Below are 57,671 nucleotides of genomic sequence, written 5' to 3' on the forward strand. Positions count from 1 at the left end.
ATGGCATAACACGCCGATGTAATGGCATAACAAGTCGATGCAATGGCATAACAAGTCGATGTAATGGCATAACACGCCGATGTAATGGCATAACACGCCGATGCAATGGCATAACACGCCGATGCATGAACAATAAAACTGATTTTGCAGGTAATATCTCGCTTGATTACTTATTAAACCCGAAGAACCCCACCCCGCCAAAGCTACGCTTCGTCTCCCCTCCCCGCTTGCGGGCTATCCATTACCCGGATCTTTCTTAACATTTGCGAGAGTATTGACTCAGGTTTTTATAACCCTGATTCGTTCGTTGTTCATTCTCAATAAAAACGCAGTTTTAGCGAGAAGATTAAAAGCGAATTTGTCAAGTATACCTAAATTTTCAATGTCTAAGAAGGTTATAGAACATGGGTTTCAAGATTGTAAAGAAAGATGTGGGTAACGCATAGGCTTGCGGGGAGGGGATTAAGGGGAGCCAGCGCGGTCTTCTCTACGAGACGCTGCGCGATGGGGGTTTCCCCATGAGCGACTGGCGTGTGGGGTGCAATGACTGTGGAAATCATAAGTAATTATGCGAACATGATATAAAAGTAAGTTTTATTACAGCGATCGCCTCAAATTTATGATTGTATTGAGTATTTGGCAGTTTATGAACTGGTGCATCTAATTGAACCGCATCACAGCACTGCATTTTGGCATAGGGTGGAGCGTATTGTGCCAGATTATCTGGAGCGGAAGCAGTGGTTAGCTGAGAATGGCGCAATTTATAACCTTTAAAAATATGTGAAATAATAAGAGCGATCGCATTTAGACAAAGTTGAAAGAATCTGTCAAACTTCTACATAATTTTGATAATTTACCATCTCTGTAAATCTCATAAAACACCTCTGGCAATGTCCATCTATCCACAAAGCTGGAATTTTAAACCTTGCACCGCAGTTAGGACATTCCGAAAGTAAATGTAATTTATGGCGATGTCTACGACGGGCTTCTCTACGAGACGCACTCGCGTTCGCCTACGCATCCCTGCTTTAACTTCAACTGCTCTGTCTCCAAATCTTGCTCGTGAGCTTCTTCCCTGCTCTCTGCGGTGTTAATAATAAGCCTTTAACCGGACACTATATGACAGATTAATAATGTTGATTTCCCCAAAGTGATTTGAGTTAGCGCGCAAATACACCTATGCAGCTAGATTAAAATTAGATTATTATATAACTGAAATATTGCTGTAATTTTTAAAGGTTTTTATATATGTAAATAGTTGATTTCAGAGGAGATACGGTAACGATAACCAAAGCGATCGCGGTATTTTAATTTTAATAAATCTTATGTTATTCAGATTAAAAAACTCAGAAAAGATGATGGACACAGAATGTAGAAGCTCAAGCTACTACTCGATTCTAGGCTAAGAGGTTGTTTGAAAAGTCTTGGCTGTGATTTTAATTGTATTCTTACCCCCCTTAATCCACCCGATATATCGGGGAGGGTTAGGGAGGGGTAAAAAAATATTTGATACATCAATCATGACTTTTCAAACATCCTTTAAAATTAGTACGATAAAACTCTGACAAATGCCAAACCTAGTTCTCCTTTAGAATATGAGAGCGACTCTCTAGATGTATACGCATCTATAAGAGGTCTGAGGCTAAAAACTTCTTCTTTCGCACTTCAGGTTTTAGTGAAGACTTATGCAATGTATAGGTTTTTATGATGGAATTTTTAGATAATTTTTTCTCTACTAGCCAGTTTATTCCCCACGGACATTGCTACCTCTGGAAACCAGGATTGGTGTGGTTGCATCTGATTTCAGATGTGTTAACTGGACTTGCTTATTATTCAATTCCAGTGATGCTGGTTCATTTTGTTCGTAAACGGCGAGATATGCCTTTCGACTGGATATTCCTAATGTTTGGCACATTCATCGTTGCTTGTGGCACAACTCATTTAATGGATGTATGGACGCTTTGGTATCCTACCTATTGGCTATCAGGGTTAGTCAAAGCTATCACCGCTTTTGTCTCCGTATTAACGGCTTTAGAGCTTTTGTCATTAATGCCGCAGTTGCTGGCTCTACCGAGTCCTGCTCAACTAGAGGCTGCAAACTACCAACTAGCAAAAGAAATTGCTGAACGCATACGGACTGAGGAGGTGTTGAGGGAAAGCGAACAACGCTGGCAATTAGCTTTGCGCGGCAATAATGATGGAATTTGGGACTGGAATGTTAAAACTAATGAAGTTTTCTTCTCGGTTCGCTGGAAAGAAATGCTCGGTTACGAAAACCACGAAATTTCTAACTATTTAGATGAATGCTTGACACGAGTGCATCCGAACGATATCGAGCGGGTGAAACAAGCGGTTCAAGATCACTTTGCTCAGAAAACACCGTTTTACATTAGCGAGTATCGAGCTTTATGTAAAGACGGCACCTATAAATGGATTTTAGATCGAGGGCAAGCACAGTGGAATGAAAATGGTAATGTGGTACGAATGGCAGGATCGCATACTGACATTACCGATCGCAAGCAAGCAGAGGAGAGACTAAATAGCCTACTTAACCAATTAGAAAGCATGGTTGAGGAAAGAACAGCAGAGTTAACAAGAATCAACAAATCATTACAGACAGAAATTACTGAACGCCAGCGAATAGAAGAAGCATTGCGAGAGAGCGAACAGCAATTTCGGGCTGCATTCCATCAAGCTGCTGTTGGCATTGCCCATGTCGCAATCGATGGAAGCTGGTTGTTGGTTAATCAGAAGCTTTGCGATATTCTCGGTTACACACTCGAAGAACTACAGTTGTTAACTTTCCAAGATATTACTCACCCGAACGATCTTAATACTAACCTGAAATATGTTGAGCAGATTTTAGCAGATAATATTCAAACTTACTCGATGGAAAAGCGGTATTTCCGCAAAGATAATTCCTTAGTTTGGGTTAATCTCACTGTGTCTTTAATGCGCGAACCTAGTGGAGAGCCAAAATATTTTATTTCTGTGGTTGAAGACATTAACGAACGGAAAGCCGCGCAGCGCGAACGCAAGCAGTGGGAGGAGCAAATTCAAGCATCACTATTAGAAAAAGAGGTGTTATTAAAAGAAATTTACCATCGGGTCAAAAATAATTTACAGGTTATTTCCAGTCTGCTCAACCTGCAATCTGCCTATATCAAAGACAAAGAAGATTTAGTAATATTTCAACAAAGCCAGCAGCGAATTGCATCAATGGCTCTCGTTCACGAAAAATTATATCAATCTCAAGACTTAGCAAGGATTAATTTGGGTGAATATATTCAAGATTTGGTAGCAAGCTTATTTACTGCTTATGAAGTCAATGAAGATGCGATCGCTTTGACAATAAATGCCGAAGATTGTATTTTTCTCGGTTTAGATACAGCAATTCCTTGTAGCTTAATTATCCATGAGCTTGTATCTAATTCTTTAAAATATGCATTTACCAAAGGTAGTAATGGTGCAATCAATATTGAAATAAAGAAAATAATTAATAATAATTTAATGCTAATAGTTCGTGATAACGGTATTGGCTTACCACCAAACTTTGATTTTAAAAAAATTGCATCATTAGGGTGGGAGTTGGTAGATGCTTTAACCCATCAATTATCAGGAAATATAAATATTACAGGCTCTACTGGAGTAGAGTGTCAGGTGACATTTCCTTTAACATAAATAGACAATTAATAAAAGATGACAAACGCAAAAATTTTAGTTGTGGAAGATGAAGCCATTGTTGCCAAAGACTTACAATTTCGGCTTAAGAAATTTGGATACACAGTGCCTGCTATTGCTTCTTCAGGAGAAGAAGCAATTAATATAGCAATAGAAATATCTCCAGATTTAGTACTGATGGATATCAAGCTTAAAGGATCAATGGACGGGATAGAAGCTGCCGCAGAAATCTATAAGCGTTTGGATATTCCAGTAATTTATTTGACTGCTTATGCAGATGAGAATACATTGGAACGAGCCAAGATAACTGAGCCGTTTGCCTACCTACTGAAACCTTTTAAAGAAAGAGAACTACAAACAAATATTGAAATAACTTTGACTAAACATGGTTTGGAAAGGCAATTAAAAGTTAATCAAAAATGGCTGGATGCACTTTTAAAAAGTATCAGTGATGGTGTGATTGCTAGCGATTTACAAGATTTAATCACTTTTATGAATCCGGTTGCAGAAAATCTAACTGGATGGAAACAGGAAGAAGCCTCTGGCAGAAATTCCTCAGAGGTATTTAATATTGCTAATGGCGAAACTCATAACCCTATTGAAAGTCCGATTATAAAAGTTCTTCAAGATGGTATTATCGTTCATCTCCCCGCAGAAACAATTCTGATTACTAAAGATGGTGCAGAAATACCAATTGATGATAGCGCTGCACCGATTAAAGATGACAAAGATAATATTACAGGCGCTGTATTAGTGTTTCGAGATATTACTGAACGCAAACGAGCGATTGAGGCGCGTCAAAAGCAAATTGAGCAAGAGCAACTTGTAGTGCAATGGGAAGAGATAAATCAACTCAAAAATGACTTTTTGAATTTAGTTTCTCACGAACTGCGATCGCCTCTGAGTAATATCAAGATGATGATTCAAATGATACAACTATCTAGTAATACTGAGGATGCTCAACGCTATCTAAAATTAATGGAAAGCGAGTGCGATCGCGAACTAGAATTAGTTAACGATCTACTAGACTTACAACGGCTAGAAAGCTCATCCTATCAAGTTATTACACCTGATGCGTTGCTCTTACAACAGTGGTTACTTTGGATTATCGAGCCGTTTCAAATTCGCGTTCAACAACATCAGCAAACTCTACAGCCGAATCTCCCTGCAAACCTCCCCCCGCTATTGTCAGATGGCATTAGCTTGGAACGCATTATAGTAGAATTGCTCAATAACGCCTGTAAATACACACCTGCGGGTGGTGAAATTGTCTTAAGTGTAAGTCACAATTCCTCGGAAGCACCTGCAAAAACAATTATTACTGTCAGTAATTCAGTAGAAATTGCGGTGACAGAGTTACCACGGATATTTGATAAATTTTATCGTCTCCCTAATACAGATATCTGGAATCAAGGTGGTTCGGGTTTAGGTTTATCTATAGTCCAGAAATTAGTCGAACAATTGCAAGGAAACATTAAAGTAGAAAGTGGCAATGGATGGACTACATTCACTCTTACATTAACTGATTTATAGTCCTCGATAACCTAAAATTTTCTAGATGAAGGTGGGGAGTAAAAAAAATGTGTCGTCAAATCTTTGAATAATTAACAGATTATTTTGCAAGAATAATAGATTTTTGATATTAATATTTCATGAATTTATTTGTGATTTAGCTTGGATTGGACGGCAGTGAAACCCAAGCTGCATTAATAGATTTTATGATAAGTAATTAACCGAACTTGATATGAGATAATGAAAGCAAATTATTAAATATCGAAAAATGTCATTAACTATATCCTCCACACCTCAAGGTTTTAGTGCATTTATCACTAATTTGGGAATACGAGATACAACTGATGATTTTGTATTTATTAAATCATCAGTTCCTTGTGTTGCAGATGGAGTCTTCACTCAAAGTCTTTTTGCTGGGCCAAGTGTTACTATTAGCCGCGATAACTTAAAAGATTCACAAGCACAAGGAATTGTCGTTATATCTAAAAATGCAAATGTAGCTAATGGTTCTGTTGGCATCGCTGACGCGCAAGAGGTTCTGCAATTAGTCGCAACTGAAACTGGAATTGCTGCAAATAATATCGCGATCGCTTCTACAGGTGTAATTGGCAGACGTTACCCCATTGAAAAAATCCGGGCTGGTTTATTAGGATTTGGCAAAAAATTGACTGATGCTGATTTTCATGCTGCCGCTCGTGGTATTATGACCACCGATACAGTAGCGAAACTAGCTACGCGGCAAATAGGAAATGCCAAGCTAGTAGGAATTGCCAAAGGTGTTGGCATGATTGAGCCTAATATGGCTACTCTCCTAACTTTCTTTTTTACTGACGCTGCAATTTCTGCAAATAGCCTTCGTTCTATTTTTCGCTCTACTATAGATAAAACTTTTAATTGTCTGAGTGTAGATACAGATACTTCTACTAGTGACTCCGCCGTAATTCTAGCTAATGGTTTAGCCGGCGAAGTTTCAGAAGCAGATTTTGCTACTGCATTGCAAGAAGTTGCACAGGAATTGGTGCTAAAAATCGCACGAGATGCAGAAGGTGCTACTAAGATAATTGAGGTAACTGTAGATTCAGCGATTAACTATGCACAAGCTAAAACAGTAGCGAAAGCAATTGTAAATTCACCATTAGTAAAAACTGCTGTTTATGGAGCAGATCCGAATTGGGGAAGAGTTGCTATGGCTATAGGCAAATGTGAAAATGAACAGCAGATAAATCCAGATAAAGTTGTTATTAGTTTTGATAATGTAAAAGTTTATCCTAGTAGCTTAACTGAGGAAAATCTAGAACAGTTGCGGCAAATTATGTCTAAAGATAAAGTAGATATTCATGTTAGCCTTAATATTGGTGAAGCCTCTGCAACTGTATGGGGTTGCGATCTTTCAGAGGGTTATATAGAAATTAATGGGAAATACTCAACTTGATGCTGCGGGAAGCAAGCTACAAACTCGCCGTTATAGCTGGGGACTGGGGACTGGGGACTGGGTTGAAAGTCTTTAATAGTTGATTAACCACCGTTTTACCCCACCCTAACCCTCCCCTTGCAAAGGGGAGGGAACTAGATTTTCTTGTTTCCCCCCAATGCATCGGGGGGATTAAGGGGGGTAATTTGACTTGTGTGTACACCGTAGCCTAAAAGGAGAGAGGTCAAAGTGTATTGCATCCGAACGAGAAGCGCTATAAACAATTTATTCAAGATATCAAGGAGAAGTAGTTTTAGAAACTTCTGGACTGCGAATAATGATATGTCCCTTATCACTTTCTTGAATAGCTAAGACTGACAGTAGCTCATCAGGCTTTGCATTTGGAGGCAATGCTCGAAACAAATAAATCCAGCCACCACGTTCTAGGAGTAAGCGCCAGACTCTCGGCTGCTTTGGATTGCTGATAATATCAGTATCTTCTCTGCGTCGCAAGTCCTCGAATAAACCGCGATCGCCAATAATGCGATAACCTTTCAATGAAGGATCGGCAAATATATCATCAAGTTTGCGTCCTACAGCAAACTTTTCTTCCGGTGTAATTAAGGCTATAACTGGTAAGGTGGAGTTTTGACCAGCGTCTCGTCGTGCATCTGCAATGCCTTGCCAACGAGCTAACCAAAATATCACAATTAATACCCAGGATACTATTACTATTTCATTGACTAGCGATCGCAGAAATTCAACTGAGCGCAATTGCCCAAGACCAAATTCAGCTATTCAAACAGTTGCAATAAATATTTAAATACTAGCAAAAAATGTTCAAATATTTCCAACAAATGCTTAAATATTTGCAATAAATGGTTTAACGTTTGCAACAACTACTTTGATGTTAGGAAAAAATATTTCAAAGTTTATAGGACTTAAGTAAATTCAACGTATTTTCGTCATTGTTAAGTGGAGCGATCGCCCTTAGCATTCTCGTAATGTATGAATTCCATGTTGCTAGCACCCAATTGAAAACAGCTACCTCTGCGCTATTTTATGAAAAAAATTCTTACCAGTTTTTTGGCATTGGGTATTTGGCTAACGCCTTTAACAGTAATGCTGATGGCTCAACCTATCAGGGGACAGACTCAAAACTCGCGATCGCAAGAAGCACAAAGACTGCTTCAGCAAGGGATAATGCTGACACTGCAACAGCAATACCAACAAGCAATACAAATATTCGAGCAAGTTTTAACCATTGTACGAGAACTCAAAGACCAAAAACGAGAAGCAACTGCACTGCTTGGGCTTGGGTTTAGCTACAACCGTTTAGGAGAAAAGCAAAAAGCACTCGATTTTTACAACCAAGCTTTGCCCCTATCTCGTGCTGTGGGCGATCGCTTGGGTGAAGCGACTACACTCAATAATATCGGTGAAGTCTACAAAAATTTAGGAGAAAAGCAAAAAGCACTCAATTTTTACAACCAAGCTCTGCCACTATATCGTGCTATAGGCGATCGCTTTGGACAAGCTGACACACTCAATGTCATCGGTGAAGTGTACAACAATTTAGGAGAAAAACAAAAAGCACTCAATTTTTACAACCAAGCTCTGCCCCTATGGCGTGCTGTGAGCGATCGCTCTGGTGAAGCAACTACTCTCAATAATATCGGTGGAGTCTACAAAAATTTAGGAGAAAAACAAAAAGCACTCAATTTTTACAATCAAGCTTTGTCTCTATGGCGTGCTGTGGGCGATCGCTCTGGTGAAGCGACTACACTCAATAACATCGGTGAAGTCTACAAAAATTTAGGAGAAAAGCAAAAAGCACTCGATTTTCACAACTAAGCTCTGAAGTTATGTAAGAGAAAGGGTTCTAAGGTTGCTTTCATCCCCTAACCCCTTCTCTCTACAAACCGATTTACTCACAATAACTTATCTGGTGTAATTGGCAAATCCCGAATCCGCTTACCTGTGGCATGATAAACTGCATTAGAGATGGCAGCGGCTACCCCAACAATCGGAAGTTCCCCCAGGCTTTTAGTTCCTAATGCATTCACATAAGGATCGTGTTCTTCAATAAATTGCACTTCCATATTGGGGATATCTGCATGAACCGGAATCAGGTAATGGGAAAGGTTAGCACCAACTATTCTGCCCTGATTAGCATCCATTACAGTTTTCTCCATCAGCGCCATACCAATTCCCCAGGTAATCCCGCCGATAACTTGACTCCGCGCTGTCTTGAAGTTGAGAATTCGCCCAGCACCATAAACGCCTACGCAACGTCTAACTTTGATTTCTCCCAACAATTCATCAACTGCAACTTCCACAAATATCGCACCAAATGAGTGTTTGGCGTATTCTTTGCCCTCTGGATTGATTGAAGATTCTTCTGTAACTTCTAAACTTTCTAATCCATGACGGCGGAGAATATCGGTGTAGCTGTCTCGCTTTGATGGCTCTTGTTTTGAAAATATTTGCCCTGACTCAACGATAATATCTTCTGCTTGCGAACCATAAAGCAGAGAATTTGCATCTACGATCGCCATTTTAATTATCTTATCCCGTGCGGCGATCGCGACTTGATGCACTGCCGGGGAAACACTCGCAACGGTAATTGAGTTCCCTGTAATTGGGGCTTTCGGAAAATTAGTATCACCTAATTCAAACTGCACTGGTAATCCCAAGACTTCATCAGCTACCTGCGTCATCACTGTATAAGTACCAGTACCGATGTCTTGAGTACCACTTTGTACTTTTACTTCTCCAGTGGCAAAAATTTCTACCTTTACTGATGCAGTTCTCGCATTGGTGGGAAATGTCGCACTTGCCATTCCCCAACCAATCAGGAAATGATTGTCTCGCTTGGAACGGGGAACTGGATTGCGTTGTGCCCATCCAAAAATTTCTCCCCCTTTTTGATAACATTCTTTCAGGGATTTGCTTGACCAAGGTAATCCTTTGTGTGGATCGATATCTGCATAATTTCTCAGTCTTAGTTCAATTGGATCGATATTTAAGGTGTATGCCAGTTCATCCATTGCCGTTTCTAAGGCAAACATTCCCGGCGCTTCTCCTGGGCCCCGCATAAAGGTTGGTGTGCCGGCGTTGATGCGTCCCAAACGGTATTTAATTTCCAAATTGGCACAGGCGTACATCATCGTTGTTGCTGCACCCACTGGTTCGGCAAAGTCATCAAACAAGGAAGTTAAAGATGTCCCAATTTGCTCGATCAGGGTTAGTTTACCTTCTTTGGTTGCACCTAACGTTAGCTGCTGCTGAGTTTCCGAGCGGTGGCCGCAAGCTGTGTACATTTGCGATCGCGTTAGCACAACTTTTACTGGGCGTTTTACTTGACGAGCAGCGATCGCTGCTAAAATCGTATGCGATCGCAGCAGCGCCTTACAACCAAATCCGCCGCCTAAATATTTGGAGATGACGCGGACATTTTCTTCGGGAATATTCAGAATAGATGCAATTTGGCCTTGGGTTGCAGAAACGCCTTGAGTGGTTTCATAGAGCGTCAAGTTATCCCCCTCCCACATTGCGATTGTTGCAGAAGGTTCTAGGGGATTATGATGTTCTATTGGCGTAGTATAAACTTGCTCTACCAAGACATCTGCCTGTACTTTCCCCGATTCAACATCTCCTCTGCTGATTTTAGCTGGTATCGTGCCAAAAAATATTGATTCGGGTTCAAATATCTCTGTATGTGCCATTGTGACTGTCGGGATGGCTTCTTCGTAGATAATTTTTATCCTAGAGGCAGCAGTTTCGGCTTGTTCTAAAGTTTGAGCAATTACAACTCCCAGATGTTGACCATCGTAGTAGATATTATGGTCTTTTTCAGTTGACTGAGGTTGTGGAGGGCCAAATAAGGGTATTTTTACCAGAGATGGGGTTTGTTGGTAAGTAATGATATCTATGACACCAGGGGCAACTGCGGCTGCCGTTATGTCTATTTGGATAATTTTACCGCTGGCGATCGCGCTTTGAAAAATCACTCCATAAGTCAAATTCTCGATTGGCACATCGGCTGTGTAAGGTGCTTCTCCCGTAACTTTCAGCCTACCATCAACGCGATCGAGTGGTTTCCCAATAATTTTATTCATAATTTTTCTGCTACAACTGAGAGTGCGCGTACCAAAGCGCGTTTGACTAACTCAATTTTGAATTGATTGTGTGTTTGCGGTTTTGCTTCTTTGACGGCGGCTGCTGCTGCGGCTATAAAGATATCTTCGTTAATTGCTTTCCCTTTGAGAAATTCTTCAGCATCCCTTGCACGCCAAGGTTTGGGTGCTACTCCCCCAAAAGCAATACGTGCTGATTTTATCGTGTCTTGTTCTATATCTAAGGCAACAGCTACAGAAACGAGAGCAAATTCGTAAGAAGCACGATCTCTTACTTTTAAATAATGGGATTTATATGCAAAATCTGGAACTTCAATAGCAACAATTAATTCTCCAGGCTGTAATAGAGTTTCTTTTGCTGGTGTCTCACCTGGTAAGAGATAAAAATCATGAATTGAAATTCGCCGTGATTGTTCTATTCCTTGGATGCAAATCACTGCATCTAATGCCGTCAAAGCTACAGCTAAATCGGAAGGATGAACGGCAATGCAATGTTCGCTAGCTCCGAAAATGGAATGCATTCGATTGTAACCTGTAATTGCCGAACAACCCATACCGGGAGTGCGTTTATTACAAGGAAAAACCGGATCGCGAAAGTAGCCACAGCGGACTCGTTGCAGTAAATTCCCGCCTACTGTTGCCATATTTCGCAGTTGCGGTGAAGCGCTTTGTAATAAAGCTTGGCTAATTACGGGATAACATTCCTGAATTTTGGGATGAAAAGCCACATCACTCATTCGAGAAATCGCACCAATGCGGATTCCATTCGGTTGAGATTCAATATCTGCTAAGGGCAAACTATTAATATCAATTAATATATTTGCTGTTTGAACTCCATCTTTCATTAACCCCAGTAAATCTGTGCCACCGGCAATAAATGCAGCAGTTTTATCTTGCTCAACTGTGGCGATCGCTACTTCTTCTGAGGTGACTTTAGCATAACTAAATGGCTGCATCTTCTTTTTCCTCTAGCACATCTCGAATTGCCGCAATAATATTTGGATATGCTCCACAACGGCAAAGGTTTCCACTCATTTTTTCTCGAATTTCTGCTTCAGATTTTGGCGATTCTTCTAATATCATCCCTACGGCTGAGATAATTTGACCTGATGTACAGTAGCCGCATTGAAAAGCATCATGGGTAATAAAGGCTGTTTGCATAGGATGGAGTTTACCATCTTGTGCTAATCCCTCAATTGTGGTAATTTCAGCACCGATGTGCATGATTGCTAGAGTCATACAAGAGTTAATTCGCCGATTATTAACTAATACAGTACATGCACCACATTCACCGCGATCGCAAGCTTTTTTAGTGCCCATCAAACCCAGCTTTTCTCGAAGTGCATCTAGTAATGTAACACGAGGTTCTATCTTCAAGGAGTAAGATGTATTATTAACATTCAGTGATAATTTTACTTCCTCTGAACCGAATATTTTCACTTCCTGAGTAAGTGAATCTGAAGTTCTTGAAGCTAAGGAATTTTCTTCCATGTCTCATGTAGATAATAATTACATCATTTACTATACTAGCGATAAAAAGTCTGCGGTTGTTCTAGCTTTACTTCCTGATATTTAGAATCCGAGAAGATAACGACAAGAATGGATGGCAAAAGGCACCTTCTTGAAAAAATGATAGAGCGGATCTGGGAATACTAAATGCTAAGGTCTTAAAAATTCAAAAGAATTATGATTAGCAGTGTAGTCACCATTCCCGGCTATCAAGTCAGCGAAGAACTCTACAACGGTTCTAGAACCCTAGTTTATCGAGCAGTTCGAGAGACTGACCAACAGCCTGTGGTCATTAAGCTGCTGAAAAATCCTTATCCCAGCTTCATTGAGCTTTTGTCATTTCGCAATCAATACACCATTGCCAAAAATCTCAACTTACCTGGAATCATTCAAACCTACAGTTTGGAAACGTATCAGAATGGCTATGCATTGATAATGGAGGACTTTGGGGGAATTTCCCTAAAGCAATGGGGAACTGTGCCAACCCTGATGGAATTTTTACACTTAGCGATCGCCCTGTGCAATATATTAGATATTCTCATCCGTCATCGAATTATTCACAAAGATATTAAACCTGCCAATATTCTGATTAATCCAGAAACTCGCGATCTCAGACTCATTGATTTTAGTATTGCATCTCTGCTACCACGAGAAACCCAAAGCCTGAAAAGTCCCAATGTGTTGGAAGGGACACTCGGCTATTTGTCACCGGAACAAACTGGACGCATGAATCGCGGTATAGACTACCGCACTGATTTTTATTCTCTAGGCGTCACTTTTTACGAGTTACTGACGGGGCAATTACCTTTCCAATTAAACGACCCAATGGAGTTAGTGCATTGCCATATTGCCAAACTTCCACCTCTAGTACATGAAATTAATCCCGAAATTGCGCCGATACTCTCAGAAATTGTCAGCAAATTGATGGCGAAAAATGCTGAAGACCGCTATCAGAGTGCATTCGGACTGAAATTTGATTTAGAAATTTGTTTGTCTCAACTTCAGGAAACAGGCAAAATTGAAAGTTTCCCCATTGGGCAACGGGATGTTAGCGATCGCTTCATTATCCCTGAAAAACTCTATGGTCGGGAAGAGGAAGTCAAAACTTTGCTAGCAGCATTTGACCGTGTTACTAATCATCAGATGGTTACTGAGCGTAGCCGAAGTACAGAACTAATGTTAGTCGCAGGGTTTTCTGGTATTGGGAAAACAGCCATTATTAACGAAGTTCATAAGCCGATTGCCCAACAACAGGGCTATTTCATCAAAGGCAAGTTTGACCAATTTAATCGGAATATTCCTTTTTCTGCCTTTGTACAGATGTTTCGAGATTTAATGGGGCAATTGAGCCGTGAAAATGATACTCAATTATCAGCTTGGAAAACCAAAATATTAGCAGCACTGGGTGATAATGGGCAAGTCATTATTGAGGTAATTCCAGAACTAGAACAAATTATCGGTCAACAACTACCATCACCTAATTTATCTGGAACTGCGGCACAGAATCGCTTTAATTTACTCTTTCAAAATTTTATCCAAGTATTCACTACCAAGGAACATCCTCTGGTGATTTTTTTGGATGATTTGCAGTGGGCAGATTCAGCATCTTTGAAGTTAATGCAGTTGCTGGTGGATGATTCAGTAAGGGGATATTTATTATTGATTGGAGCTTACCGAAATCATGAGGTTTCTGCTGCTCATCCTTTGATGTTAGCACTAGAAGAGATTGCTAAAGCCAAAGTCACAATTAATATTATTACACTAGCACCGTTGAGTACAGCCAGCTTAAATCAACTAGTTGCCGATACCCTCAGTTGTTCGCAAGAAGATGCACAACCACTAACTCAACTGGTGTATCAAAAGACCAAAGGGAATCCATTTTTTAGTACGCAATTTCTCAAAGCACTGCATGAAGATGGGCTAATCCAGTTTGATTTCGATCGGGGAATTTGGCAGTGTGATATTCCTCAAGTGAAAGCGTTAGCTATAACGGATGATGTTGTTGAATTTATGGCATTGCAGTTGCAGAAGTTGCCAACAGCAACGCAGGATGTGTTGAAATTAGCGGCGTGCATTGGCAACGAATTTGACTTGGCAACATTGGCGATCGCGCGAGGCGCAAGCTCGACGAATATGTCCCAAATGTCAGAAGCCGAAACCGCAACAGCTATCTGGAAAGCTTTACAAGAGGGGTTAATTTTACCTCAAACTGAAATTTACAAATTCTATGTGGATCAAGAAAGTCAAATAATTGCTCAACAAGGCTCACAAGCAGTCACTTATAAGTTTTTACACGACCGTGTGCAACAAGCTGCTTATTTTTTAATTCCTGAAGATGAGAAACAAGCTACTCACTTAAAACTGGGACAACTACTATTAAAAAATATTTCTGTGAATGAACAACAAGAAAATATTTTTCAGATTGTTAGTCAATTGAACATGGGTTTGGAGTTAATTACTCAACAGACTGAACGTAATCAACTAGCTCAGTTAAATTTATTAGCGGGACGAAAAGCTAAGGCTTCCACTGCCTATACTGCTGCGGTTCAATATTTAATGCTAGGAATAAAACTGCTTGCAGCAGACAGCTGGCAAAATCAGTATGCTCTGACACTGGCACTGTATGAGGATGCCGCAGAAGCAGAATACTTAAACACCCACTTTGAACAAGCTATCAGTCTAGCAGATTTGATATTGCAGCAAACCACACATCTGTTGGACAGAATTAAGACCTATGAGCTAAAAGTTCAAATTTATATTGCTCAAGATCAGCAAGGTCAAGCTATTGAAACAGGGTTAAAAGCATTAGAGCAGTTAAAAATTCCGTTGATATTACCTGATGTAGAGAAGGAGAATTATTTAAAGCGACTACCAGAGTTGACAAGTTTAGCTAATATTCCAGAAATGAGCAATCCTGAATCTCTGGCTGCACTGCGGTTGCTGATTAGTATTACTCCTGCTGTTCATCATGTCAAACCGGAGATGTTTCCGTCAGTAGCGCTGACAATGCACCATCTTTGTCTTGAGCAGGGACATTCATCTTTGGCTGCTTTTGTCTATGGAATCTATGGCTTATTTCTGTGTGCTGTAATCAAAGATGTAGACACTGCTTATCACTCAGGTCAAATATCTATAGAGTTACTAGAGCAATACCATGCCAAAGAACTTAGCTCCAAAATTTATATGCTCTTTGGTGCTTTTATCTGTGCTTGCAAGGAGCATGGTCGAAATACACTCAAATTGTTACGAGAAGGTATGCAGTGTGGCGTAGAGGTCGGAGATATCGAATACGCTAGCTATTCAATGATGGCTGAGTGTATGCATTTATTCCTGATTGGAGAACCTCTAAATTCTGTTGAGAAAAGGCAAGCGAAATATATTGATTTACTTTTAAACTTCAAACAAAAGCATTGTCTTGATTATGCCCAGATTTGGAGGCAACTCACTTTAAACTTCTTCGGACAAACTTCTGACCACTTTCACCTGACTGGTACTGATTTTGATGAGACGGAAATGCTACTGCATTTTCATAAAACTCATAATCATCAATCACTATTTGCCATCTATGTAGCTAAAACAATTGTACTTTATAACTTTGAAAAGTATGAACAGGCTGTAACTAATGCAGAGCAAGCCACTAAGTTTGTAGATGGAGCCTTTGGCCCACTACTTGTTGCCGGACATAACTTTTATTACTCTTTGTCCTTACTTGCAGGTTATTCTGAGTGCGATAAAAGCCAACAGGAACGTTGCTTAAATCAAGTAGCTATCAACCAAAAACTCATGCGCTACTGGGCTGATAATGCTCCTGCTAATTACCAGCACAAATATGATTTAGTTGAAGCAGAAACAGCGCGGGTGATGGGAAATACACTCAAAGCAATGGAGTATTACGATCGCGCCATTGCATTAGCTAAAGAAAACGGCTACCTCAATGAAGAAGCACTTAGCAATGAATTAGCAGCCAAATTCTACCTTAAGTGGGGCAAAGAAAAGGTGGCTCAAGCCTATATTCAAGAAGCCTACTACTGCTACGCTCGTTGGGATGCCAAAGCTAAAATCGATGACTTGGAAACACGTTATCCGCAATTACTCCAATTTATTCTGCAACAAAAGCAATTCACTCTCCAGCCCTTAGAAACCCTCGCTATACCTGCCCGCACGATTCATCAACCAATGCAAACATCTAGCTCCAGTAGCACTTCTATCTCTGAAGCCTTGGATTTTGCCACCATCCTGAAAGCATCCCAGAGCCTTTCTAGCGAGATTCAGTTAGACAAATTGCTCCAATGCTTGCTTAATGCAATTATGACCAATGCTGGAGCTAGCAAATGTGTACTGATGTTGATGCAGGAGAATGACTTGCGAGTAGAAGCGATCGCTCAACTAGGACAAGAACCCAGCATTGGACTAGCACTGCCAATAGATCGGAGTTTTGATATTCCTGTCAGCCTGATTTACATTGTCAAACGCAGTCTACAATCCCTTGTCATCGCTGATGCCAGAATAGAGGCTGTTCTGGTGGCTGATTTCTACATCACGAAGCACCAGCCCAAAAGCCTACTGTGTAATCCCATCGTGCATCAGGGTAAACTGCTGGGAATTTTATATCTGGAAAATAACCTGGCTGCGGAAGCATTTACACCAGATCGATTGGAAATTGTCAAGCTCTTATCATCCCAAGCTGCCATTTCGATCGAAAACGCTAATCTCTACAATACTCTCGAACAGAAAGTTAGCGATCGCACTCAACAACTTTCCCAAGCCCTTGAAGAACTCAAAACGACTCAAGATCAACTTGTAGAATCCAAGAAAATGGCTGCTTTAGGTAGCTTGGTGGCAGGGGTTGCTCATGAAGTCAACACCCCTGTTGGTACTAGCATCACACTGGTATCAACCCTAATTGATAAAACTACCGCTCTCATCATCACAGTTGAACAGGGACAGCTGAAACGGGCAGATTTAACCAACTACCTGAACATTGCTAAAGAATGTGGAGACATTATTTTGACAAACCTTAATAGTGCCGCAGAGTTGGTGCAAAGTTTCAAACAGGTTGCTGTCGATCAAACCAACCTGGAGCAACGCACTATTAGGGTTAAACTTTATCTGGAAGAAACGCTTTTTAGTTTGGCACCAAATTTAAGAAAAACACTACATACGGTAACTATAACTGGCGATGATACTGTAACTATTAGCACTTATCCAGGAGCATTAGCACAAGTTGTTACCAATTTGGTGATGAACTCTCTCATGCACGCATATCAGCCCGAAGAAGCTGGGGAAATGCACTTTCATGTCTCACAACAAGCCGATCGAGTCATTATTCAGTACCGTGATGATGGCTGTGGTGTTCCTGAAGAGTATCACAGCCGCATTTTTGAACCCTTTTTCACCACAGCAAGGCATCGCGGTGGAACAGGATTAGGATTGCATATTGTCTACAATCTAGTCACCCAAAAATTGCGGGGAAGAATCAATGTGCAAAGCGAAGTGGGTAAGGGAACTCTATTTATAGTAACCCTTCCACTTGAGCCACAGGTTACTCCATGAACGCCAGAATTAGGGATGATCGAGTATGTCCAGCGAAAATCAAAGGGTTTCCAACTCAGAAACTGATGCTTTTTTTGTCTTTGCAGACAACGATGATACGTTTATCTTTGCAGATGACAATGGCGGACAAGCAAGCAATGATAGCGGTTCCCAAGCGGTTCTAAACTCTCCACCAGCACCTATAGCAGTTTGGAAAGTCTTGATCGTGGATGACGATGTATTAGTCCATCGAGCCACAGTTCTGGCACTCGAAGATTGCACTTTTGAAAGCAAACCTCTAACGTTTCTTCATGCCCACTCTGCTACAGAAGCAAAGTACTTAATCCAAACGCATCCAGATACGGCGTTAATTTTGCTGGATGTCGTTATGGAAACAGATGATGCTGGATTGCAAGTAGTTCAGTATATTCGAGCAGAATTGCACAATCACAAAGTACGAATTATATTACGTACAGGTCAACCTGGAGAAGCGCCGGAAGCCTCGGTGATTCTGGATTACGATATTAACGACTATCGGCTTAAAACAGAACTGACACGGCAAAAGCTAATTACAGTGGTGATTTCTTCCCTTCGTTCCTACGGTAATATCCTCAAAATAGAGAACCAAAATTCTGAACTTACCCTCGCCCTAGACCATCTTCAACAAACTCAAGCTCAACTAATTCAAGCAGAAAAAATGTCGTCTTTGGGACAAATGGTTGCAGGCGTTGCCCATGAAATTAACAATCCGACAAACTTCATTTATGGCAACCTGTTTCACACAGAAACTTATGTGCAGGCTCTATTAAAACTCATCAAAACTTATCAAGAACATTATCCCACTCCAGTGGAGGCGATCCAAACTATAACAGAGTCTATTGATTTACCGTTTTTGATGGAGGATTTACCTAAACTATTTGACTCAATGCAAGCTGGAACTGAGCGTATTAAACATATTGTTGAATCACTGCGTAACTTCTCCCGCTTAGATGAAGCGGGAATTAAACCAGTAGATATTCACTCCGGCATTGAAAGCACTCTGTTAATTTTACAACACCGACTCCAAGCTAATGATAAGCATCCAGAGATCGCGGTGATTAAGGAATATGGTCAACTGCCTTTGGTTAACTGCTATGTCGGTGCCCTCAATCAGGTATTTATGAATATCTTGAGTAATGCAATTGATACTTTGGAAATGGGGGCTGGCGACTGGGGAATAACAAGTGAAACATCTTCCCTCCCGACAATTCACATTCGCACCGAAATTCAGGATGCTGATAGAGTCCTGATTCGCATCACTGACAATGGTCTAGGCATGAGTGAACCAATACTTAAGAGAATATTTAATCCTTTTTTTACCACTAAGCCTGTGGGCAGTGGTACAGGTTTGGGATTATCGATTAGCTACTCGATTGTAGTAGAACAGCATGGAGGTAATTTAACCTGCTCTTCTGCGCCAGGCAAAGGTACAGAGTTTGTCATCGATATTTTTATTTAAAGTTGGTTTTTGTTACTACCAGCAATCGCAAAACTGATGACAATCCATTAGAATACAAATTCAGGGTTGATTCTTAAGGAAGATTGACTAAAAAACTACTTAGGAGTCAAAGTAATGACTGTGGATCTAGCTGAAAGATAAACTTGCTTTCAGATATGGAAAAAGCGTATGTATTCGTAAGAATATTCTGAATTCTGACTTAATAATATGAACGCAAATTTCACTCAGAAATTCTCCCAACCCATAGTAGAGAAAGTTGCTATTGTCGGTGCTGGTCCTGGCGGTTTAGCTGCTGCGATCGCACTGAGAAGCCAAGGGATAGAGGTTCAAGTATACGAAAAAGCCCAAGAATTTCGTCCGGCGGGAACTGGACTAGGGCTAGCTCCCAATGGCTTGTATTCTCTAGATGCGATCGCGCCGGGAATTGTCGAAACCCTTAAAAGTTCAGGATGCGAAGTTCACCACACGATTTTAAAGAATATTCAGGGAGAGACAATCCGAACTAACGCAACTAAATATTTAGAGGAATACGGACAACCGTTATTAACTATTTGGTGGTATCGTCTACAGCAAGTCTTAGCATCGAGATTGCCGTCTGACATCATTCACCTCAATCATCGCTGCATCGGCTTTGAGCAAGATGCAAACGGTGTGGAAATTCATTTTGATGGCAAAAAATCGGTAAATGCAGATTTGCTGATTGGGGCTGATGGCGTTAACTCTGTCATCAGAGAAACTTTATTTGGCGAGGGTAAGCCTAATTATATCGGTAGTATGTGTTGGCGTGCCGTCATTAAGTATCGCCACGAGCTATTTAATGACTATGAACTAGTTTTTGTCAAAGGCAATCAACAGTTTATGTACCTTCTAAATGTGGGCGGCGGCTATACCAGTTGGATTAGTCGGAAGTTCTCACCTGAGTACTCCCTTTCGCACAGCGCTGATGAAGTGAAGTCTCGTATTCTCCATGAATTAGCCGACTGGGATGAATCCTTTCGGGTGGTGGTAGAAGCGACACCAGCCGAGGAAATTTGGGAAGGGCCGATTTGCGATCGCCCACCGTTAACTCAATGGAGTCAAGGCAGAGTCACTCTCTTAGGCGATGCCGCTCATCCAATGGCACCTGCAATGGGACAAGGAGCCAATACCACTTTTGAAGATGCATACCAACTACGAGAGTGTTTTTCTAATTCAGCTAATCTGCAAGAAGCTCTGACTAGCTACGAACAGTGTCGCATCGAGCGGACAAAACTCATTCAAGCTCGTAGTGCTTTGGGTGAAATGCGGTACTACGATATTAACACCGTGGCATCTAACGGGCAGACGCAAGAGCGGCAAATGAGTATGAATGATGATTTTCACAAATGGGTGTACGACTTTAAGCCATCTGTAAAAAGTTAAATTCTATTGTGTTATTAGCAATACTCCGAACAATTTTGAGTTGAGGGAATCGACAAGAAAGCTATCGAACCATCAAGGTGCTGATTAGAAAAAACATTTCCGCAAACCGCGCCCCCTGCGTTCGCCCTAGTCTTTAGCCGGACACTATATGAGACACCATGCATTTCTGGAAAAGACATTGTGGCATGTGTAGTAAGAAAGCAAGTATCACTTGATGCTCAATTTAGCTCAAGGGGGTCTAATGATCGATCGCTTTTTGAATCTAATTTTTATCGATTCCTTCGCTGTAGTAATTAACCTGACATTTGGTACATTACTTCGCACTAAAATCTGCAATTATTCATGGGATGGAGTTGTAAATGATGAGCTTTCAACACCAGAAAGTAGCGCTAGTTCTTCTAAATCTCCACCACCCTTAGAAGAGGTACAAACCACTCATCTTCCATGAAGCCTGCCTGCTGTAGCGATTCTCATTTGAATTAAATAAGGCTTGATTAGGGGCGTACATCTGTGCGCCTCTCTGAGAATGTATGTTTATTTGTGGTTAATTATATTGATTGTCACAAGCAATAACTAGAATTTTAACGGGAATACGGTAAAATCCAGAAGAACTTTTATTCTTACCAACGCGGGTTAAGGATGGAAGTAATATGATTACGTTTTTGGCTGGAGGTGATGTTGCTCTTTGTGTGAGGCTATTGTTTCTATGTCATACATGTGGGCTGGGCAACTCTAATTTTGAATGTGGTTGCAATGGCTTTAGGTTTTGCGATCGCTACTTTAACCCGCTTAGGAGAAAAAAGCGTTACGGCAATTACCATAGAAGTAGGAATTCAAAATGGGACTCTAGCGATCGCTTCTACACCTACGCTGCTGAATAGTCCTACAATGGCTATTCCTGGGGCAATTTATGGTCTGCTAATGTTTGTGACTGGTGCTGGATTTGCTTGGTGGTCTAGTCGTCGCCAAGGGTTGTTGAAAGCATAAAATTACTTTCCCTTATGGGTTACAAGTATTTGTAGAAATTAAATTATCCAATCTTGTTACGTTGATGTTTCTAGACTCTTCTGCTAAACCAATTGATGACAATCTCAAAAATGTTGTAGACGAAATTGAAGCGCAAAGTTCTAGTTTATCAGTTTTAGCAGCGCGTCAATTCCGTTATAGTTTGCGTCAGACTGCGGTAGAAGTGAGCATTAAAGAACCCCGCCAATTTAACGTACTCGAAGAATTTATCATCCGTGCTGCTATTGAATTTCAACCTCCGCCAACAGAGGATGAATTAGCTTCTGTACTTGGGCTTGATTCTGTATTTATTAAAACTACTACTACAACTCTTCGTTCCTTACAAACTCTATCACCAACATCGCCACTAACAGTTACTCCAGAAGGGCGCTCATTTTATGAAAAAGGGTCGGTACCACAGCCACCATATCCTATACAAATTTATGCTATTACAGACCCTTTAAGCGACAAGATAACCTTTCAATCTGAATCCTTAAATGAGACAGTAATAAATTTGCCTGATTTGGCAGACTTTATAACTATTGATAATACAATTGCCGATATTGCTTCCTTACCGCTTGAGGAAATCCAAAAAAGTATTCAAGCTTCAGGTTTAGCACTTCATGTTCCAGAAGAGAGAAAAATTGTCACTTCCTCCAAGGTAATAGCTTCAACTCAAAAAATTTGGAAAAAGATATCGTTTTTCGTTATCTTTGATGCTATTGAGAATAAATTGAGTATCCAAATAAGAAATGGAAAGCAAATTTTAGAGTCAGCATCAAATTGGTTAGAATTTTTACACGCTGAAGGTAAAATTTCTTTGCAAACATTATGTAAATTGTCAAACGAAACCCTCAATTGTGAACGTGAAACCAAGAAAAATACTGAAATAGAAGCTAGACTCGAAAATATTCGCACAAAGGCGATAAAAACTACTACAAAATCTGATAAAAAATCAGTAGTAGGTGAAGCAATTCAGTTACAAAATGGACAAATTAGCCAAGCTTTTTTAGAAATTTTAAATTCGGCTAAAAGCCAAGTTTTGATTTATTCTCCTCGCGTGAATCAAGCAGTTGTTAATGAAAAATTTCTGACTTTATTACAGAAATTAGCTAATCGCGGAGTATGGATTTTAATTGGATATGGAATTGCGCGGCGACAAGAAGATGAAGAGAAACCAATTCCACCAGAAGTAGAAAAAAAACTTCGAGGGATAAAAACACCTGATGGTTTACCATCCGTACTGATTTTTTGGTTGGGAGATTCCCATGTCAAAGAAGTAATAGTTGATCGAGAAATCTATCTTTGCGGATCTCATAACTGGCTATCTTATTGCGGGAATTACCTACCACTAGGCGAGTCAGTTTATAAAGTAACAATTCCCCTTCAAGTCCAGGAAGCTTATGAATTTCTCGCTAATCGCTTCCAAAATCACGCTCAAAAATTATGGCAAAATTCTCTAGAAAACCGCGATTCTAAACTTGCAATAGAGTCTTTATGTGTATGGGGTGCGTTAGGTATGGAAGATATTGCACTCAAAGAGATACAGAAAAATAATTGGTTTGAACTTTTGCCTGTATGGTTGAATGTAGCACTACAGGGATTAAAGTCAAAAAACTTATCAAGTGATTCAGCAATTTTTCAAACTGCACTTTCGTTGCTGAGTCAAGTTTCTGTCGAAGAAGCTTTTATTGAGTTATTGGAACAGGGATGGCGGAAAGTTATCAGCGCGATCGCAATTAACAATCCCGAAACTGCTTTAAACTTACTTAGTGATGAAGTATGGGCACAGTTTATACGTCTCAAGATTGTTCAAGAGAGTGATTCACCCAATGATTTTATTTTGTACCGTACCTAACATACACTAGGATATTTTTCATACTCCAAGAGTAATAATTTATCAGAAGACAGCCCAGAAATATACCGAGCTTGCATTTCGCGGGGATTGGCAATTAAATGATTCTTAACCTTTGATTGACTTAAAGATAGATCCAGAGATTCGTCTTGTTCGATACAATTTATAAGTAGAGAGAGCCGAGGAGAACAAGGTGGTCTTATTAAAAGGCTTTGAGATTGAGATGTATACTGGCACGCCTCAAGGTGAAATCGTCGGTCTCTCCGACAAAATTGTTGCGGCTTTGGATGGGTTTATGCGCGAACCAGATAGCCGCAACGTCGAGTACATAACTCAACCATCCCATAATTACGAAAATTTATTGTGTGCTTTGTTGCGTCCTCGGCGGGAGTTGCGAAACTACCTCAATCGTTTGGGCGATTACACCTTAATACCAGGCAGTACTTTATCTTTAGGTGGGGGCGATCGCTTTCTACGTTCCGATCCAGCAAACCCCTATCATGATTACATTGAGAACACCTACGGTACGAAAGTAGTCACTGCTAGCGTACACATAAATATCGGCATCAGCGACCCAGAAGTATTAATGCGGGCGTGTCGGGTAATCCGTATGGAAGCGCCCCTATTTCTCGCCCTCAGCGCCTCATCTCCCTTCTTGGATGGCAAAACTACTGGCTATCACTCTACCCGTTGGGGCGTCTTTCCACAAACGCCTAGCCATGTCCCCTTATTTGCCAGCCACGCCGATCATATCCAGTGGGTAGAAGATCAACTCGTTGCCGGAACCATGCAGAATGTGCGGCACTTGTGGGCATCGGTGCGACCAAATGGCGATCGCCGTCCTTACGACTTGAATCGTCTAGAACTGCGAATTTGCGATTTAGTTACAGATCCCATTGCCTTACTGGCGATTACTGCCTTATTAGAAGCGCGTTTGTTGCAAATAATCGAAAATCCCAGCATCGATCCGTTAACCCAAAGTACTTTCTCTGCTGAAGAACTTGTCACCCTCACTGCTGACAACGAAGCTGCTGCTGCTGCTGGTAGTCTTGATGCTCAGTTGAGGCATTGGCAAGATGGTAGAAATATCTTAGCCAGAGATTGGATTGCTCAAATGTACCAAGATGTTTGGGCGATCGCCAAGCAACAAGGTTTTAGCTGTTTCCTTTCCCCTTTGCACAAAATCCTCCGCGAAGGCAATGAAGCTCAACAGTGGTTGCAATTACACGCAGTCGGTTTTGACACCCACCGCGTCATCAGTCAAGCTATTATCGCCACCCAAGAGCGCGAAATCGAACTCGAAGATAAATTATGTTCGTCACTGCTGGCTTAACTTAAGAGACATTGGGCATTGGGCATGGGGCTTGGGCATAGAAAATAGAAAAGAGAGGGGGAAGACAAGGAAGGAAGAGACTAATTCAATAATTTCTCTTTATCCCCCTCATGTCCCCAGTCCCGTCTTCATACAAATGGTATATTTTATTGCGGGCACTACCAGCCCTAAAATACACAATTACTTACTTCTTCTACACAAAACTTAATATTTACCGATTTTAGCCAAATATCCTCTCAGGCATTGCTCTGGGATGGTTTGTACTTCGTTTTAAAAATCTAATCGATAGATGATGCTTGATTATTATTAACAAAACCTATGAATAGCCTCTACCTTTTGGTAGATTTAACATTGACAATAAATTGTTTTATACAAGACGTAAGTTGTACGGATAATGCCTCAGGTAGTTTTAGTTAACCCGCAGATACCTCCTAATACAGGTAATATTGCCCGTACTTGTGCAGCTACGGGTACAGAGTTGCATTTGGTGGGGCCTTTGGGATTTGAAATTAGCGATCGCTACCTCAAAAGAGCCGGCTTAGATTACTGGCCTTATGTCAAACTACACTATCACGAATCCCTCGAAGCCTTTAAAACCATACATCAGAGGCGTGGCGGCAGATGTTTGGGTTATACGGTTAATGGAAATTGTAATTATGTAAGCTTTCAGTTTCAACCTGATGATTGGCTACTGTTTGGTAGTGAAACCACGGGCTTACCAGCAGAAATTCTGTCAGATTGCGATGCTACCCTCTATATTCCCATGAGCCAACCGGGGGTTCGCAGCTTGAATCTGTCTGTGAGTGTAGCAATAGGTTTATTTGAAACCCGTCGTCAGTTAGGCTATTTACAATAGTTGCTTACATTCCTGCTTATAAGTGTATTTACTTATGAGCTTTCCAGAAACCTATTAGACGATTTATTTGTGAGGGCAAAAATTTTCTTGGTGACAGCAAGAATATGTAAAACAATATACCAAAAATTGGCTTTATTCGCAAAATGTAGTGGAAGATACTTACAACTATAGTAAGGTTATTATAAGAAATTTGTATATGAAACTTGGGATATTGCCAAATTTGAATGATAGATTTTGATGAATTTAAAACATCCTAAACTAGGAACGAAATTGCTAAAATCCAATCATGTATTACATTTGAGCTATTTTTGCTCAATCAAGGACAGAAATCAGCCCAAAAGTAGCCGATAGTTAATACGGTTGTTTTTTAGGGAATAATCAACGTAAAGTCTCGTGTTGAGAAGACGGATGGGGTAGAAATATCTTGAAGATATCTACAGCAGGGGGCATAACTTTTCCAGAAGTCGCCGCAATTTAATTTTCAGCAGCGACTTGGACTTGGCAAATAAGTTTGTCCAGTCCCCGCAATTGACGCAAGACAAGGGCGGATAATGGTAAAGAGTAAAATCAATCGTCCTAAGTGGTGTTAGGAGTGGTTCGGACAAGTAAACACAGCAAAATTTAAGTTTTGCAAACAGATGTGAACTTGTCTAAATCAGAGAAGCAGGTTAATCTTGCGTAAGCATCTCTGGTGAATGTGATCTCGATCTATCATTTGTTGCGATCTAAATCATTGACTAGTATCCAACTGAAAAATCGAGGTTAGTTAAGCGCTAGTGATCGTAAGGAGGTCGTCTTTGAAACGAGCATTGAAAAAGAGAGTAAAAGCTGTGTTGAACAATACCCCTAGCAGCGATGATGCCCCGGTAGAACTGCTAAATGTAATGAATCCAAAAGTTAAGAGCCGGGTGCGGACAAAAGCGGCGATGATTGGCTTGGCAATCTCTATGGGAGCAACCAGCCTTTTGGTGACTCGACAAAGCGATCAAGCCCAAGCAGCGGTGCCAGTAGGCAGCCAAAAGGCTACCTCAGCGATTCCTGCTGTTCCTGACACCGAGGTGAAATTCGCCTCCACAAAGCTGGAGTCCCAAGCAGTCTCATCAGCGAGCGTGCCGGAAAATCCTGTAATCGTGGAACCAACGGCAGTATCACAAGTGCCTGGGCTTGAAGCTAAATGGCAAGTCGCGGCAAGTGGAATATCTTTGCAAGTTCCTGCATCAAACACGTTTTCTCAAACAACAGCAGGTTATAAAAATTCCACTTACCTGAAGCCCAAAATGGCACAGGGATTGAACAATACCTTAGCCGAAACTAGTTTTCCAACAGTCAATAAGCTGTCTGACTATAGTGCTGATGGTGTTGATAGTACAAATACATCACTAACTGCCCAGCCACAAACAGTGGCAACGTCAACCGCAGGCAACAGTGAAATAAATGCACAACTTAAGGCGCAACAAGAGTTCGCACTAAATCGCTTACAAGAAAAATCGAACCGTTTAAGAAAGAGTCTGGCGCAGTTGCAGTCTGGAGAAACCAAAAATTTATCACAAGCTGATATAGAATTGGCGCAGCCGACAACTGTGGTTGAGAAGACTGCATTAGCAGTCCAGTCAGACACTTCTAGCGATGCAAACCAAGCGAACCTGATATCGAGGTTAAAACAGAAGACACAGACAAGTGCATCTGTACCAGCGGCGCCAATAGTGATTGCCTCCTCGACACATACCGCTTATGAAGTTAAACCTGGAGATACACTAGCAGCGATCGCCAGCAGATACAATACTTCAGTATCAGAACTAGTTAAAGCAAATAACCTCAATAATCCCAATGAACTGCGAATTAGTCAAAAACTAGTTATTCCTGCTGTTCAAACTCCTGCTGTTCAAATTCCTGCTGTTCAAACTCCTGCTGTTCAAACTCCTGCTGTTCAAATTCCTGCTGTTCAAATTCCTGCTGTTCAAGTTGAGGCAACTGTAGCGAGTCAGCCCACTTTTGTAGAGTCTAGCAAAACTCCAAAGGTAGCTACCTCCCCTTTGAATATCGGCAATGCTAACTCATATCTACCTAGTTCACCATCGCCAACTATTGCCGACAACAGTAGCGTTGCCGTCCCTACACCGGTAACTGTACAGATTCAGGCAAATAGTGCGACCGAATTAGAAACTGCCCCCCTGCCTACAGCTAAATCTTATGGCGTCGGTGGTGACATTCCAGTGCCACAAGCTTTTGCCGAAATGCAACAGCCTAAGACACCAGCAAATAGGGTAGCAAGGGTAAACAATAACAATAATGACCGTTTGCGGGGCTTACAAGCGGAAATCCAGAGGTTACAGCAGAAATATCGCGCTCAACAGTCTGGTAATTTAGTTGTGCCAGCAGCAGCGATCGAAGCAAATAATGCTGCTATGCTCACTCCTATTTCTACGCCCAATAATTTCAGTGTACCTAACCCTGCATCTAGACCAAATAGTGTAGCAATACCAATTCCAGTTCCGACACCGATTCAGGCTAACTATAGCGTTCAGCCAATTAAGTCCCAATTCCGTACTACTGTACGCCCTACCGAAGCAGTAAACCCAGAATTCTTGCCTAATCTAGGTTCTGCTAGCCAGTGGACTCCCTCTCGTACTCAATCTGCCACAAGAGTTGCAACACCTTCTGGAAGAGTAAATGCCTCTGACTCCTTAGGAAAGATGCGAGGAACTACAGTTTCTCCACAGGTATTACCGCCTTTGGCAGCAGTGGATCAATATCTTCCCAGACCCATTGACGAACTTACACCTCCTCCATCTTCCTCAACCTTAGCTTACACCTGGCCAGCAAAGGGCACCCTTACTTCTGGCTACGGCTGGCGCTGGGGTAGAATGCACAAAGGAATTGACGTTGCTAACTCTACTGGCACGCCAGTTGTCGCTTCTGCTGAGGGGACGATACTAAAAGCTGGCTGGAACAATGGTGGCTACGGCAACCTCGTCGAAATCCGCCATCCTGATGGCAGCACTACTCGCTATGCTCATAACAGCAAGATTCTGGTGCAACCTGGTCAGGCAGTACATCAGGGAGAAACAATTGCTTTAATGGGTACCACTGGTCACAGTACTGGCCCACACACCCACTTTGAAATCCATCCATCAGGCAAGGGTGCTGTTAACCCAATAGCTATGTTACCGGAACGCCTATAATTCTTGGCTGTCTGTAACTAAATTATTACCTTGTTAGTTGAGGGAGCTTCCCTCCCTCTTCTACTTTCTATTGACTCAATAGGGATGGAACTTATAACAAAATTGCAAAAGGGGCTAGTATTATGCAATTTTGTATGCTATCATAGTTGATGATTTGGAAAGACATGGCTCAGTAGCTCAGTTGGTTAGAGCACGGGACTCATAAGCCTGGGGTCGTTGGTTCAACTCCGACCTGAGCCACTTTAAAAGTACTATATTATAAGGGTTTCATCTTCTAGTAATGTACATTCACAAATTAGATGTCGCCATTCACAAATTAATGTCGTTTTTCATACATTAATGTCGCTCTTTCACTAATTGGTGTCGTAGCTCATTTGAGATAACCGTTCACAAACTAATGTCGCAATATTAGTGACTTATCGACTTTGTGCGGTGACAGGTCAACATCAGATTTACCAAATAGAAGACCATAAGCTTAAGTTAAACTTAAGCTCTAAAAACTTTTACTCTACCTTACTTAAACAGAGAACTTTTGTTCTTTATAGTTAAGCAGGACGGAGTTGAACCCTTTCAACCCATACCCATATCTCGTAATCTTTATATTTTCACCAGCCCTGCACTGGAAGAATTTATATAACTTGTCCTTTCTTGCTCATCGTTAGGTATTACATCTTCAATCCATTTTTGCCGGAAAGGTAATTGTAACTTACCATCGCCCTTGGGGTCGATATAGAAAATTTTCTTTCAACCCGCTTGACACGGGAAGGGTCATTGTAATTGGCGATAGCACTTTCATGCCCATTGATGCTTTCAACCCGCTTGACACGGGAAGGGTCATTCTAACGAGGTTTCGACTAATAATCAATTAGCCATCTTCACTTTCAACCCGCTCAACACGGGAAGGGTCATTGTAACTTAACCAAGCTTGCGTATAGCTTCTATGTATTGCTCTTTCAACCCGCTCAACACGGGAAGGGTCATTGTAACCTGGCCGGCGCTCTCTTTTGTACACGGGAGACTATCTTTCAACCCGCTCAACACGGGAAGGGTCATTGTAACTACGGCAATTTCTTTCTCTCGCGATTCTGCCAATGCTTTCAACCCGCTCAACACGGGAAGGGTCATTGTAACCCCTTCCTGTATAGAATCCTTGTTTTGTGAAGGATTCCAGAGTTGATAGCGCGGATCTTTATTCCATGCTTCTTCAACTACCGTTTGAATGGGCAACTTGTATGCCATTAAACGCTAAAACTCTTCCACAGCAAGCAAGCGCGAATCGATTGAAAAATTTTAATCTCTTCTAGTGCCTGGAAACAAGGATTGGTATGGGTTCCCCCTTGATCGGAGGTGATTTAGCAGCCACTACAGCAGTATATCCGCGCCCTTATTGCTGGGAGCGCACCTTATTCCTGTCCGAAGACAGCAGCATCAGGGTTAGTAGCTACCTAGGGTCAGAAAGCAAGACTATCTTCCAATAGTCAAACTACCCCATATTTTTCACAGATCAGCGGTTACAAAGAACATGAACTGCGGCGCTATTACTTATTTTATTGTCAAGGTTCAGTATATTCGCTCAATCTAAAGATTAAGATTTATTTTGACGAAAATGGTAAGCAGCGATCGCTAAATCTCGCGCCTTTTCTTGAGGACTATCTCGAATAGGTTGTGGGCCTTGTTCTATAGGAATGTTTGCCTTAGCTGCTTGGCTCTGAATACACTCAATCAGTCTGTTGTAGCTCCAACGATGAATACTCTGGCGGTACTGTTTAGCATACTGTCGCTGGCCTTCTTTGTAATTAGGACATCTTTTCACTGCCCTAGCTTCTATTTCACTTTGTATGCCCTCACGTACATTTTTCATTGTAGGTAGAACAATGCTGCCAGCTTGGTAAGTTTTAGCTAACGTGATAATTGCTTGTGCTAGTAAGTTATCAATGTGCTTTCCTAACTCCAATTCTGACAACTCAATTTGTGTGTTGCTTTTTTGAGCTTTGTGGCGTTCATGAGAACTACGTTGCTGCTGCTGTCGCTGGCGGTTCAGTAGCTTGTAATTATCACCAAGTAGCTGTTTAACACTACGATATGCAAGAACTTTATTTGTGGGACAGTCAACAATAGCTATTGTTGCAGGCTTTTCTAGACCCAAACTCACGCCAATGAGAATTGATGTTTTACCCTGATATAAATTTTGATTAGGACGTGGGTAGGCGGTGTCGATTTTAGTGAGTGTTGAGTTAAGGCGTTTAACATAGATTTGCTGATTTTTATTTAAGCTTTCTTTTTTTTCGATGTCCGCCAGTTTTTGAGTAATTTCGTCTACTTTTTCTTGCCTAAACTCCTGAGTCCCTTCAATCGTCCACAGGCGAGTATCAACGCTGCAATAAAGAGTTAAACGATGAATCTTCCAGGGAAGGTCATTACCTTTATTGTGTTGCCATGCTAAACGTCCTGAACGTAAAGTAAACAGAGAAGATGAATACTGATCTTTGTTGTTGCGCTTAATGCTTTGATCTTCTAAAAATCTTTGAAACCAATAAATTTGTTTATTATCGCAGTAAACTTCAAAGATATAATTATTGAATTCTTTACCTGAGAAGCTAACACAAATACGACCTTTTTGATTTTTTGACCAAATAAGGTCTTCGTTGCTTGTAAATTGAACTGGAAATGGTATTGAACTAGGATTTTGTAATAGATGCTTCTGCCAAATTTTAAATTGATTTTCGCTTTCGGGAACATTGGTAGTTGCTACTAAAAGGTTTTGTAGCCACTCTTGTCCTGTTAAATCACGACCACTAGGTATCCTCGATTTCAGTTGTTCTTTAAGACGTTCAATCTCTTTCAATTTCTTACTACGACGTAGAGCATACCGATTAGGGTCTTCCTCTTCTTCGCTAACCTGACAATTATTTTTCAATATGTAAGCGATAGCACACCGATTAAGAGGAATCTTTGCTCGATCGTAAGCCTTAAATAAAATGTCAAATAGTGTGTAATTATTGTTTTTGCTTTTTTTACGCTTATTTTCATTTGTAATATTTTGCTTATGAATTTCTTCAACCTTAGCAATATAGCGCGGCAAAATTTTAATAGCTTTAGCGCGAATAATCTTTAAACTAAAGTTACTCTCTTGTTCTAGTTCTACATCACTTTTGAGCATATTGAGCCAATGCTCTTTTTTATCGATTTTTTGTTGTCGTTCTTTCTGTAATGCTAACCAAGACTTGTAAATATACTCAACTACTTCAATAGCTGATTTGTAAAAACGCTTGGGTTGGTTAACAAAACATTCTTGAGTACTGAGTGAGTCACACAGTGGTTTGATTACTCCATCTGGTAGTTTGCCCTTCTTCAACCACTGTTCCATATCAGGATGTATTCTTACCTGTTTAAGTAGTTCATTAATCAAAGGTGTATTCTTCTCCGCCATCAATTGCCACAGATGGAGGCGGGTCTTTTCGCTGGCTACTAATCGACATTGAATCGTGATCAGGCTCATAGCAGTTTTTGTTTTCTAAACTTTATAAAATACACCAACATTCTAAAAATAAGATTTATAGTGTGCAATATTACATTTATTGTGTGTAGATTTATGATTGATAGTACCTCACTATTAGGCTGTGAGGGAAAATAACATCAACATTGAATATCGTTTTGGAAAGGCGATAAGACGAAGAAGGCGAGAGCTAGATTACTCTCAAGAAGAACTGGCTGAAAAAGCTGGACTTCACCGTAATTACATCTCAAGTATTGAGACGGGAACCCGTAATCCTTCTCTCAAAAATATTGAAAAGCTTGCAAAAGCACTGAACATCTCCATTTCTGCTCTTTTTATCAACTACGGTATTGAGGTAGAGCATAAATCAGAAAAAGATACTGAGTGTTAGTTTATAGTGTTTTAGTACACACGGATATAAATTTGTCCTTCCAGTACTACAAAAAATACAAACACGCCAAAAATTAAGAAAGAGACGTGGCTAACCTCACGTCTCCAGGTGATAGGAGAAAAACCATTAAGCGGCTACATCCGCTACCAGTAGCCCGTTGACAGCAATGATCAAAAGTTGCGCTGAAGCAGAGCTATCACAGCAATGTCTTTTATCGCTATTGCAGGGTTGTGTTACCCATTTACCCTCAAGATTCTGATAAAAAGTTCCAAGCAGATGGGAACCATTCCAAACTCGATACAGTTCTCCAAAATCGTCTGGCACTGAGTCGATTTCAATTTCTGGTGCTACTACGTCAGCTAATTCGTCAACCTATTCCTCAAACTCTGATTCTACGGAGGCTTTGTTGTCAAACTCTTCTTGTGTAATCATTTAAGTAACCTCATTGATGGGGTTTTACAAAAGGCGATCGCAATCTTTGGACGGAGGGCGATCGCCTTTGTCTTGTTACTATATTGTAATTACTTGTTATTACTAAAGCAAGAGCGTTACTACAAAATTTTCAAAATTCGCCACAATTAGGGTAAATAGAGTTATTACAGATTGAAAGTTTTCAGCAGAAAGTAGTATGGCAAAGCGGCAGACAACAAAATTGAGCAATCAGATTATTGTCAGAATGGATGATGAGACAAAGGAAGCTTTTATGAATAAAGCTAAGGCTGAAGGCAAGACAGCCTCAGAATTGATCATGGGATGGATTCGTTCTTACATGGCTGAAGAACTCCAAGGAACTCCAGACTTAGCCAAAATGCAAGCGGACTTGGAAAATCTAAAACAACAAGTTGCTGCACTGCAAAATGAATACTTGGGAAAATTAGCAGCCTGAGAGAAGAGAACGATTCTCTCAGGCTATGGATAGATCAAATTATCAGTTCTGCCCCTAAGAACCCAAAAAACCCGTCAGATACCTGACGGGTTTAGTTTTGTTAAGGAGATTAACTATGGGAAGTTATATAGTTACTACACGTAATTAATAAGTAGTAACTAAAATTATGACTGCGATCGCACTCAAATCCGTTAACCCACAAGATTTTCCCTTACTTCTTTGGGTGTGACGTAATGCTTTACCTCATTACTATCTAACAAGTTTATGTATCTCAACTTCATTCTTGTTCAAATTCCTGATTACTAAATTTGAGAACCCGACAATTCTCGCTGACTGTGCGAATCACGTTCTCTGGTACTCCTTCAGGGACAGTGACCTGAAGTTCTAAGGTAATTTCTACTTCAGCATCTACTAAACTACTGAGGTGTTGAATAACCTCGTCTGCTATCTGTCCTATGTCACGTCTTAGCCGCAATGCGTCCAATTTGACTGAACCATAAAAGCGTTTTGGTGGAACTATGACAGTTACTTGGCTATCAGAGGAGCCATTTTCTGTTATTACAGTGTCAATAGTTTTTTCTTTTTCAGTCTTATAGCTTCCTGTTTTTTCTTTAACTGATGGTGGAGTTACAGCTTTAGCAGCAGCATCTGCATCAAACTGGCGTTGCGCTATTTCTGGCTTAACTATCAGATTTTGACTGCTAAGGGTTACGGTAATGTGTTCAGCTGCTTTCAAACCAAGATAACGTCCTTTGGATTCATCCCAGCCTGTGGCATAAGCAAAGTTTTCATTCCACAGTAACGCTGCAACTCCTTCTGCGATCGCTTGTAATAGCACCTGTTGATTTTTGATGCGTGGCAGGTAAAGGTAGTACGCTAAGTACTCCCATAACTTCTTAAGGTCGAGGTGGTTTACATCGCGCCAGAGATAAGGATCGAGGGCTTCTAGGCGGAGGCGGCTGGCGGCATAGTTAGCAATCAAATGTTCTTCATGAACTGCTTTGCGACTTGCTTGCAGAATAGGAGAGTCTTGCTTTTGCAATCGAATTTCTTGCCATTCAATCTCTCCTTGGGGGTCGGGTTGCATCGGCACTAACAGCCAGATGTAAGCTTCTTGAATTAAACTTTTTACATCTTTGTCGGTTTGCTGTTGTTTAGTCGTCGCCTGATTGCTTTGAAAAACATCCAAGTTTAAGGCTTCTTTATCTCGAATAATCGAATTCCAGGCGAGGTATTGGCAAACAGATTGTTCTAATAGCTCCAGTTTTGCCTTGTCTGGTGCTAGGAACAGCAACATATTTTTGCAGTACCGAGGACTGGCTCCCTTTTGGTTTAATATTTCTTCGGCTCTGGTGCGGGCTTGGGTTTCGCTTTCCTTATTTTTATGGGGATGTTGTGGCCCCATGACAACCAGCCTTACGGCCATTTCATCAGGAACATCTGCGGAGGAGTCGGGAGCGATATGTACTCCAGCAAATTCACCGCGCTGTTTATCAGCCTTTAATCGGAGAATAATTTCATCCCAAACTTTATCCTGATCCTGTTGGATTTGCTCGGCTCGGTCTTGGGCAAGTCTGGTGACACTAGGCTGAGTTGAGAACCAGTAACGAGTGTTATCGACATAAAGATGTGTGGACTGGTCGGTAAGTCGGCGCAAAGCGTCGCCAAAAGTTGCTGCACTTTCCCCTGGTTGAACACACCCTAACTTGATCCGATGATCTTCTACACCGCGATTGGCTGCTCTCAAAGTAGGAGCAGAACCAAGGTAAATTGTCCGGGCAACGCGGCGACAGGCAGAGTAACGTCCTAAGTTCGGGTTTTGGCGATCGCACGCTAATGGTAGAGAATTATATCCATCTACATCTTTTTCAATCACTGGCACCCAGTTATCTTCGAGGTAACGAGTCAATTCTGTTTGTACCTGTCCGTCATCCATTGGCACGCTGGCAGGCATGATTAACAAACTCTTGTCCTGTCCTTCCCAAAGTGAATGAATCACCTTTGCCATCAGTCGCAGCACACCCCGCGTGCGTTGGAATTTGTCGAGAGTTGACCAGTCATTATAAAGTCGGTCAAATAGTTCTGGATGGATAGGATAAGCATTTTCTAGCCGTCGTTTGTAACTAGCTTCTCGGCACTCACTAGGAAACTCCTGAGATTGGTTTTGGTACATTTCTGCAAAGGCGCGGATGATGGCATCACGGGCTATGAAGCCACTTTCTTCGGTGATGGGTTGAAACAGCCGCCGCCGCACAATTTCAAAGCTTTCATCGGCAGTTGCTGGTCGCCAAGGAGATTCGACTCTGCCAATAGCATTTTTGAGTCTACTTAAGGCTGCTTTACCGCGATCGCCTCCAATCTCATTATCAGATGCCGGAATACTCACGACCAAAAGAGTTTGGTTAGCGTTTTTTGCCGACTCGCTCAAAGTCTGGGCAAAGGTAAAGTGAGTGTCAAAGCTGCCTCCCGGAAGGTCGTTTATTTCGTGAAGCTGTCGGGCATAAGCCACCCATTCATCAATTAAAATCAGGCAGGGTGCATAGCGGTTAAACAGCAGCCGGAGGGTATCGCCAGGGTTCGTTGAGGTTTCATCTGCCTCTCGAATCATTTCGTAGGCTTCCCTACCGCCCAGTTGCCAAGCTAATTCGCCCCAGAGTGTTCGGACAACTGTGCCATCTTTTTTAAGTTGAGGCTGACCGGGAGAAATTTTATTTCCTACCAGCACTGCTGTGTTAACTTTTGGCGGAGGTAAAACATTTGCCGCTTCCAGCACTGGTTCCAATCCTGGTAACTCGGATGCGGGAACTCCCATAAACAGGTGGTATAGTGCCAGCATCGCGTGGGTTTTGCCGCCACCAAAGTTGGTTTGCAGTTCGATAACGGGGTCGCCTTTATTGCTAGAAAGACGTAGCAAGGCATTTGTGAGCAGTTGCTTTAGCCCTTCGGTGAGAAAAGTGCGGCTAAAAAACTCTGTAGGTATGCGGTATTCGTCGGAACCTTCATCTAAATAGACTTGCCAGAGGTCGGCAGCGAATTCTGCTTGTTGGTAGCTACCAGAGGCAACATCTGGGTGAGGTGTAACAATTTCTCGCCAAGGTTTTAAACCGCCTACAGGATTGCCTTCTAGAGGTTGGAGAGTAGCACGACGAGTTTCACGACGGGCTTGTTCTGTAAAGCGTACCCGCAAAAGTTCTTGTTTTTGTTTATCAACTTCATCTGCTTCTGGTGCAGAAAAAGCAGAAAGTAACCGCGATACGCTATCAAGAGCGCGATAGGCATCATCTGTAGAGAGTGGCTTGTTGTGCGCCCAAGAGTTGCGGGTGTCAATTAATTCCCCAACCAAGCTTCTTTCTGCATTGCCCAGAGTCTTTTTGAACACCTCACGCCACTGATTAGACATGAGTTTCAGCAGTGCTGATTCGTCCTGCTTGAGAATTTGCTGGACATTACGTCTTAGGCTGTGGTCTTCTGGAACAAAAGGTGTAGCCGCAACTACCCACTTATCGCCATAAATGGAACGCATCTCCCTTTCTACAAAAGGATATAAGCCATCTCTCAAAAGGTCTAGCACCCTGCCAACTCGTTCGCGGTTACTTACGCTCATAGATTTTTATACTAGTTTTTCTTTTAACTCAGGGCTGCTGCCTCACGATAGCTACATCTACTCTGGGCGTTAGAGCCACCCAGAATGTGTTAATAGGCTGAGGCTAATAACGAGAGTCGAAAGTAATTAAAGTAAAGCCATTTGTAAGGGAGTCGATTCTTCGGTTTCAGCAGCGAGGCGAGATATTTCTGGCCAGGAAATCACTAAGCTGTTGTAAGCGACACCTTCAGCAGCCCAGCCTTTTCTGTCGCAAATGTTATACAGCCGATAAGCTAATTCCCTTGCTGCTTCTCCTATGGTTCCCAGTTGAGATAGCAAATTTGCAGCACCTTGATTTCCAGCACCGTCTTGCAATTCGTGAATCATGTGTTGTGTGGCTTCCCAGACCGTGAGGCGGTTATCGGTTTGGGGATTCCAATTTTTGGGTAATTCATCGCGGCGCAATAGTCGCACTTTACCCGCCTTGGCTGTGAGGATGCCAGCATCTACCAAGCTTTGTACTGCTGTATTCTTAGCTTTGGAGAGGGTTTCTGCATCCCCAAATAAACCTTCATTAAAGGTATGCTGTTCAAACCAAATCAACGCAAAGCAGGTTTCAGCATCAAATTCTCCTTCTTGTTCAGCGAGAAAGTCATCTAAAGTTTGGTTAATCAGTTGTAGTGCAATACGCACAGGCATTCGTTCGCCGTCTGATTCGAGGACTTTGCTGTAGCGAGAGTATATTTCCATACCTGGGCCAATGCTGGCTTGTGCCAAGTCTACTGGGGCGATGTTGCCTTGTTGCAGTTTTTGCAGTGCATCTGGAAGTTCGCGTTTGAGAATGTTGACAAATTGGCGGCGGGTTGCGGATGGAGCAGTTTCTGGGCGAGGACGGCAGACAAGAGCAATGGATGAAGCTAGGGCATTGGTACCACTAGCAACCGTGCGGTTACTTAATTCTGTTCGCATTGGCCAAGTGCCAGTAATGCTAAAACCAGCTTTTATAAGTCCTTCAAGCATAGTTTCCCATCCGGTTGAAGCTCTACTATCACTGTTTCCCTTTCGTTCAGTAAGAGAAACTTCATCATCCGTTTCTGTTTGCTTAAAGGCATAATAAACAGTCAAAGGATATCCGTCATGCGCCATCTCACGCATTCGTTTAAAAGTTTCACCCAGTCCTGTCTCAAAAAATTCTTTTGCCTTTTGTTTACTACCACCAAAGCGATAAGGTGTAGCTACTAATTCTCGTTCTTTATCAGGAATAATTATGGTACTAAAAAGGTCGGGATAGATAAAACTTAGAGAACGTCGTAGCCAAACATAAAAAAACTCCGAAAGGTCGGCGTAGCCAATATTATCGTAGTAGGGTGGGTCTGTAGAAACAACTATTGATTTTGCGTAAATATCTGATTTAGTAGCATCTATGCGTTGGACAAATCCTTGAGTGCTACAAGGAGAAATTTCAATTACTTTCGCTATCCAATCAACTGCACCAATAAAGTTTCCCGTTGACTCACTGAAAGGATTCGCTTCTGCAAAGTCCCACGTCATTGGAATTGCTTGACGGGCAAAAGTATTACGTGTGCTATCTCTACCTGTATCCCAAGAACAAATTGTTGAATTTCTATCGGATAATCTATCAACAGCGATCGCTAAATAAGTTGCCACTGCATCCGCGTAAGCAGTCGCACCCTTACCACCTTCACAAAGAGGTAAACTATCATCTGGTATTTCAGAAGCTAGAGCATCAGAAAGTATTTTTTCCCGTGCTTCACTCACTAATTCGCAAAAAGTGTTTAGTGCTACAAGCTGACGCGGGGTAAAGAGATGATAAAAATGGGTCAAACCATAAAGAGGCGTGAACATTGATCGACGGTCATCAGGAATCTGAGCAGTAGGATACCAAGATGGTTGTGCGCTGTGTGCAATATCTTCATGTTTTTGTATCGGTTGAAGATAGGCCCTGCTGTTTTTACCTTCAGCAACTATTGCCAAGAGTTGTGTATTCATACGTCCAGCTACACCTTCAGCCTTAATATGCTTATCATCAACAGGCTGTTTACAAGCTAAACAGTCAAACTTAGCACCGCGTCCAGTCTTTGGTGGTTCTGGTGCTTTACCCTTGCCAGACTTAACTTGGAAACTGACTACAGGCGGTTGCTGGCTATGGTTAATAGTTGGTTCTATCCAAGCTTCCTTCCCTTTCTTACTTGAAAGTTCAAAAGAACGCACTAACGGCATTTGACAACCACAAGCTGGGTTAGGACATTTCACAGTCCTAGCCCACAACCAAGCAATCACTGTTGCTTCAGTGTCCCCATGCTCCTGCGATAAATTCACCTTGGGATACAAATGTCCAATTCGCTTAAAAGCTTGCTCCCGCATCCATTGCCCGTAATAGCGTACATCTTCAGCTAAACCCTGCGCCCCATACCATGTCTTAGTTTTTATTGAATTTTTACGAGAATCAGGGTTAACAGGAGGGAAATTTGCAAACTTTGGCGGAATTTCAATCAAAGCTTTAGTAATCAAAACCGCTACAGGATTAATATCACTACCATGTGCCTCTAACCCCAATCTTTGGGCTTCCAAAGGTATACTACCCCCACCACAAAAGGGATCATAAATAGGTGGTGCGTATTTGCTTAAATACTCTGTTACTTTTTCCGGTTTAGTTGGTGGTTCGTCACCTTTTTCCCAAGCAAGGCAACGAGCAATTTCTCTTTGTGCTTCCTCAACTACACTAGTATTTGTTATGTCATCCCAAGATACTAAACCGCGAACAGTTTGGGTTGATTTTCCCCTTGTTTCAACATTTTCAATTCGCCCAATTAAGTCATGTAATCGTTGGCGTTCTTTTTCTTGTTCCTCTTCAGTGGGAAATTTGTCAGGATGACTTGAGGGATCATCTACCAAAGATGCAAACAAAACTGCTCGACAAGCTGCCAAAGGTCGCCGCGCCCACCACAAATGTAGCGTAGAAGGGTGTCCATGCCTAATTGATTTTTCTCTGGCAGATTCTTTGTTAATTGCTTCCAGTGGTAACGCGACTTCGATTAGCTTCTTGCGGTAGGTCATTCATTTTGCCAGACTTTTATAATTGAAGCGAGTAAATGTCTGAGCAAGAAGCAGCACAAAATATTCCGAGTGAGTGGACTTACGGATTTACATCAAGCTTTGGTAGGCTAATTAGTCTTTGTTGATTGCTGCTTGCCTAACTTAGTTACAGAGCTTCGTCCGGCAATTATAATCACGATACTTGCTGGATGGTTCAGTGATAATTCGGAGCGTACATTATCTTTAGCTAAAAGCCTGTAGTTTAAAAAACGATGACTTCTAACACAATTTCTTGGAATTGTATCCGTGATGAGGTTTTAGCAGATCCAGAGGTAAAGGCTGAATACAATGCCTTGGAGTCTGAATTCCAGTGTGCAAGACAAGTTATTGCTTTAAGGAAAGCTAGCGGCTTAAATCAACGGGATTTTGCTAAGTTGGTTGGCATTAAACAGCCACAGCTAGCTCGGATTGAATCTGGGAAACAGGTTCCTAAAATTGAAACTCTAGCAAAACTTGCTAGGAGTGCAGGTTACGATGTCGAGATTCGCTTTATAGCACCCAAAGGAAAGCGATCGCATAAAGTCGAGCCTCTGAGGATTTCTGCTAAGGAGTTAGTTTAGTCCTGTGATTGCTCTCACTAAAAGCATCCCTTTTTACTTGGATAACTAGCTATCCCATAAAGGAGGCAGACTTAAGAGCGAATACTCTGACAAACTTGCGATGTCTACGATGGTCACTGAGCTTTGTCGAAGTGCGGGCTACGCCTACGCACCAAAAAACAATCAGCAAATGAAGTAAACCTGTAACAGTTATTCTAGAGAAAACTAGAGTTCTGAAATTTTGGTATATTTGAGCTACCCGAAATCATCAGAGAATAGTGGCACATCATAAAATTTAAACTTTTGGTCTACTGTAATTATTGTTAAACCCTCTACCAAAGCTTGAGCAATTAACATCCTATCAAAAGGATCTTTATGGTGTAGAGGCAAATCAGCAACCTTTATTCCATGTGCCAATGTCATAGACAAAATCTCAAACCGACTGAAGCGCAAAGCCTCCTCCAAATTACCAGGAGCAATTAACTTTCCTAAAGACTGTTTAATTGAAATCTCCCAAGCACTAATCGCACTGACGAAAATTACATTTTCAGGATTAGTAATTACCTCTCGTACCTGATCTGACAATTTAGAATCATTTTCTAAAAACCACAACAAAATATGAGTATCTAACAAAAAACTCACTATTCATCCCCATAAAATGCTGCAATTACTTCTTCTGGAGTCTCATCAAAATCATCAGCAATCTTAACTTTTCCCTGCCAAAAACCCGCAACTCTTGGCTTTAAGGCATCATTTAAATCAGCTTTAGTAACTGTAGGCTCAGGTTGAGTCAAAGGCAAAACTTTTGCCAAAGGGACACCCTGATGAGTTAGGGTAACTTCAACATGATTTTGGATATCTGACAATAAATCAGCTAAATTCTCAGATAAGTCAGCAATATCAAAAGTTTTTGGTGACATTTGGCTTATGCCCTACTGATTACCAGCATTATAACCAATAAAATCTACCCTCATTGAAGATGAAATTGAATAGTATTGGAGGATGAATAATGATTAAAAAATATGAAGAGTGTAATCGTTAACACGGTAAATAATTATTTTAAACTGGCTCAGCTCCCTGTTGCCACAACTCCAGCCAATCATAATTAACACTCGTCACAGCAAAATCTGGTTCTTTATGGAACGGACGGCGTAAGTAGTGAATAGAACAATTACCTTCCATATCTTCTGCTAAAGGCACTTGCACCAATGCCAAAATGAAATTATCTGGCTTGTTTAGAGCGGTAATAATTTCATTCTTCGTCACTGTCACAGTTTTAGCGCCTGTAATTCGCCCTTTCACCTCAATAAATCGCAACTGTCCAGTTTCTGGAATGCGTGACTCAATATCATAGCCGCACTTCTGGGTACTCACATCAGTTGGTTCGTACCCTAAATTGCGTTCTACTTCCATCACAGCCGTCATTGCTGCCTGTTCTACCCGTTCCGTCTCCCTGGCAAACATCGCCGTTGTTGCCTGTTGTTTGCCTTGAATTCGTTGCAGCAAGCCTACTGAAATTACCAACGCGCCCCCAACCACCACAGGCGGTAATGGCGATAATCTACGTTCTTGCTCTAATTCTTCCAAGCGTTGCATTAACCGTGCTTGTAAATCATCAGCCCGTTGACGTGCTTTACCTGAGTTAATTTTGGCATTAGGCTTGCCAGCCTCCTCTTGCATTTTCAGTTCTTCTGCCCGATGATCCCAGTAATTAATCTCCTTAGTTAATCTATCTTTTACTGCCGTCATCGTCTTAGCAATTAGTTCCTCTTTGCGCTGCTTGAGTTCTTGAAGATGTTGAGGAACAAGGTGAGCGATCGCATAACTCTTGGCTTTTGCTTCTAAATCTTCTCGCAACCAAGATTCTTCTAAAACTTTTTCCACAACACCCTTTTCCTCGTCTGTTAGCGGACGGTAATTGAGGTAAGGTGCGTAACCTGCATTGTAAATATTACCTTCTGGGTTGATTTCTACATATTGCATCCGCCGCGATACTAAACGTCTAGAACCATTTAAATTTGTCCGCGCGTCTTGTATGGAATGTTCTAAATAAACTAAGGCGCGGGTTCCCTCGCTGGAATCATTTTCATCGACTAAGATAGTCCCTTGTTTCAACAAATCCCGGTGTCGTTCCAAAGTCAGATCAATTGTGGCATCCAGTAGAGAATGTCCAGAACAGATGAAAGCAGCTAGGGGTTTACCAGAAATGCTGATTAAATCTTTTTCAAAGCAGATACGTTCGTAACGTAGCAGCAACGGTTCTCCTACACCAATTTGCCGCCCTCGATTGCGAATGACTGCCGGAACATGACTGATTTCGTAACGCTGGGGTTCACGTTGACGCAATGTTCCACCTAATTGAGTAAATGCTTCTAGGAAGAAAGAAGCAATAAAATGAGGTTGCAACCGTCGCGCTTCTGCCCTTTCCATTTCTTTCCGAATTTGCTGCACTTTGGCGATATCCATCGAATCCCGTGCCAAAGCCCGTTCTTCTAAAAGTTCGCGTAGTCGCTGTTGGTCGAGTTTATCATGTACGACTTGGTTGAGTCTGTCTCGCACCTCTGGTTGATCGCCATAGCGAATTGCTTCAATCAATAACTCTCGTAATTCCGTCCCTGCGATCGCTTTCCCCAATACATCAAATACTTTACCTCCCAGCGCCTTCTGCTCTGCCTCTATCTTTTTCAATAATGCTAAATACACATCGCCTTCACGAGTGCCTTTTGCCACTAAATTCCATAAGTGACAGACCTCCGTCTGCCCAATCCGGTGAATTCGCCCGAAACGCTGTTCTAGGCGGTTAGGATTCCAAGGTAAATCGTAATTAACCATAAGGTGCGCCCTTTGCAAGTTAATCCCTTCACCCGCAGCATCCGTAGCTATTAAGACTTGTACTTCGATATCTTGGGTAAACGCCTCCTGCATTTTGCGGCGTTCTTCGCGTCCCATTGCGCCATGTATATTTACCACAGCTTCATTACGTCCAATTAGCGTCCGAATCCGATCTGTCAAATAATTTAATGTGTCCCGATACTCGGTAAAAATCAGGAGTTTGCGCCGATGTCCTTGGGCGTTGAACATTTCGGCATCATTTTGCAACAGATTCGAGAGTTCTTCCCATTTTTTATCTTTACCACTACGTCGCACCCGCAGTGCCAGTTGCTCTAATTCTTCTAAAAGCTTAATTTCTGTTTGTAATTCTGCGATCGTCCGCGATGCTGTAGCTAGGTCAACTACTTCCTGTTCTGTTGCTTCTCGTTCTTCACCAGGAATATCCTCTAAATCATCTTCTAAGTCTTCCAGATCCAGAACCTGCTTAAATTCAATGATGGTTGCATTACTTCCCCGCCTCAAAACTTCTTCTTGCCTCAGCCGTTTTTGCAACCTTTCCCGACGGCGTAGCAGCGATTGATATATAGCTTCTGGGGAAGAAGCAAGCCGACGTTGCAAAATAGTCAAAGCAAAGCCAACATTACCTTTGCGCCCTTCATTTTCTAAAGCATCGGCACGATTAAATTCCTCGCGGACGTACTCAGTGACTCGCTTATAAAGTACCGCTTCTAAATCCGATAGTTCATATTCTATAGTGCTAGCTTGGCGTTCTGGAAATAGCGGTTTTCCATCAAACTTCAGCAAATCTTCTTTAACCAATCGCCGCATTAAGTCGGAAGTATCTGCTACGTGAACACCGTCGCGGAAGCGTCCTTCAAATCTGTCTCCATCCAATAACGCCATAAACAACTGGAAGTCTTCCTCTTTGCCGTTATGTGGTGTCGCTGACATTAATAAAAAATGCCTAGTCAAAGTTGAGAGTAACTTACCAAGTTTGTAGCGTTTCGTCTCTTTAATTTCACCACCAAAAAATGAAGCTGACATTTTATGAGCTTCGTCACAAACAATTAAATCCCAGTCTGTCTGCGCTAGTTTTGCTTGTAAATCTTGATTACGGCTGAGTTTGTCCAGTCGCACAATCACCAATGGCATTTCAGCAAAAGCATTTCCAGTTACTGCTGATTCAATGCGATCGTTGGTAAGAATTTCAAAACGTAAATGAAACTTTTGCGACAATTCATCTTGCCATTGTGGGGCTAAACTGCCGGGACAAATCACAAGGCAACGATGCAAATCACCTCGGATCAGCAATTCCCGCATCAGCAACCCCGCCATAATAGTTTTACCTGCACCTGGATCATCTGCCAAGAGAAAACGCAGAGGTTGTCTAGTCAACATTTCCCCGTAAACGGCGGTTATTTGGTGTGGTAAAGGTTCGACTAGAGAGGTGTGAACAGCTAGCAAGGGGTCGAAGAGATAAGCTAGACGGATGCGGTGCGCTTCTGATGCCAGACGAAAATTAGCTCCATCAGCAGTAAAACTCCAAGCACCACCAGAGGTGATTATTTCTAGGGTAGGTTCTCTGTCTCGAAAGACTAACTCATTCCCTAGCGTGCCGCTAGCATCTTTATATGTTAATTCCACAACATCAGAGCCATGCCACTGAGCATCAACGATGGCGACAATACTGTTTGGCAGGATACCTTGTACTTGCGTGCCTTTTGTCAAATCCTCAAGTCTAACCATGTTGCAGTGTCTTCCCTTTTGGCAGATGTTGGTGGCAATGTAGACACTAATGTTTTGTGGTGGAACATTGCTCCTTATGACCATAAGAGACACCAGGCTGGTTAGTAGCTAGTATATTTACTGTTTTTAGTGGTGGTATCTGTAGATTTTATGCAAATAAGATTGCTGAATCAAGGCTTAAGTTAGGCGATCACATTCTAACTACTGTGGGCGTTGAAGTGTCCTGTTGTAGAAATGGACTAAGCTCTGCGATCGCAGTATCTCAAATATTTTGACTTTTAAAGCCAAAGTTTTTAATTAGTAATGCTTTTGATATTGCGCCATTTCTGCAAAAGGCGTAAAACATCTATTACACATTCCATCTACCCACAAGGCAGGGACTGGAAAGGGTTTTTCACAGACAGGGCATTTTGATAACAAGCGTAACTGATGGCGATGTCTGCGACGGGCTTCGCCTACGCACCCCACCGTCTTTTTAAATTGCCACTCGATTTTATGGCAAACTGACTGAGCATAGCAGGCTCCACACAAGCGAATTGGGCTGTGCTTCATTTCCACATCTTCTGGAGGCAACATCTGTCGTAGTCTTTCAGCATCAAGCTCAACCACAGTTGCTAGCGCGTCTAATTCCTGATGAGTTGGGAAGGGATTGAAGTAAAACTTTTCCCAACGTGCTAACACAACCCCAAGCCCTGCAACATTACCTAATCCGCTAGGGGCAGAAAACTTATTTCCTTTTTCTCGTCGAAATCTACCTAAAAAATGGCTGATGCTTTCCCCTTCTAGTGGCTCAACTCTGGTTAAAAGCTGCCTATTTTCATCTATGCTTTCTCGCATTTTAGAATTTTGTTGCGTTAATAATTTCTTTCAAAACATCTTTATCCACTTTTTTATGCCCCCTCAATAATGAACGAATCGCTGCTTTACGAAGAATCATATCCAACCTCCCAATTAATTTTTTAGTTGCCTGCTTCAATATCTTTAGATTATCTCCATCTGCTAATTTTGATTCTTCAGGTAATCTCAAAACATTTTGTTCCCAAATCTGAATCATCTGCTTAAATTGTACATCGTCCAATCTATCTAACTCAAATTGTTCTAAGAAACGATGAAGGACTTGTTCATCATGTTTTACAACGCTCATAAGACGACTTGTAGTACCAACAAGCAGAACTGAAATTCTCAGATTATCTTCACCATAAATATGTCTTACCTCTGAAAAAGTTTCATATTTGAAATGATTAGCCTCATCGACAATAAGCATCTCAACTTTATGTATTTCGAGACTATCAAGCACCCGTTCTCTTAAGTCAGAAATTGTTCCATTCGATGGTTTATTTAAAGATTTAAGAATTTTAATAAAAAAATCTCTAGAACCACAATTTTTAGGGATTTGGATGTAAACAACAGGCTTTATTCGCTGCCCTCGTCCTTCTCGTAATTTATTATAACGGTGTGCAAAAGCTTTACTAGCAACTGTTTTTCCACATCGGGAATTTCCTGTTAATAAACCTGTCATTCTGGAAATTACCAACTCGTACATCCAAGCATGACAAAGTTTAACTTGGTCGAGTTCTAGGTAGGGTTCACGGCTTAAACGTTCAATTTCCGCTTGTATTTCTGGTGAAGGTTCTTCAATCAAACCAAATTGTTTGGCCAGCGACATTGCATTAGTCATATTTTCTACCTAATCTTCTTCAGAAAATTCATCGATGTAACGAACTTCGTATTTAGGTAATTCTGTATTTGGTTGGCTTTCAGGCTCGACTTCTTTTGGTTCCTGAACAGCAAATTTTTTAGCAACTTGCTCTACAGGATTAACTTCCTCATTTGCTGCTTGTCGGCGCTGTTTGCGGTTTCGTTTTACTGTTTCCTCCACAAAAGCTTGACGGTCTATCATTGCCTCTAAAATTGAGTCATTATTGATTTCTTGGCTTGCTTCTTTTAGCCGCTTATTAATTGCCTTTAGTTCGCGTAAAGACAGGCGTTCAGTCTCTAAAGATTGCGCGTGAGCATAATCCAGAAAATCTTCTGTTCCGTCTGCATTAATCTTGTATACAAGAAGCGTAGTTATATCAGCCGGGTCGTATCGAAATGCCACAATTTCTGCGTCTCGCCCTCTCAAATGCTCCGCCCGATAGGTCAAGTTTTCAAATTGAATACAGCCATATTTTTGGACTTTACGCCGTTCTTGCTTCATTAAACAAATTGCCAAGTCCAATTGATCATAAAGATATGGGTCTGCCATTAATCCAGCCTCCCATCACCCAATTCGAGACTGGCCTTTCATCCTGGCATCTGTGTGCGGGTTATATTCATCTACAATGTAGCATACTAAAAATATCTCTAAATCCTTAAGAGTTAAGCAAGCATCTTTATCCGTACTTTCTGGTCTTTCCTGCACGTTTGAACCCGTATATCCAGGCAGGGTATTTAGTACTTGCAAATTAAGTGTTTTAAAAAACGCTCCACAATTCCGCCATCAGATGGTCGTCTTCTCAAAGCACAATTAAAGCCTATTTGTACTGCAACTTGTTCTGTAGTGTGGATGGAAGTAAAATCTTTTCCACCATCGGTATAGAAGTAATTAGGTTTTCCGTAAGCTTGCCATTCATTGCGTAATTGGTACTCGGAACCGTAAGACTTGGGCAAAATGGCATGACGTAGAGCTAGGGTATCTATTTGGGAGCTAGGGTGATCAAATCCTACATAAAACCCCACTAGGCAACGGGAGTAGGAGTCGATAATAATTGTCAGCCAAGGACGGTCTAACACTCCATACTCATCCACAAGCCTTACATCTAAACGAGTATGATCGCATTGCCAAACATCATTGCTACCCTCTACTTCCAACTCTCGCCCATCGCGGGTCATGTGCGTCAATCGCTCTCCTAAATAGCCAGGGCTTCTTGCTTTCTCCTTTCTCTCTTTCTGCTCAATATGTTCGTCAAGAATTCGATAAACCGATTGGTGGCTAGGGTGTTCACTTTTGTTAAGGCTAAGTTGTTTAGCTCTACCTTTGACCTTCAGAAACACCTGATTCCGGGTCATCCGCTTGCTACCTTTATTACCCTCTTTATAAGTATTAATGATGAAATCTATCCACTCCTGCTCAAGGCGATACTTCCCCTTATCTGAGCGTGTTGTAGTCAGTCCCACTAACCCTTGTTCTCGCCATTTTTGAAGTAAGCGTTCTACTTGGCGAATTGATACACCCAGTTTTTGGGCAGCTTCTATCTTTCTAGCGCTATAGGTTTTGCGATCGCATGGCTCTGTGAGGCTTTGAATTACCTCCATCCTCAGCTTTACTTGCTCTGTGATTAACTCTTCTGATGGCAGTTTATGAGGTTTTGTAGAATTTTGATGCTGTTGTAATTCAACAGCATCATCTTCGCTTGAAAGACAAGAATTCTTTAATTTATGATGCATTCTTAACTGAACAATGTAAGAATAACAAAGTGGAGTTAGATATCTAGCTCATGCCCATACAACATTGAGAATAAATATCTATAACTATAGTTAAATAAGGTTTTCCGATAACTGAAAAAGTTATATCAGCAATATTTATATCCAATAAAGCAAAGTCAACAAACCAGGAAGAGTTGCTATAGTTTGCAAACGAAGAATCATTTTGTTTATGAAGTTGAGAAACCATAGTTTTTTATTAAAAATTTATTTTGCAAGTTTTGCTTAATTAGGCAAGGTATTAACTACTATCTGAGATTGGAGATTGTAGCCAGAGGTATTGAGTCAATTTTGATTACTAAATGCATTCCCCTAATATTGTTAAATTAACATATAGTGTGCAAAGTAAAAGTTATTGTGTGTAAATTAATTTATCAAAGCTGAGTTATAGCAGTTTTTGCATGGGTAAGGTATAGAAAGAAATAATTAACCACAGATGAACATAGCAAGGGTACACAACAGCTAGCTGTGTGCCCCTACCCGTGTACCTCATTCAAATGAAAATTGCTATCAGATGCTTCTGTCAGCCAAAAAACAGATAAAGATTAATTACGATACGCCAAACTCGAAAATTATTACCTTCACTCAGCCGTTGATCAATACCTTTTGCATTTTAAGCATCGCAAGCAGGGCAATTACGGAAAATTATAAGTATTAATGCCAACACCTAAAGCATCTCGACTCATGAATTATCAATCGCTCCCATTAGTTTTAATGCTATGCGCTGTGCAGACGTTAGCCCTGTTACACCTGTGATATTCAGCCCTGCACACAGTTTATAGCTGATTACCCGCAGACAGTCGCCAGTAGTTGCATCCCAAATACGGATGGTTTCATCAAAACTGCCACTGACAATCCGCTGACCGTCGGGGGAAAACGCCACTGATAAGACCCCATTTTCATGCCCGACAAAGGGTTGACCAATGGGCTGACCATTCACATCCCACAACCTTACTGTCTTATCCCTACTGCCACTGACAATCTGCTGACCGTCGGGGGAAAACGCCACTGAATAGACTCCAGAATCATGCCCGACAAAGGGTTGACCAATGGGCTGACCATTTACATTCCACAACCGTACTGTGTTGTCAAAACTGCCACTGACAATCCGCTCACCCTCAGGGGAAAACGCCACTGAGAAGACCCCATTTTCATGCCCGACAAAGGGTTGACCAATGGGCTGACCATTCATATCCCACAACCGTACTGTGTTGTCATCACTGCCACTGACAATCCGCTGACCGTCGGGGTCAAACGCCACTGAATTGACCTCATTTTCATGCCCGACAAAGGGTTGACCAATAAGCTGACCATTCACATCCCACAACCGTACTGTCTTGTCATTACTGCCACTGACAATCCGCTGACTGTCGGGGGAAAACGCCACTGAGAAGACCCCATTTTCATGCCCGACAAAGGGTTGACCAATAAGCTGACCATTCACATCCCACAACCGTACTGTGTTGTCAAAACTGCCACTGACAATCCGCTGACCGTCGGGGGAAAACGCCACTGATAAGACCCTATTTTCATGCCCGACAAAGGGTTGACCAATAAGCTGACCATGCACATCCCACAACCGTACTGTGTGGTCAAAACTGCCACTGACAATCCGCTCACCCTCAGGGGAAAATGCCACTGAATAGACCCAAGAATCATGCCCGACAAAGGGTTGACCAATGGGCTGACCATTCACATCCCACAACCGTACTGTGTTGTCATGACTGCCACTGACAATCCGCTCACCCTCAGGGGAAAATGCCACTGATAAGACCCAAGAATCATGCCCGACAAAGGGTTGACCAATGGGCTGACCATTCACATCCCACAACCGTACTGTGTTGTCAAAACTGCCACTGACAATCCGCTCACCCTCAGGGTCAAACGCCACTGAATTGACCCCAGAATCATGCCCGACAAAGGGTTGACCAATGGGCTGACCATTCATATCCCACAACCGTACTGTCTTGTCATAACTGCCACTGACAATCCGCTGACCGTCGGGGGAAAATGCCACTGATCTAACCCAATCTTCATGCCCAACAAAAGGTTGACCAATGGGCTGACCATTCACATCCCACAACCGTACTGTCTTGTCATTACTGCCACTGACAATCCGCTGACCCTCGGGGTCAAACGCCACTGATAAGACTAGGGAATCATGCCCGACAAAGGGTTGACCAATGGGCTGACCATTCACATCCCACAACCGTACTGTCTTGTCATCACTGCCACTGACAATCCGCTGACCCTCGGGGTCAAACGCCACTGAATTGACCCCAGAATCATGCCCCTGAAGGAATAATAAGACCCTGCCAGAGGATGCTTCCCAAACCTGTACAGTACCCTTACTATCTCCAATCACCAATTTTTTGCCATCTGGAGAAAATGCCACCGAGAAGACCGCTCCCAGAACTGGTGTAAAAACCGAGTTCGTGAGATCCGCTCCTATCAAATTTATCCACCGCAAGCTGGCATTAGCAAAGTTTACGTCTGTAATAACAGTATGGCTGAGATCAGATTTTTCTAGACTATAAGGATTTCTTTCTAGTAGTAATCTCACCAGGTTGCCACCTATATAACCTACCTGAGTCTGGGTTTGGCCACGGGTTGACTGAATTAGTGCGAGCAACTGTTGTTTGAATACTTGCTCATCTAACATTGGCACAGCTAAATCTAGCAAAGCTTTTGCCAAGGGAGCGGTACCACAATAATTAGATAATTTTTCTAAAGATGCTTTGGCGAATGAATTTAGCGGTGCTATTGGGAGCGGTTGCCTATCTTCCCCACACTGTCGTTGAAAGTATTCTGACCAAGTGTAATCTTGTGGTGGAACAGTATCTAAATGAGACTGTGCTTGAGCCAGTTCTGTGAAGTCGGGAGCTAAAACGCCTAGCTCTGCCACCAGCTTGTAGGCAGCAAAAAATTCCAATAACGAACGATGGGCGGGGCTGTAGTCTCCTTCCGCGTTACGAATTAGCATTGTTTGCCCCATCATGTCGTAATGCCAGTGGTCTAAATCTTTTTCTTCTTGGACTACAGCAGGAAATAAACGCCGAATCCGGTCGGGAAATTCTTTGTAGTTCATGCTCATCTGGTCTGTTGAGAGCATTTCCCAGGACAACTCACACAAAAAATAGAGTTTATCTGCCAATGAGGTAAAGGTACGGTTGGTTTTGATATCTCTCTCCATCTTGTGCCGCACAGCATATAAATATACCCGTGATATATCAACTGGCTTGCCCGCCTCAATCTCTGGCAAAGCTTCTATAATTAGTTCCGTCATTACGGGACGACGTGCCAAATCCCGCAATGTCGAATTACTCATTATCTGTTCTACTGTCTCTGGTTCAGCACGAAACGCTAGTACCTGCCGAATTTGCTCATCATCAAATTTTTCTAATTCCAGCACTTCAAAGCGCGGTGTCTCTAGAGGCAAATTAATAGTAGATGCTTGCAACTCTGCACTTAGCAAAGCCCTGCCTTCTTTGGCTTCTGGGAAATGTTCGGTGCGACAGGTGAGAATTACCTTTGCCCCTGGTACTACTACTTTGGCTAGTTCCCAGAAGTTATTGATCATTTCTTGGCGATTGACTCTAGCTGCCATTTCATCAAAGCCGTCAAAAATCAACAGCACTTTACCCATGCGGTTGAGTTGCTCAAAGGCAGAATAACCAGGCAGTGGGATTTCATGCTTGCGGAAAAAGAATTCTGAAAATAGCGATTCTACACTGACTGCTTTGGCATAGTCCCGTAAAGGAATGACTAACGGCAGACGTGGGCGTTCTACTCCCCGGCGTTGAGCATCACGATAGCGTTCCAGGGCAGTCCAGGCATAATGCAACCCAAACCAGGTTTTGCCAGTGCCAAATTCACCCAAAATGGAAAGGTGTTCTTTGGCAGGATCATCAAGCCAACGTTCAACATAACCATCAATCCAACCATCAGCTTGAGCGTAACGGCTAATACCCATTTTCTGCTTTGAGGTGGGATCAAATTCCTCTTTGGTACAAGCTAGAGGTATATAAGTGCGGTCAATTCCCCGTTGCTTGATTTCATTTTCTAACCAGTTGAGGTAGACATTAAAATCAGCATCTCGATCTAGCAACTCATCAAGGGTGTAGCAAAATAAATTTTGATTTTCTTGCTTGCTCACCTCATCTTTAGCAGCACGACTGACACGGCGATTGGTGATTAGCCAACCTATATCTGTTTTTCGAGCATTTACTGACTGTCGCAAGGCAGCAACATCTGCCATTCCGGCTTCTCCTGTAATGCCGCGCACCAAAACTCGGTTATACCCCTTTTTCTCTATAGGGTTATTGACATTAATAATCCACTCAAAATAATGTTCATTGCTAATTTCACCTTTTTCAAAGCCATAACGTAGGGCAGTGAACCAAGCCCGTAATTGCTCTGCTAATTTATCTGTCTGATTTGGTTGACTCGGAGTTTGTACAGTAGATTGAAAAGCTTGCTTATTTGTTGTTTCTTTCCTAAAAAAGAGATTAATACACCCCAAATTGTTAGAGATGAATTTTTGGGGTGCTGTTTCTAATTCCTGCCGCAAGAATGTTACTAGTGTTTCGTTTGTCACCCATTGGTTAGATACATCAGCCGAGTCAAACCCGCGCAAAATCGCGCTAGTGAGTACGCTGCTGGCTCCACTCACGTTTTCATGGGCTAGCTCAAATTCTCTGCAAGCGGCAATAAAACAACGATCGCGTGTATTTCCGCGATCGCCTGGGTCAGCTTCTGTAAAATTGAGTAGTTCTCCACTGAAACAACAGTCCAACCAAATAATTTGTTGCCGTACTGGACTTTCCTCTAACAATTCCCGCAGCCACTTTAATCGCAGTCCCCAGTTCCCTAATTCAGGATCGGTATCGCTGGTTGCCAGAAATCCTTCTTTGATGCGTCCATCTTTACGAAGACCATGCCCTGAAAAATAAAACAGGGCTGTATCTGGAATGCTTCTGCCTTCAGGATAAAATAGTTTTTCTAAAGCCTTCTCTAAATCTGCCAGCTTGATTTCCTGCTTTGGTGATATCCGTGGTGCATTATCTTCAAACGGATCTAGGAATTGTGGAAATCGCTTGACATGAAAATTTCCAGCTTCACTGAGTCGCTTGGCGATCGCTTCTGCATCGTTAGCAGGCGATCGTAACGCTGACAATCCTGAAAAATTATACTTATTAATGCCAACTACTAAAGCATCTCTACTCATTAATATGCGACTTTTTATAAAAATTCTGGAAAATTCATCAATATCTTAGCTAGCGTTTAATTCTACTCATCTTTTCCAAGACAATAACCAAGTAAATTTTTTACTAAATATTCCCCATTGTGACAATCACTTGTCCTTTAATGGTGTAAATATTGGTCTGTCCTGATCAGACCCTCGCAACAAATAGATTGTCAATTGCTTACCGGACTCTTGTTCTTGCTTAGGATTGATAGGTATTGGCCAGCGAAGGGATTTATAAAGTTCTAAACGATACAAATCAAAAGCAGATTCCAACAAACTACAGTAGACACCTGCCGCATCAACTGTCCAGTAGTAAGCAAATATTAAGCCAAGTAAAGCAGCAGGAACAGCCCACCAAGCCCAAACAATCCATACGATAAACAGCAAACTCCAGAGCCAAAAACGGGCTGCTGTGTTCAGGCTTGACCGTGCTTCCTGTAATTCTTTCTTCACCCCATCTGGTAATACTAGCCAGAGGCGAGACCAGCAAATTACAGCATCCAAGCCATACTTATCATAAGGGCGGCTTTCAGCTGCTCTAAGGATATTGCCTAACTTTGTAGGCATTAACCTATTAAATTGAGATGGAAACTGCATAAGTTGTCCATCTAGCGTCACATATTCTTCTAATTCTTCGTTAGTTATAACTTGTTTCTCTTTTTTATCAGCCAGAGTTTGCCAACGCTTATCTTTTCGTTTAAAGTCATGCTCTTGTTGCTGTATCATCCAGCGTCGTAAAGGTTGTAACCAGCGAGACCAATAGCCTTCTAAGAATCTTAAAACAGATAAATCGAACTTTTGAACCACAAAAGCTGAGACAGCAATCATGAGCAAACCAGTTACCATAACAGCAATTAGCAAAGATTCTGGTTGCTGTTTGAGCCAATCTTCCAAAGGTCTTCGACCAAAACGGAAGACCCAAGCTAATAGTCCCCCTATCCAAAAGACAAAAGCTGGTGTCAGTATGTTTGCAGCCCAGTTTTCTGCAAGTTTTCCACCCAGACTTTCTAAAAATTTGGTTGGCATAGATTTATTACTGTGCAGCAGGTATTAGCAGTACACCATGAGTAGGACAGATTGGTATTGTCGCTCCGACAATGCGGCGATACCAAACGTAGTCTCCTTGAGGACATATATATTTTTGAGCAGATATTGCTTGACCTTTACCTGGAAGTGGCTCAAAACCCTTTGATACCTGTTTCTCACTAAGAAACTCCGCTATCCAATTACGAGTGTCTGGCTGACTTTTCAAGATTTCTAAAATCTGCTTATCGACTTCCTGTCCAGCTTTAGCTTGTGCTAAAAGTTCAGCCAATTGTTTGTCTACTTGAACCGCATCATTTCCTAAAAGTTCTGGAAGAAAAGGACGAATTGAACGGCCAGCCTCCAGAATGTCGTCAGGTTCAAACGTCACAACTGAAACCTCATTATGTAAGATTAATAGCTAATTTTTTTAGTTATACACTGAAATACACTGGCGCAGTTAATTTTCCAACACTAATGCAGTCTGTACCACTATTACTCAGGTTTTACCCCTTACATAAATAAACACATTGCCGCTATCAAGAATGCGACATCTAATTTGTGAAGTCCTTTAATAGCAGACTTTTTCAGAGAAGAAAATAAACGACCATAAAAATGTGAAACTTTTGGTTTTGCGACCTCAATTTGTGAAAACCTTGAAAATCTCTAGTCACTTTTGAATAATCATATAAATTAATAAAACCCTTGCTATACAAGGTTTTTGCCGGATAAAATTAACGACATTAATTTGTTAAAATTCGACATCTAATTTGTGAATGTACATAATCTGTAGTACTAGGGATCTGAATTGCTATATAAGGCTCTTTTGACTATCAAATGACTATGCTTATTCAACAGCGTAATAGTCATGAAAGTTGGAATTGAAGCCTTGAAAGCTCGTTTAAGATTAAGATTTCCTAGACTTTTGTTTAATGGTAATCAGAAATACTTATCTTAAAATTTAGCTGACATTGCTGAAAATACGGTGATTGTTGAAATTAAGGCACGTCAAGCTGAATTAGACATACTAGCTGGCATATAACTTAATATAGTTGTCTTGACTTAACTTGCATAAACTTGCATAATAGTTAAGTTAATGCAGTTTATATTAACTAATTAGTAAGCTTTAAAAGCTTACCTAATAAAGGTTCTGGGGTTATAGCGCAGTTGGTAGCGCACCTCAATGGCATTGAGGGGGTCAGCGGTTCGAATCCGCTTAGCTCCATTATTGAAATCTAGCTACTCAAAACCGGTGTCACTTAAAGGATAAGATGGCAGCTTTTCAAGGATAAAGTGCCCGCTCTTATGTTAACAAAATTTGTAAGCGATAACTTCGTTAAGCTCCGCTAACATATTTAATCCTTTCAAGTACGCTTCTGCCTTAGATTGTATTCTGCGGCCACTTTATCCTTTAAGTGAAACAGTTTTGGTCAGCTATTGCTTGTCGCTTTGGACAACTAATGCTTGTTGTCGTATCAAGTTTAGGCATCATGTAAAAAGAAGTTGTACAAAATTTATTTGGAATAGCTTGCTAAATCTAGCTTTCACACAAAAATTGTTCAGGTTATTTTTACACAAATCCTTGGTTGAACAGCGATCGCTTCTGACTGGTTGATTTCGGTACGGAGATAATTTATTTAAATTTAGGTTAATAAAAAGTTATTTATCCTTAACCACTGTTTTATAATGCCCCTTAACAACAGTATCTAGATCAAGTTACCGCAGATTTAAGGGAAAAATTTGATGAACCAGAGGCAACGTACTTTTAAATCAAGGAGATATTTGACTGAATTAGTTCAGACTTATATTGTTAAAGCTTTATACGCTGCAAGACAGTGGCGCATACAACTAATACGAAATTGGTTGTATAAGTATTCTTCGTTGGGTGTTACGTCCCTATTCTTTGTCGGAGTTAGCTTGAGTGTCGTGATGGCTGCTTGCTCTCCACGTGATATCAATAATACTGGTAATACTGGCGCATTTTCCCAGAATGATGTAACACTAACGTTTGTTTCTTACTCAGTTACTAGCGCAGCATACCAGCAGATCATTCCCAAATTTATTGAACAGTGGAAGAAAGAACATAACCAAAACGTCACTTTCAATCAAAGTTATGATGGATCGGGTTCCCAGACTCTTGCAGTGATTGACGGTAAAGAAGCTGATGTGGTACACCTCTCACTTGCCCTTGATATTAATAAACTTGTTCAGGCAGGGTTTATTCAACCTGGGTGGGAAAAAGAAGCACCTAATGATGCAATTGTTACTAAATCTCTAGATGCGATCGCTATTCGTGAAGGTAATCCCAAAAATATCAAAACTTGGGCAGATTTGGCACGAGATGGCGTAAATGTGGTTACACCTGACCCTAGAACCTCTGGCGGTGCTCGCTGGAATTTCCTTAGTCTTTGGGGTTCTGTAACAAAAAGTG

Annotated in this window: 36 protein-coding genes, 2 tRNA genes, 1 pseudogene and 1 CRISPR repeat array (1 of these 40 running past the window's edge); of the genes and pseudogenes, 20 read left to right on the top strand and 19 right to left on the bottom strand. The window is 41.6% G+C overall.

All coding sequences use genetic code 11. From position 1 onward, the window contains the following. The first annotated feature begins 627 nt into the window (after window positions 1–627). The 4 genes from V7K84_RS26385 (at window position 628) to argJ (ending at window position 6,625) form a co-directional block, all read left to right on the top strand. A complete protein-coding gene (locus tag V7K84_RS26385; protein WP_334842559.1) occupies window positions 628–774 on the top strand; it encodes a M48 metallopeptidase family protein in 147 nt (48 codons plus the stop codon). A gap of 930 nt (window positions 775–1,704) precedes the next feature. Next, on the top strand, window positions 1,705–3,681 hold the full coding sequence (locus tag V7K84_RS34355; protein WP_442941011.1) for a PAS domain S-box protein: 1,977 nt from the start codon (window positions 1,705–1,707) through the stop codon (window positions 3,679–3,681). 18 nt (window positions 3,682–3,699) lie between these two features. After that, the gene (locus tag V7K84_RS26400) at window positions 3,700–5,214 is read left to right on the top strand and encodes a hybrid sensor histidine kinase/response regulator (RefSeq protein ID WP_334842485.1); all 1,515 of its coding nucleotides are present in this window, start codon (window positions 3,700–3,702) and stop codon (window positions 5,212–5,214) included. A gap of 247 nt (window positions 5,215–5,461) precedes the next feature. Further along, window positions 5,462–6,625: a bifunctional glutamate N-acetyltransferase/amino-acid acetyltransferase ArgJ gene (argJ, locus tag V7K84_RS26405; protein WP_334842487.1), complete on the top strand. Its 1,164-nt coding sequence runs from the start codon at window positions 5,462–5,464 to the stop codon at window positions 6,623–6,625. 276 nt (window positions 6,626–6,901) lie between these two features. Here argJ and V7K84_RS26410 read toward each other — a convergent pair whose 3' ends face one another. Then, window positions 6,902–7,378 carry a hypothetical protein gene (locus tag V7K84_RS26410; protein WP_334842488.1) on the bottom strand — a complete coding sequence of 159 codons (477 nt, stop codon included), beginning with the start codon at window positions 7,376–7,378 and terminating at the stop codon, window positions 6,902–6,904. Between the two features lie 288 nt (window positions 7,379–7,666). On the opposite strand from V7K84_RS26410, the pseudogene V7K84_RS26415 reads away from it, so the two are divergent. After that, window positions 7,667–8,455, top strand: a pseudogene (locus V7K84_RS26415) (tetratricopeptide repeat protein); the annotation flags it as partial. An 80-nt stretch (window positions 8,456–8,535) separates the two neighbouring features. Here the strand turns inward: V7K84_RS26415 and V7K84_RS26420 are convergent. The 3 genes from V7K84_RS26420 to V7K84_RS26430 are packed head-to-tail and all read right to left on the bottom strand — an operon-like array spanning window position 8,536 to window position 12,234. Then, window positions 8,536–10,725: a xanthine dehydrogenase family protein molybdopterin-binding subunit gene (locus V7K84_RS26420; protein ID WP_334842492.1), complete on the bottom strand. Its 2,190-nt coding sequence runs from the start codon at window positions 10,723–10,725 to the stop codon at window positions 8,536–8,538. Beyond that, entirely contained in the window at window positions 10,722–11,699 is a 978-nt protein-coding gene (locus V7K84_RS26425) for an FAD binding domain-containing protein (protein WP_334842494.1), read from the bottom strand. The genes V7K84_RS26420 and V7K84_RS26425 overlap by 4 nt, the downstream gene beginning before the upstream one ends. After that, on the bottom strand, window positions 11,686–12,234 hold the full coding sequence (locus tag V7K84_RS26430) for a (2Fe-2S)-binding protein (RefSeq protein WP_334842496.1): 549 nt from the start codon (window positions 12,232–12,234) through the stop codon (window positions 11,686–11,688). The genes V7K84_RS26425 and V7K84_RS26430 overlap by 14 nt, the downstream gene beginning before the upstream one ends. 195 nt (window positions 12,235–12,429) lie before the next feature. Between V7K84_RS26430 and V7K84_RS26435 the strand changes: the two genes are divergently transcribed. The 10 genes from V7K84_RS26435 to V7K84_RS26480 all read left to right on the top strand — a co-directional run bounded on the left by V7K84_RS26435 (window position 12,430) and on the right by V7K84_RS26480 (window position 29,154). Further along, window positions 12,430–17,805, top strand: coding sequence for a trifunctional serine/threonine-protein kinase/ATP-binding protein/sensor histidine kinase (locus tag V7K84_RS26435; RefSeq protein WP_334842499.1), 5,376 nt, complete (start codon window positions 12,430–12,432; stop codon window positions 17,803–17,805). 25 nt (window positions 17,806–17,830) lie between these two features. Next, window positions 17,831–19,282 (top strand): ATP-binding protein, encoded by a 1,452-nt coding sequence (locus V7K84_RS26440; RefSeq protein WP_334842500.1) that lies wholly within the window; start codon window positions 17,831–17,833, stop codon window positions 19,280–19,282. Between the two features lie 207 nt (window positions 19,283–19,489). Beyond that, window positions 19,490–20,683 carry an FAD-dependent oxidoreductase gene (locus V7K84_RS26445; RefSeq protein ID WP_334842502.1) on the top strand — a complete coding sequence of 398 codons (1,194 nt, stop codon included), beginning with the start codon at window positions 19,490–19,492 and terminating at the stop codon, window positions 20,681–20,683. A 214-nt stretch (window positions 20,684–20,897) separates the two neighbouring features. Further along, entirely contained in the window at window positions 20,898–21,131 is a 234-nt protein-coding gene (locus V7K84_RS26450) for a hypothetical protein (RefSeq protein ID WP_334842505.1), read from the top strand. Window positions 21,132–21,436: 305 nt separating this feature from the next. After that, the gene (locus V7K84_RS26455; RefSeq protein WP_334842506.1) at window positions 21,437–21,670 is read left to right on the top strand and encodes a hypothetical protein; all 234 of its coding nucleotides are present in this window, start codon (window positions 21,437–21,439) and stop codon (window positions 21,668–21,670) included. Between the two features lie 64 nt (window positions 21,671–21,734). Continuing rightward, complete coding sequence (locus tag V7K84_RS26460; RefSeq protein ID WP_334842508.1) at window positions 21,735–23,546, top strand: hypothetical protein; 1,812 nt, start codon at window positions 21,735–21,737, stop codon at window positions 23,544–23,546. Window positions 23,547–23,736: 190 nt separating this feature from the next. Continuing rightward, the gene (gshA, locus tag V7K84_RS26465) at window positions 23,737–24,876 is read left to right on the top strand and encodes a glutamate--cysteine ligase (protein WP_334842510.1); all 1,140 of its coding nucleotides are present in this window, start codon (window positions 23,737–23,739) and stop codon (window positions 24,874–24,876) included. 394 nt (window positions 24,877–25,270) lie between these two features. Then, window positions 25,271–25,732: a tRNA (cytidine(34)-2'-O)-methyltransferase gene (locus tag V7K84_RS26470; RefSeq protein WP_334842512.1), complete on the top strand. Its 462-nt coding sequence runs from the start codon at window positions 25,271–25,273 to the stop codon at window positions 25,730–25,732. A 797-nt stretch (window positions 25,733–26,529) separates the two neighbouring features. After that, complete coding sequence (locus tag V7K84_RS26475; RefSeq protein ID WP_334842514.1) at window positions 26,530–28,914, top strand: peptidoglycan DD-metalloendopeptidase family protein; 2,385 nt, start codon at window positions 26,530–26,532, stop codon at window positions 28,912–28,914. 166 nt (window positions 28,915–29,080) lie between these two features. Beyond that, window positions 29,081–29,154: transfer RNA gene (locus V7K84_RS26480), tRNA-Met, on the top strand. 501 nt (window positions 29,155–29,655) lie between these two features. After that, window positions 29,656–30,045: a CRISPR direct-repeat array (repeat unit 37 nt; unit sequence CTTTCAACCCGCTCAACACGGGAAGGGTCATTGTAAC). Window positions 30,046–30,499: 454 nt separating this feature from the next. Here V7K84_RS26480 and cas12k read toward each other — a convergent pair. Beyond that, window positions 30,500–32,413, bottom strand: a complete 1,914-nt coding sequence (cas12k, locus tag V7K84_RS26490; protein WP_334842517.1) for a type V CRISPR-associated protein Cas12k — start codon at window positions 32,411–32,413, stop codon at window positions 30,500–30,502. Window positions 32,414–32,534: 121 nt separating this feature from the next. On the opposite strand from cas12k, the gene V7K84_RS26495 reads away from it, so the two are divergent. Then, entirely contained in the window at window positions 32,535–32,801 is a 267-nt protein-coding gene (locus V7K84_RS26495; RefSeq protein ID WP_334842519.1) for a helix-turn-helix domain-containing protein, read from the top strand. A 126-nt stretch (window positions 32,802–32,927) separates the two neighbouring features. Here V7K84_RS26495 and V7K84_RS26500 read toward each other — a convergent pair whose 3' ends face one another. After that, window positions 32,928–33,125 carry a hypothetical protein gene (locus V7K84_RS26500; RefSeq protein WP_334842521.1) on the bottom strand — a complete coding sequence of 66 codons (198 nt, stop codon included), beginning with the start codon at window positions 33,123–33,125 and terminating at the stop codon, window positions 32,928–32,930. A 304-nt stretch (window positions 33,126–33,429) separates the two neighbouring features. Here V7K84_RS26500 and V7K84_RS26505 point away from each other — a divergent pair, with 304 nt between their 5' ends. Continuing rightward, entirely contained in the window at window positions 33,430–33,687 is a 258-nt protein-coding gene (locus V7K84_RS26505; protein WP_094343937.1) for a hypothetical protein, read from the top strand. A 277-nt stretch (window positions 33,688–33,964) separates the two neighbouring features. Here V7K84_RS26505 and V7K84_RS26510 read toward each other — a convergent pair whose 3' ends face one another. Together V7K84_RS26510 and V7K84_RS26515 are read right to left on the bottom strand one after the other, a co-directional pair. Further along, window positions 33,965–37,291, bottom strand: a complete 3,327-nt coding sequence (locus tag V7K84_RS26510; protein WP_334842522.1) for a Swt1 family HEPN domain-containing protein — start codon at window positions 37,289–37,291, stop codon at window positions 33,965–33,967. A gap of 126 nt (window positions 37,292–37,417) precedes the next feature. Continuing rightward, on the bottom strand, window positions 37,418–40,348 hold the full coding sequence (locus V7K84_RS26515) for a DUF1156 domain-containing protein (protein WP_334842523.1): 2,931 nt from the start codon (window positions 40,346–40,348) through the stop codon (window positions 37,418–37,420). 251 nt (window positions 40,349–40,599) lie between these two features. Between V7K84_RS26515 and V7K84_RS26520 the strand changes: the two genes are divergently transcribed. Further along, entirely contained in the window at window positions 40,600–40,947 is a 348-nt protein-coding gene (locus V7K84_RS26520) for a helix-turn-helix domain-containing protein (RefSeq protein ID WP_334842524.1), read from the top strand. 234 nt (window positions 40,948–41,181) lie between these two features. Here V7K84_RS26520 and V7K84_RS26525 read toward each other — a convergent pair whose 3' ends face one another. From V7K84_RS26525 to V7K84_RS26575, 11 genes are all read right to left on the bottom strand, one after another. Further along, a complete protein-coding gene (locus tag V7K84_RS26525; RefSeq protein WP_334842527.1) occupies window positions 41,182–41,568 on the bottom strand; it encodes a type II toxin-antitoxin system VapC family toxin in 387 nt (128 codons plus the stop codon). Next, window positions 41,568–41,846 (bottom strand): hypothetical protein, encoded by a 279-nt coding sequence (locus tag V7K84_RS26530; RefSeq protein WP_163928202.1) that lies wholly within the window; start codon window positions 41,844–41,846, stop codon window positions 41,568–41,570. The genes V7K84_RS26525 and V7K84_RS26530 overlap by 1 nt, the downstream gene beginning before the upstream one ends. Window positions 41,847–41,985: 139 nt before the next feature. Then, the gene (locus V7K84_RS26535) at window positions 41,986–45,504 is read right to left on the bottom strand and encodes a helicase-related protein (RefSeq protein ID WP_334842529.1); all 3,519 of its coding nucleotides are present in this window, start codon (window positions 45,502–45,504) and stop codon (window positions 41,986–41,988) included. A gap of 297 nt (window positions 45,505–45,801) precedes the next feature. Continuing rightward, window positions 45,802–46,341 carry a hypothetical protein gene (locus V7K84_RS26540; protein ID WP_334842531.1) on the bottom strand — a complete coding sequence of 180 codons (540 nt, stop codon included), beginning with the start codon at window positions 46,339–46,341 and terminating at the stop codon, window positions 45,802–45,804. Between the two features lies 1 nt (window position 46,342). Next, a complete protein-coding gene (locus tag V7K84_RS26545) occupies window positions 46,343–47,182 on the bottom strand; it encodes a TniB family NTP-binding protein (protein WP_334842533.1) in 840 nt (279 codons plus the stop codon). A gap of 9 nt (window positions 47,183–47,191) precedes the next feature. Further along, the gene (locus V7K84_RS26550) at window positions 47,192–47,752 is read right to left on the bottom strand and encodes a Mu transposase C-terminal domain-containing protein (protein ID WP_334842534.1); all 561 of its coding nucleotides are present in this window, start codon (window positions 47,750–47,752) and stop codon (window positions 47,192–47,194) included. Between the two features lie 185 nt (window positions 47,753–47,937). Further along, window positions 47,938–48,933: a helix-turn-helix domain-containing protein gene (locus tag V7K84_RS26555; RefSeq protein WP_334842536.1), complete on the bottom strand. Its 996-nt coding sequence runs from the start codon at window positions 48,931–48,933 to the stop codon at window positions 47,938–47,940. Window positions 48,934–48,976: 43 nt separating this feature from the next. After that, window positions 48,977–49,159, bottom strand: a complete 183-nt coding sequence (locus tag V7K84_RS26560; RefSeq protein WP_334842538.1) for a hypothetical protein — start codon at window positions 49,157–49,159, stop codon at window positions 48,977–48,979. A gap of 492 nt (window positions 49,160–49,651) precedes the next feature. Continuing rightward, the gene (locus V7K84_RS26565; RefSeq protein ID WP_334842540.1) at window positions 49,652–54,196 is read right to left on the bottom strand and encodes an eIF2A-related protein; all 4,545 of its coding nucleotides are present in this window, start codon (window positions 54,194–54,196) and stop codon (window positions 49,652–49,654) included. 126 nt (window positions 54,197–54,322) lie between these two features. After that, on the bottom strand, window positions 54,323–55,243 hold the full coding sequence (locus V7K84_RS26570; RefSeq protein ID WP_334842543.1) for a hypothetical protein: 921 nt from the start codon (window positions 55,241–55,243) through the stop codon (window positions 54,323–54,325). 7 nt (window positions 55,244–55,250) lie between these two features. Next, window positions 55,251–55,631 carry a hypothetical protein gene (locus V7K84_RS26575; protein WP_334842546.1) on the bottom strand — a complete coding sequence of 127 codons (381 nt, stop codon included), beginning with the start codon at window positions 55,629–55,631 and terminating at the stop codon, window positions 55,251–55,253. Window positions 55,632–56,392: 761 nt separating this feature from the next. Between V7K84_RS26575 and V7K84_RS26580 the strand changes: the two genes are divergently transcribed. Together V7K84_RS26580 and V7K84_RS26585 are read left to right on the top strand one after the other, a co-directional pair. Continuing rightward, window positions 56,393–56,465 (top strand) — tRNA-Ala (locus V7K84_RS26580). Window positions 56,466–56,983: 518 nt separating this feature from the next. Beyond that, on the top strand, window positions 56,984–57,671 hold the 5' portion of the coding sequence (locus V7K84_RS26585) for a sulfate ABC transporter substrate-binding protein (RefSeq protein ID WP_442941015.1). The gene runs 488 nt beyond the window's last position; only the first 688 of its 1,176 coding nucleotides appear in the window; its start codon is at window positions 56,984–56,986; its stop codon lies beyond the right edge, outside the window.

The organism is Nostoc sp. (assembly GCF_036917315.1).
Lineage (GTDB): Bacteria > Cyanobacteriota > Cyanobacteriia > Cyanobacteriales > Nostocaceae > Nostoc.

What these genes read in the sequence shown, in the direction of transcription:
- V7K84_RS26450 (WP_334842505.1), top strand. Translation starts at nt 20,898, where the DNA reads ATGCTCAATTTAGCTCAAGGGGGTCTAATGATCGATCGCTTTTTGAAT.
- V7K84_RS26555 (WP_334842536.1), bottom strand. Translation starts at nt 48,933, where the DNA reads ATGCATCATAAATTAAAGAATTCTTGTCTTTCAAGCGAAGATGATGCT.
- V7K84_RS26560 (WP_334842538.1), bottom strand. Translation starts at nt 49,159, where the DNA reads ATGGTTTCTCAACTTCATAAACAAAATGATTCTTCGTTTGCAAACTAT.
- V7K84_RS26470 (WP_334842512.1), top strand. Translation starts at nt 25,271, where the DNA reads ATGCCTCAGGTAGTTTTAGTTAACCCGCAGATACCTCCTAATACAGGT.
- V7K84_RS26545 (WP_334842533.1), bottom strand. Translation starts at nt 47,182, where the DNA reads ATGACTAATGCAATGTCGCTGGCCAAACAATTTGGTTTGATTGAAGAA.
- V7K84_RS26505 (WP_094343937.1), top strand. Translation starts at nt 33,430, where the DNA reads ATGGCAAAGCGGCAGACAACAAAATTGAGCAATCAGATTATTGTCAGA.
- V7K84_RS26460 (WP_334842508.1), top strand. Translation starts at nt 21,735, where the DNA reads ATGTTTCTAGACTCTTCTGCTAAACCAATTGATGACAATCTCAAAAAT.
- V7K84_RS26430 (WP_334842496.1), bottom strand. Translation starts at nt 12,234, where the DNA reads ATGGAAGAAAATTCCTTAGCTTCAAGAACTTCAGATTCACTTACTCAG.
- V7K84_RS26435 (WP_334842499.1), top strand. Translation starts at nt 12,430, where the DNA reads ATGATTAGCAGTGTAGTCACCATTCCCGGCTATCAAGTCAGCGAAGAA.
- V7K84_RS26455 (WP_334842506.1), top strand. Translation starts at nt 21,437, where the DNA reads ATGGCTTTAGGTTTTGCGATCGCTACTTTAACCCGCTTAGGAGAAAAA.
- V7K84_RS26440 (WP_334842500.1), top strand. Translation starts at nt 17,831, where the DNA reads ATGTCCAGCGAAAATCAAAGGGTTTCCAACTCAGAAACTGATGCTTTT.
- V7K84_RS26515 (WP_334842523.1), bottom strand. Translation starts at nt 40,348, where the DNA reads ATGACCTACCGCAAGAAGCTAATCGAAGTCGCGTTACCACTGGAAGCA.
- V7K84_RS26520 (WP_334842524.1), top strand. Translation starts at nt 40,600, where the DNA reads ATGACTTCTAACACAATTTCTTGGAATTGTATCCGTGATGAGGTTTTA.
- cas12k (WP_334842517.1), bottom strand. Translation starts at nt 32,413, where the DNA reads ATGAGCCTGATCACGATTCAATGTCGATTAGTAGCCAGCGAAAAGACC.
- V7K84_RS26540 (WP_334842531.1), bottom strand. Translation starts at nt 46,341, where the DNA reads ATGCGAGAAAGCATAGATGAAAATAGGCAGCTTTTAACCAGAGTTGAG.
- V7K84_RS26425 (WP_334842494.1), bottom strand. Translation starts at nt 11,699, where the DNA reads ATGCAGCCATTTAGTTATGCTAAAGTCACCTCAGAAGAAGTAGCGATC.
- V7K84_RS26565 (WP_334842540.1), bottom strand. Translation starts at nt 54,196, where the DNA reads ATGAGTAGAGATGCTTTAGTAGTTGGCATTAATAAGTATAATTTTTCA.
- V7K84_RS34355 (WP_442941011.1), top strand. Translation starts at nt 1,705, where the DNA reads ATGATGGAATTTTTAGATAATTTTTTCTCTACTAGCCAGTTTATTCCC.
- V7K84_RS26530 (WP_163928202.1), bottom strand. Translation starts at nt 41,846, where the DNA reads ATGTCACCAAAAACTTTTGATATTGCTGACTTATCTGAGAATTTAGCT.
- V7K84_RS26535 (WP_334842529.1), bottom strand. Translation starts at nt 45,504, where the DNA reads ATGGTTAGACTTGAGGATTTGACAAAAGGCACGCAAGTACAAGGTATC.
- V7K84_RS26510 (WP_334842522.1), bottom strand. Translation starts at nt 37,291, where the DNA reads ATGAGCGTAAGTAACCGCGAACGAGTTGGCAGGGTGCTAGACCTTTTG.
- V7K84_RS26570 (WP_334842543.1), bottom strand. Translation starts at nt 55,243, where the DNA reads ATGCCAACCAAATTTTTAGAAAGTCTGGGTGGAAAACTTGCAGAAAAC.
- argJ (WP_334842487.1), top strand. Translation starts at nt 5,462, where the DNA reads ATGTCATTAACTATATCCTCCACACCTCAAGGTTTTAGTGCATTTATC.
- V7K84_RS26550 (WP_334842534.1), bottom strand. Translation starts at nt 47,752, where the DNA reads ATGGCAGACCCATATCTTTATGATCAATTGGACTTGGCAATTTGTTTA.
- V7K84_RS26400 (WP_334842485.1), top strand. Translation starts at nt 3,700, where the DNA reads ATGACAAACGCAAAAATTTTAGTTGTGGAAGATGAAGCCATTGTTGCC.
- V7K84_RS26445 (WP_334842502.1), top strand. Translation starts at nt 19,490, where the DNA reads ATGAACGCAAATTTCACTCAGAAATTCTCCCAACCCATAGTAGAGAAA.
- V7K84_RS26420 (WP_334842492.1), bottom strand. Translation starts at nt 10,725, where the DNA reads ATGAATAAAATTATTGGGAAACCACTCGATCGCGTTGATGGTAGGCTG.